53 protein-coding genes, 1 other RNA gene and 1 pseudogene (1 of these 55 only partly in view) are annotated in these 55,584 nt (G+C 72.0%); 27 read left to right on the forward strand and 28 right to left on the reverse strand.

The features are described from left to right. Positions 1–475: 475 nt before the first annotated feature. Complete coding sequence (locus A37W_RS0104170; RefSeq protein WP_018301765.1) at positions 476–1,228, forward strand: YebC/PmpR family DNA-binding transcriptional regulator; 753 nt, start codon at positions 476–478, stop codon at positions 1,226–1,228. A gap of 289 nt (positions 1,229–1,517) precedes the next feature. Here the strand turns inward: A37W_RS0104170 and A37W_RS0104175 are convergent, their stop codons facing one another. Next, entirely contained in the window at positions 1,518–2,078 is a 561-nt protein-coding gene (locus A37W_RS0104175; protein WP_018301766.1) for a 5-formyltetrahydrofolate cyclo-ligase, read from the reverse strand. Next, complete coding sequence (mgtE, locus tag A37W_RS0104180) at positions 2,075–3,475, reverse strand: magnesium transporter (RefSeq protein ID WP_018301767.1); 1,401 nt, start codon at positions 3,473–3,475, stop codon at positions 2,075–2,077. Before mgtE ends, A37W_RS0104175 begins: the two co-directional genes overlap by 4 nt. Positions 3,476–3,882: 407 nt before the next feature. Here mgtE and guaD point away from each other — a divergent pair, with 407 nt between their 5' ends. Continuing rightward, positions 3,883–5,169 (forward strand): guanine deaminase, encoded by a 1,287-nt coding sequence (guaD, locus tag A37W_RS0104185; RefSeq protein ID WP_018301768.1) that lies wholly within the window; start codon positions 3,883–3,885, stop codon positions 5,167–5,169. Positions 5,170–5,172: 3 nt separating this feature from the next. Here the strand turns inward: guaD and A37W_RS22695 are convergent, their stop codons facing one another. The 3 genes from A37W_RS22695 to A37W_RS0104205 form a co-directional block, all read right to left on the reverse strand. After that, positions 5,173–5,679, reverse strand: coding sequence for a CAP domain-containing protein (locus A37W_RS22695; RefSeq protein WP_018301769.1), 507 nt, complete (start codon positions 5,677–5,679; stop codon positions 5,173–5,175). A gap of 279 nt (positions 5,680–5,958) precedes the next feature. After that, positions 5,959–6,777 carry a histidinol-phosphatase gene (gene hisN, locus A37W_RS0104200; protein ID WP_018301771.1) on the reverse strand — a complete coding sequence of 273 codons (819 nt, stop codon included), beginning with the start codon at positions 6,775–6,777 and terminating at the stop codon, positions 5,959–5,961. 69 nt (positions 6,778–6,846) lie between these two features. Beyond that, positions 6,847–7,212, reverse strand: coding sequence for a helix-turn-helix domain-containing protein (locus A37W_RS0104205; RefSeq protein WP_018301772.1), 366 nt, complete (start codon positions 7,210–7,212; stop codon positions 6,847–6,849). 283 nt (positions 7,213–7,495) lie between these two features. Here A37W_RS0104205 and A37W_RS20940 point away from each other — a divergent pair, with 283 nt between their 5' ends. Continuing rightward, on the forward strand, positions 7,496–8,425 hold the full coding sequence (locus A37W_RS20940) for an NADPH:quinone oxidoreductase family protein (protein ID WP_018301773.1): 930 nt from the start codon (positions 7,496–7,498) through the stop codon (positions 8,423–8,425). On the opposite strand, the gene A37W_RS0104215 is transcribed toward A37W_RS20940, so the two are convergent. Beyond that, on the reverse strand, positions 8,406–9,281 hold the full coding sequence (locus A37W_RS0104215) for a LysR family transcriptional regulator (protein ID WP_018301774.1): 876 nt from the start codon (positions 9,279–9,281) through the stop codon (positions 8,406–8,408). The two genes, A37W_RS20940 and A37W_RS0104215, sit on opposite strands and share 20 nt — an antisense overlap. A gap of 89 nt (positions 9,282–9,370) precedes the next feature. Here A37W_RS0104215 and A37W_RS0104220 point away from each other — a divergent pair, with 89 nt between their 5' ends. From A37W_RS0104220 to A37W_RS0104230, 3 genes are all read left to right on the forward strand, one after another. Further along, on the forward strand, positions 9,371–9,604 hold the full coding sequence (locus A37W_RS0104220; protein ID WP_018301775.1) for a YjiS-like domain-containing protein: 234 nt from the start codon (positions 9,371–9,373) through the stop codon (positions 9,602–9,604). A 179-nt stretch (positions 9,605–9,783) separates the two neighbouring features. After that, positions 9,784–10,560, forward strand: a complete 777-nt coding sequence (locus tag A37W_RS0104225) for a Bax inhibitor-1/YccA family protein (RefSeq protein WP_018301776.1) — start codon at positions 9,784–9,786, stop codon at positions 10,558–10,560. A 178-nt stretch (positions 10,561–10,738) separates the two neighbouring features. Next, positions 10,739–11,326 (forward strand): hypothetical protein, encoded by a 588-nt coding sequence (locus tag A37W_RS0104230; protein ID WP_018301777.1) that lies wholly within the window; start codon positions 10,739–10,741, stop codon positions 11,324–11,326. A 1-nt stretch (position 11,327) separates the two neighbouring features. On the opposite strand, the gene A37W_RS0104235 is transcribed toward A37W_RS0104230, so the two are convergent. The 14 genes from A37W_RS0104235 to A37W_RS0104295 form a co-directional block, all read right to left on the reverse strand. Further along, complete coding sequence (locus A37W_RS0104235; RefSeq protein WP_018301778.1) at positions 11,328–11,831, reverse strand: GNAT family N-acetyltransferase; 504 nt, start codon at positions 11,829–11,831, stop codon at positions 11,328–11,330. Between the two features lie 118 nt (positions 11,832–11,949). Then, the gene (gene rpmG / locus A37W_RS0104240; protein WP_018301779.1) at positions 11,950–12,117 is read right to left on the reverse strand and encodes a 50S ribosomal protein L33; all 168 of its coding nucleotides are present in this window, start codon (positions 12,115–12,117) and stop codon (positions 11,950–11,952) included. 104 nt (positions 12,118–12,221) lie between these two features. Continuing rightward, a complete protein-coding gene (locus A37W_RS0104245) occupies positions 12,222–12,620 on the reverse strand; it encodes a PAS domain-containing protein (protein ID WP_018301780.1) in 399 nt (132 codons plus the stop codon). Positions 12,621–12,709: 89 nt separating this feature from the next. After that, positions 12,710–13,095, reverse strand: an RNA gene (gene rnpB / locus A37W_RS22705) — RNase P RNA component class A. Between the two features lie 33 nt (positions 13,096–13,128). Further along, positions 13,129–13,785 carry an N-acetylmuramoyl-L-alanine amidase gene (locus A37W_RS0104250; RefSeq protein ID WP_018301781.1) on the reverse strand — a complete coding sequence of 219 codons (657 nt, stop codon included), beginning with the start codon at positions 13,783–13,785 and terminating at the stop codon, positions 13,129–13,131. A gap of 47 nt (positions 13,786–13,832) precedes the next feature. Continuing rightward, entirely contained in the window at positions 13,833–14,630 is a 798-nt protein-coding gene (locus A37W_RS24215; protein ID WP_018301782.1) for a hypothetical protein, read from the reverse strand. A 37-nt stretch (positions 14,631–14,667) separates the two neighbouring features. Continuing rightward, positions 14,668–16,152 (reverse strand): Asp-tRNA(Asn)/Glu-tRNA(Gln) amidotransferase subunit GatA, encoded by a 1,485-nt coding sequence (gatA, locus tag A37W_RS0104260; protein WP_026198287.1) that lies wholly within the window; start codon positions 16,150–16,152, stop codon positions 14,668–14,670. Between the two features lie 2 nt (positions 16,153–16,154). After that, entirely contained in the window at positions 16,155–16,442 is a 288-nt protein-coding gene (gene gatC, locus A37W_RS0104265) for an Asp-tRNA(Asn)/Glu-tRNA(Gln) amidotransferase subunit GatC (RefSeq protein WP_018301784.1), read from the reverse strand. A 30-nt stretch (positions 16,443–16,472) separates the two neighbouring features. Beyond that, complete coding sequence (locus A37W_RS0104270; protein WP_018301785.1) at positions 16,473–17,126, reverse strand: hypothetical protein; 654 nt, start codon at positions 17,124–17,126, stop codon at positions 16,473–16,475. A 120-nt stretch (positions 17,127–17,246) separates the two neighbouring features. Next, positions 17,247–17,792, reverse strand: a complete 546-nt coding sequence (locus tag A37W_RS0104275) for a sarcosine oxidase subunit gamma (RefSeq protein ID WP_018301786.1) — start codon at positions 17,790–17,792, stop codon at positions 17,247–17,249. Beyond that, entirely contained in the window at positions 17,785–20,667 is a 2,883-nt protein-coding gene (locus A37W_RS0104280) for a 2Fe-2S iron-sulfur cluster-binding protein (RefSeq protein ID WP_018301787.1), read from the reverse strand. Before A37W_RS0104280 ends, A37W_RS0104275 begins: the two co-directional genes overlap by 8 nt. Then, on the reverse strand, positions 20,664–20,909 hold the full coding sequence (locus A37W_RS0104285) for a sarcosine oxidase subunit delta (RefSeq protein WP_018301788.1): 246 nt from the start codon (positions 20,907–20,909) through the stop codon (positions 20,664–20,666). Before A37W_RS0104285 ends, A37W_RS0104280 begins: the two co-directional genes overlap by 4 nt. A gap of 117 nt (positions 20,910–21,026) precedes the next feature. Further along, positions 21,027–22,280 carry a sarcosine oxidase subunit beta family protein gene (locus A37W_RS0104290; RefSeq protein WP_018301789.1) on the reverse strand — a complete coding sequence of 418 codons (1,254 nt, stop codon included), beginning with the start codon at positions 22,278–22,280 and terminating at the stop codon, positions 21,027–21,029. Positions 22,281–22,336: 56 nt separating this feature from the next. After that, positions 22,337–23,779, reverse strand: coding sequence for a Glu/Leu/Phe/Val family dehydrogenase (locus tag A37W_RS0104295; protein WP_018301790.1), 1,443 nt, complete (start codon positions 23,777–23,779; stop codon positions 22,337–22,339). A 341-nt stretch (positions 23,780–24,120) separates the two neighbouring features. Between A37W_RS0104295 and A37W_RS0104300 the strand changes: the two genes are divergently transcribed. The 6 genes from A37W_RS0104300 (at position 24,121) to A37W_RS0104325 (ending at position 29,807) form a co-directional block, all read left to right on the forward strand. After that, on the forward strand, positions 24,121–25,758 hold the full coding sequence (locus A37W_RS0104300; RefSeq protein WP_026198289.1) for a vWA domain-containing protein: 1,638 nt from the start codon (positions 24,121–24,123) through the stop codon (positions 25,756–25,758). Next, a complete protein-coding gene (locus A37W_RS0104305) occupies positions 25,755–26,291 on the forward strand; it encodes a TadE/TadG family type IV pilus assembly protein (RefSeq protein WP_018301792.1) in 537 nt (178 codons plus the stop codon). Before A37W_RS0104300 ends, A37W_RS0104305 begins: the two co-directional genes overlap by 4 nt. An 11-nt stretch (positions 26,292–26,302) precedes the next feature. Further along, positions 26,303–26,884: a TadE/TadG family type IV pilus assembly protein gene (locus tag A37W_RS20945; RefSeq protein WP_018301793.1), complete on the forward strand. Its 582-nt coding sequence runs from the start codon at positions 26,303–26,305 to the stop codon at positions 26,882–26,884. Between the two features lie 156 nt (positions 26,885–27,040). Next, positions 27,041–28,660, forward strand: a complete 1,620-nt coding sequence (locus A37W_RS0104315; protein ID WP_157236464.1) for a Tad domain-containing protein — start codon at positions 27,041–27,043, stop codon at positions 28,658–28,660. Further along, entirely contained in the window at positions 28,657–29,214 is a 558-nt protein-coding gene (locus A37W_RS23655) for a TadE/TadG family type IV pilus assembly protein (protein WP_018301795.1), read from the forward strand. The genes A37W_RS0104315 and A37W_RS23655 overlap by 4 nt, the downstream gene beginning before the upstream one ends. Beyond that, positions 29,211–29,807 (forward strand): TadE/TadG family type IV pilus assembly protein, encoded by a 597-nt coding sequence (locus tag A37W_RS0104325; protein WP_018301796.1) that lies wholly within the window; start codon positions 29,211–29,213, stop codon positions 29,805–29,807. The genes A37W_RS23655 and A37W_RS0104325 overlap by 4 nt, the downstream gene beginning before the upstream one ends. Before the next feature lie 13 nt (positions 29,808–29,820). Here A37W_RS0104325 and A37W_RS0104330 read toward each other — a convergent pair whose 3' ends face one another. Next, a complete protein-coding gene (locus tag A37W_RS0104330) occupies positions 29,821–30,309 on the reverse strand; it encodes a hypothetical protein (RefSeq protein WP_018301797.1) in 489 nt (162 codons plus the stop codon). Positions 30,310–30,397: 88 nt separating this feature from the next. Between A37W_RS0104330 and moaA the strand changes: the two genes are divergently transcribed. Both moaA and A37W_RS20950 read left to right on the forward strand, forming a co-directional pair. Next, complete coding sequence (gene moaA, locus A37W_RS0104335) at positions 30,398–31,402, forward strand: GTP 3',8-cyclase MoaA (protein WP_018301798.1); 1,005 nt, start codon at positions 30,398–30,400, stop codon at positions 31,400–31,402. A gap of 105 nt (positions 31,403–31,507) precedes the next feature. Continuing rightward, positions 31,508–32,758, forward strand: a complete 1,251-nt coding sequence (locus A37W_RS20950) for a 3-deoxy-D-manno-octulosonic acid transferase (RefSeq protein WP_018301799.1) — start codon at positions 31,508–31,510, stop codon at positions 32,756–32,758. 257 nt (positions 32,759–33,015) lie between these two features. Here A37W_RS20950 and A37W_RS0104345 read toward each other — a convergent pair whose 3' ends face one another. The 3 genes from A37W_RS0104345 to argE all read right to left on the reverse strand — a co-directional run bounded on the left by A37W_RS0104345 (position 33,016) and on the right by argE (position 36,890). Next, positions 33,016–34,179 carry a M20 aminoacylase family protein gene (locus A37W_RS0104345; protein WP_018301800.1) on the reverse strand — a complete coding sequence of 388 codons (1,164 nt, stop codon included), beginning with the start codon at positions 34,177–34,179 and terminating at the stop codon, positions 33,016–33,018. A 180-nt stretch (positions 34,180–34,359) separates the two neighbouring features. Further along, entirely contained in the window at positions 34,360–35,727 is a 1,368-nt protein-coding gene (locus A37W_RS0104350) for an NAD(P)/FAD-dependent oxidoreductase (RefSeq protein WP_018301801.1), read from the reverse strand. Continuing rightward, complete coding sequence (gene argE / locus A37W_RS0104355) at positions 35,724–36,890, reverse strand: acetylornithine deacetylase (protein ID WP_018301802.1); 1,167 nt, start codon at positions 36,888–36,890, stop codon at positions 35,724–35,726. Before argE ends, A37W_RS0104350 begins: the two co-directional genes overlap by 4 nt. Before the next feature lie 260 nt (positions 36,891–37,150). On the opposite strand from argE, the pseudogene A37W_RS20955 reads away from it, so the two are divergent. The 10 genes and pseudogenes from A37W_RS20955 to A37W_RS0104405 all read left to right on the forward strand — a co-directional run. Then, positions 37,151–38,119 (forward strand): annotated as a pseudogene (locus tag A37W_RS20955) (ABC transporter ATP-binding protein); the annotation flags it as partial. A gap of 346 nt (positions 38,120–38,465) precedes the next feature. After that, a complete protein-coding gene (locus A37W_RS0104365; protein WP_018301804.1) occupies positions 38,466–39,611 on the forward strand; it encodes an ABC transporter ATP-binding protein in 1,146 nt (381 codons plus the stop codon). Further along, positions 39,608–41,329: a peptide ABC transporter substrate-binding protein gene (locus tag A37W_RS0104370; RefSeq protein WP_026198291.1), complete on the forward strand. Its 1,722-nt coding sequence runs from the start codon at positions 39,608–39,610 to the stop codon at positions 41,327–41,329. The genes A37W_RS0104365 and A37W_RS0104370 overlap by 4 nt, the downstream gene beginning before the upstream one ends. Before the next feature lie 162 nt (positions 41,330–41,491). Continuing rightward, entirely contained in the window at positions 41,492–42,115 is a 624-nt protein-coding gene (locus A37W_RS0104375; protein ID WP_018301806.1) for a LysE family translocator, read from the forward strand. A gap of 1 nt (position 42,116) precedes the next feature. Then, entirely contained in the window at positions 42,117–43,124 is a 1,008-nt protein-coding gene (locus A37W_RS0104380; protein WP_018301807.1) for an ABC transporter permease, read from the forward strand. Beyond that, positions 43,117–44,082, forward strand: a complete 966-nt coding sequence (locus A37W_RS0104385) for an ABC transporter permease (RefSeq protein WP_018301808.1) — start codon at positions 43,117–43,119, stop codon at positions 44,080–44,082. The genes A37W_RS0104380 and A37W_RS0104385 overlap by 8 nt, the downstream gene beginning before the upstream one ends. A gap of 37 nt (positions 44,083–44,119) precedes the next feature. Next, positions 44,120–46,549: an ATP-dependent helicase HrpB gene (gene hrpB / locus A37W_RS0104390; RefSeq protein WP_018301809.1), complete on the forward strand. Its 2,430-nt coding sequence runs from the start codon at positions 44,120–44,122 to the stop codon at positions 46,547–46,549. Between the two features lie 71 nt (positions 46,550–46,620). Further along, on the forward strand, positions 46,621–47,064 hold the full coding sequence (locus A37W_RS0104395) for an NUDIX hydrolase (protein WP_018301810.1): 444 nt from the start codon (positions 46,621–46,623) through the stop codon (positions 47,062–47,064). A gap of 240 nt (positions 47,065–47,304) precedes the next feature. Next, a complete protein-coding gene (locus A37W_RS0104400; RefSeq protein ID WP_018301811.1) occupies positions 47,305–48,501 on the forward strand; it encodes an NAD(P)/FAD-dependent oxidoreductase in 1,197 nt (398 codons plus the stop codon). A gap of 13 nt (positions 48,502–48,514) precedes the next feature. Next, positions 48,515–49,351: an NAD-dependent epimerase/dehydratase family protein gene (locus A37W_RS0104405; RefSeq protein WP_018301812.1), complete on the forward strand. Its 837-nt coding sequence runs from the start codon at positions 48,515–48,517 to the stop codon at positions 49,349–49,351. Positions 49,352–49,489: 138 nt separating this feature from the next. On the opposite strand, the gene A37W_RS0104410 is transcribed toward A37W_RS0104405, so the two are convergent. The 4 genes from A37W_RS0104410 to rpe form a co-directional block, all read right to left on the reverse strand. Beyond that, on the reverse strand, positions 49,490–50,449 hold the full coding sequence (locus A37W_RS0104410) for a sensor histidine kinase (RefSeq protein WP_018301813.1): 960 nt from the start codon (positions 50,447–50,449) through the stop codon (positions 49,490–49,492). Next, positions 50,434–51,126, reverse strand: coding sequence for a response regulator transcription factor (locus A37W_RS0104415; RefSeq protein WP_018301814.1), 693 nt, complete (start codon positions 51,124–51,126; stop codon positions 50,434–50,436). The genes A37W_RS0104410 and A37W_RS0104415 overlap by 16 nt, the downstream gene beginning before the upstream one ends. Further along, the gene (locus A37W_RS20965) at positions 51,123–52,562 is read right to left on the reverse strand and encodes a DUF4153 domain-containing protein (protein WP_018301815.1); all 1,440 of its coding nucleotides are present in this window, start codon (positions 52,560–52,562) and stop codon (positions 51,123–51,125) included. Before A37W_RS20965 ends, A37W_RS0104415 begins: the two co-directional genes overlap by 4 nt. 90 nt (positions 52,563–52,652) lie before the next feature. After that, on the reverse strand, positions 52,653–53,327 hold the full coding sequence (rpe, locus tag A37W_RS0104425; RefSeq protein WP_018301816.1) for a ribulose-phosphate 3-epimerase: 675 nt from the start codon (positions 53,325–53,327) through the stop codon (positions 52,653–52,655). 138 nt (positions 53,328–53,465) lie between these two features. On the opposite strand from rpe, the gene A37W_RS20970 reads away from it, so the two are divergent. From A37W_RS20970 to deoC, 3 genes are all read left to right on the forward strand, one after another. Next, positions 53,466–54,326: a helix-turn-helix domain-containing protein gene (locus A37W_RS20970; RefSeq protein WP_018301817.1), complete on the forward strand. Its 861-nt coding sequence runs from the start codon at positions 53,466–53,468 to the stop codon at positions 54,324–54,326. Next, a complete protein-coding gene (locus A37W_RS0104435; protein ID WP_018301818.1) occupies positions 54,323–54,763 on the forward strand; it encodes a GNAT family N-acetyltransferase in 441 nt (146 codons plus the stop codon). The genes A37W_RS20970 and A37W_RS0104435 overlap by 4 nt, the downstream gene beginning before the upstream one ends. Before the next feature lie 214 nt (positions 54,764–54,977). After that, positions 54,978–55,584, forward strand: partial view of a deoxyribose-phosphate aldolase gene (gene deoC, locus A37W_RS0104440; RefSeq protein WP_018301819.1) — the 5' portion only. 401 nt of this gene lie beyond the right edge of the window; 607 of the gene's 1,008 nt are visible here — the first part of the coding sequence; the start codon lies at positions 54,978–54,980; its stop codon lies beyond the right edge, outside the window.

Genomic DNA, 55,584 nt, shown 5'->3' on the forward strand with positions numbered 1-55,584 from the left:
GAGCGAAGGACCTTGGGCTCGGTGGCCAGACGGGCCGGTCCGGTCTGCGGATGATGCACGTCGATCCACCGCTTCGAGACGTCGACGCCGATGCACTCTTCTGTCATGATCTTCTCCTGTCCCTGTCGGTGCGGGGTCTGGTCACGCAGCCCCAAGCAACTGTTCAGGTTGACGATCCAAAGGCGGACGGCTCCCGCGCCGGCTCGCGGGCTCCAAGCCCTGGGACCTCACGGGATGCCGTCCGCCACCAGCACATTGACATGATTTCGTTAGACAGGGGCCTGGATTGGCGGGCGCGACCGAACCGCGCGAGGCCCCGGGTCAGGCCCGGGGCGGGTTTTTCCGGTCGCGGCCGTAAACCTGCCTCCGCGGCCGGTCACGGACTGGCCTCCCCGCCCCCACCGCCCGCCCTTGCCCCCCGCACCGCCGCTGCCCTATAGAGCGCGACCAAAGCAGCACATCCGTCGAGGGTCCCATGGCCGGCCATTCCAAGTGGGCGAACATCCAGCATCGCAAGGGGCGTCAGGACGCCGCGCGCTCCAAGCTCTTCTCCAAGCTCGCCAAGGAAATCACCGTGGCGGCCAAGATGGGCGACCCCGATCCCGACAAGAACTCGCGCCTGCGCCTCGCGGTGAAGGAGGCGAAGAGCCAGTCGATGCCCAAGGACGTGATCGACCGCGCGATCAAGAAGAGCCAGGGCGGCGACGACGACGCCTACGAGGAGATCCGCTACGAGGGCTACGGCCCGAACGGCGTCGCGATCATCGTCGAGGCGATGACCGACAACCGCAACCGCACCGCGTCGAACGTGCGCTCCACCTTCGCCAAGAACGGCGGCAACCTCGGCGAGACCGGCTCCGTCGGGTTTATGTTCGACCGCAAGGGGCAGGTCGTCTACCCCGCCTCCGTCGCCGACCCCGACACGGTGATGATGGCCGCCATCGAGGCCCGCGCCGAGGACGTCGAGAGCGACGGCGAGGCCCACGTGATCTGGTGCGCCGACACCGACCTCGCCGAGGTCTCGGCCAAGCTCGAGGAAGAGCTGGGCGAGAGCGAGACGACCAAGCTGGTGTGGAAGCCGCAGACCACGGCGCCCGTCGACCTCGACACGCTGACCAAGCTGATGAAGCTTGTCGAGACGCTCGAGGACGACGACGACGTCCAGTCGGTCACCACGAACTTCGAGGCCGACGATTCGGTGATGGACGCCTACGCCGAAGCGAGCTGAGGGGGCGACACGGGGGCCCGGGGCCCGACCCCGGGGAGCACCGGGGCCGCCGGGAAGACCCGTCCCGGGCCCGACCCGGGACCTCGCGCCGATCGGGCGCCCGGTTCCATCGAGGTCCCGACTCAGGGCCGGGACGATCGGGAACCGGAGCTTGATGCGGTTTGCGCCGGCGCAATGTCGGCGCGCCGGTGTCGCTCGGGTCGTGGTCCGATACCACGATTAACAAGGCGGATGTCGGCACCCGGACCCACCCGCGCCCTCCGCCGGGCGGAGTCGCGACGCCCCGCCCTCACCGCGGCTCGATCACCCCGGCTTCCGTCACGATCAGGTCCAGCCGCTCGTCCGTGGCGTCGATCGGCACCGCCGCCACCTCCTGCGCGGCGAAGGCGAAGCCGATCGCCAGCACCGGCCCGCCGGCGCGCAGCCCCGCCAGCGTCCGGTCGTAGAAGCCGCCGCCGTAGCCCATGCGGTAGCCGCGCCTGTCGAACGCCAGCAGCGGCACGATCAGGACCTGCGGCACCACCCAGTCGCCCGCCGCGGGCACATGGGCGCCAAAGGTGCCCTCCTCGGTCTCGGCGTCCGGCGTCCAGAGGCGGAACTTCAGCGGACGGCCCGGCCCCTCGATCACCGGCACGCCGACCGGGCCGTGGGCCGCGGCCTCGGCCATCGCCGGCGTGGGGTCGATCTCGGTCCGGATGCGCATGTAGCCGGACAGCGGCACGCCGCGGTGATCCGCCAGCACCTCGGACAGGCGATCCGCCTGCCCCGGCCCGGCCGCCGCGAACGCCGCCTTGCGGGCGACGAAGGCGGCCTTGCGCAGCGCGTCCTTCTCTTCCTTCGTCGCGCTCATGCCAGCACCATCGAGGCGATGCCGAGGAAGGCGAAGAAGCCGACCACGTCCGTCACCGTCGTCACGAACGGCCCCGAGGCGATGGCCGGATCGACGCCCATCCGCTCCAGCGCGATCGGGATCAGGATGCCGCCCACCGCCGCGGCGAAGAGGGTCAGCATCATCGCCACCGCGATCACTCCGCCGATCAGCGGCGAGCCGAACCAGACCATCGTCACCACCGCCATCGCCAGTCCCAGAACAGCGCCGTTCATCAGCCCTACCACCGCCTCCCGCCGGATCACCCGCCACGAGTTCGACGAGCCGAGGTCCCGCGTCGCCAGCGCCCGCACCGCCACGGTCAGCGACTGGGTGCCTGCGTTGCCGCCCATCGACGCCACGATCGGCATCAGCACCGCCAATGCCACGATCCGCACCAGCGTCTCCTCGAAGAGCCCGATCACGACCGACGCCAGGATCGCGGTGACGAGGTTCACCGCCAGCCACGGCAGGCGCTGCCGCATCGTCTCGCGCACGCTGTCGGACAGTTCGGACTCCGAGCCGACGCCGGCGAGCTGCAGGATGTCCTCCTCGTGCTCGTCGTCCAGAACCTCCATCGCATCGTCGATGGTGATGACGCCGACGAGGCGGTCGTCGTCGTCCACCACCGGCGCCGAGATCAGGTGATACTGGTTGAAGGCGTAGGCGACGGCGCCCTGCTCGTCCTCGACATGGAAGGTTCGGAAGCTGTCCTCGGTGATGTCCGACAGCCGGACGTCCCGCCGCGAGGCGAGGAGGCGGCCGAGCTGGACGTAGCCCTGGGGCTTCATCCGCGGATCGACGAGGACGATGTGGTAGAACTGCTCGGGCAGCTCGGTCTCGGCGGCGCGCAGGTAGTCGATGGTCTGCCCGACGGTCCAGTCCTCGGGGGCGCGGACCAGCTCCACCTGCATCAGGCGGCCGGCGGAATAGTCCGGGTAGGCCAGCGCCTTCTCGACCGCGACGCGATCGGCGGCATCGAGGCCGGCCAGGATCTCGGCCTGCCGCTCCGGCTCCAGATCCTCGATGAAGTCGACGACGTCGTCGGTCTCGAGTTCCGAGATCGCCTCGGCCAGCTGCGCCGGGGCGAGCGTCGCGATCACCTCCTCGCGCAGGTTGTCGTCGAGCTCGGACAGGATCTCCCCGTCCATGACCCCCGGCCACAGCGTCAGCAGCGCCCGCCGGTCGCGGCCGTCGATCTGCTCTAGCAGGTCGGCGATGTCGGCCGGGTGCAACGGCTCCAGCAGCGCCTCCAGCGCCGCGGCGTCGCCCGCCTCGACGGCGTCGAGCACGTCGTCGAACAGCCGCTGCGGCAGCGCGAAATCGCCCGCTTCGTCGTCCCCGGCAATCTCGGTGCGGTCGGTCTGCGGATCGCTCATCTGGCGCGGCTCCCGTCTGTCGCGCTAACCCGCGCGGACCATAGCGTGCGGGGGGCGGGCCACAAGGCGGCGGCCACCATTGAGCGCACCCGTCCCCGGTGAGGGTACCTCAGGCGTTACGGAGGGCAGGGTCTGGCCGCGGTCAGACGCTCCGACGTAGCACTGGATGCACTTTATCCCGCCACCCCGGGACGACTTCGAATGTCTCGCAGGTGGCGAGGAAGCGTCTGGCCGGGGGGCGGCCAGACGCTGCCCGGGCCGCTTACGCGGCTGATTCCGGGCGGGGGCGGAACACGGAACGTTGCTCCTCAAGACCGCCCGGCCCCGAGCCGGGGCCCCGCGCCGTACCCACGACTGTCCCCCGCCGCCCATTGCCCCTCACCAAGGGCCCCCCTACCCTCGCGCCCATGACCACGCACCTCCTTCTCGGCCAGACCCTCTCCTTCACCGGCGACCCCTTCGCCGAGGGGTGGGAGGCGGTCACCCGGCACGAGCGGCGCGGCGCCGTCCTGGTCGAGGGCGGCCGGATCGCGGTGGTCGGCGCGGCCGAAGACCTGCGCGCCCGGCACCGCGAGGCGGAGGTGACCGACTACGGCGACGCCCTCATCTCCGCCGGCTTCGTCGATGCGCACATGCATTACCCCCAGACCGGCATCATCGCGTCCTGGGGCAAGCGCCTGATCGACTGGCTGAACACCTACACCTTCCCCGAGGAGATGCGCCTCGCCGATCCCGCCTGCGCGGCCGAGATCGCGGGACGCACCCTTGACCTCGCCCTCGCCCACGGCACCACGACGGTGGCGAGCTTCTGCACCATCCACGCCCACTCCGCCGACAGCTTGTTCGAGGCGGCCGGAGCGCGGGGGATGGCCGTCGTCGCCGGCCGGACCTGCATGGATCGCGACACCGCGCCCGAGGGGCTGCGCGACACCGCGCAGGCCGCCTACGACGAGAGCAAGGCGCTGATCGCGCGCTGGCACGGGACAGGCCGCGCGACCTACGCCATCACCCCCCGCTTCTCGCCCACCTCGACGCCGGAGCAGCTGGACGCGCTCGGCGCGCTCTGGGCCGAGCATCCGGACTGCCTGATGCAGACCCACCTCAGCGAGCAGCTGGACGAGATCGCGTGGGTCCGCAGCCTCTATCCGGGCGCCCGCGACTACCTCGACACCTACGAATCCCACGGCCTGCTCGGCCCCCGCGGCCTCTACGGCCACGCGATCTATCTGGAGCCGCGCGAGATCGACCGGCTGACCGAGGTCGGCGCGGCCGTGGTCCATTGCCCGACCTCCAACACCTTCATCGGCTCGGGCCTGTTCGACATCCGCCTCGCCGGGCGGATGCGCGTCGGCCTCGCCACCGACACCGGAGGCGGCTCGTCCTTCTCGATGCTACGGACGATGGCGGCGGCCTACGAGATCGGCCAGCTGCGGGGCCGCCCGCTCCACCCGGCTGAGCTGATGTGGCTCGCGACCGAGGGATCCGCCGCCGCGCTGCACATGGCCGGCGAGATCGGCCGCCTGGGCGCCGGCGCGGCCGCCGATCTCGTCGTCCTCGACCTCGCCTCCACGCCCGCCATCGCCCAACGGACGGACCGGGCCGAAAGCGTCTGGGACCAGCTGTTCCCGACGATCATGATGGGCGACGACCGCGCGGTGCGGGATGTCTGGATTGCCGGCCGGCGCCACGGCTGAGGCTCAGCAGCGCGCCATCACGAGGACCCAGATCCGGTTCACCTCGGCCAGGCCGAAGGCGGCGACGTCCCGCCGCGCCATCGCCGAAGCATGCTGGGGCGAGTTCTGCCACCAGTTGAACGCGCCGGACACGTCGGAACTGCCCCACGTGATGTTCTCGGCGACGGCGCAGGACCCGCCGGCGCGCCGCGCCCGCGCCAGGAACGACGAGCCGTCCGATCCGGTGTGACCGCGGAAACCGTTCACCGCCATGTCGCGGGCATGGACCTCCGCCGCGGCGGCGGGCGCGGGGTCGAACCGCACCGGCCCCAGGCCCGACGCGGCGCGGATGGCGTTGAAGGTCGCCTCCGACTGCTGGACGAACGCGGCGGATGCGGGCCGCACCACGACGCTCTCCTCCGCCACCGGCGTGGCGGTCGCCTGCCCGCCGGTGCCGCCCGTGGTGCCGATCGTCACGCACCCGCCCAGCAGCGCCACCGACAGCGCGGCGCCGATCATCGTCATCTTCATGCTGATTCCCCTGTCACTCGTTCCCGACACGAGGGTTCAGCACGAAGTGCCCCTGGGTCAATTCCCAAGTCGCCCCGACCCGGTCTGCCCCGCGCCCGGCGGCCGGAACGTCGGCATGCCGCGCGGCGCGGCGGCGAGGGCGTCCAGCCGGCGATCGCCGCAGCCGACGTTGCTTTCGGCGGTCTTGCCGTCGTCCGCCCACCGTCCGATCCGCCGTCGGGCAACCATCGCCGCGCCGACGCCTAACAGACGATCCGCGACGATCCCGCGGCCGATCGGTCAGGACATCCCGGAAAGAAGCGCCAGCGCCTCGGCGTGAACCTCCCTGTTCGCCGCAGCGATCACGCGGCCGCCGCCGCTGGCGTCGCCGCCCTGCCAGTCGGTGACGATCCCACCGGCCGCCTCGACCACGGCGAGGGGGCCGGCGATGTCGTAGGGGGCGAGGCCGGCCTCGATCACGAGGTCCACCTGCCCCGCCGCCACCAGCGCGTAGGCGTAGCAGTCCATGCCGTAGCGGACGAGCCGGGCCTGCCGCGCGACCGCCTCGAAGCCCCGCCTCTCGTCCGGCGTGCCGACCTCGGGGAAGGTGGTGAAGAGCGTCGCCTCGGCCAGCGGCCGCGCCGCGCGGCAGCGCAGCGGCGCCGCGCCCTGCGGCCCGGTGCACTCGGCATGGCCGAGGCCGCCGAGGAACCGCTCGCCGATGAAGGGCTGGTCGATGATGCCGAGGACGGGACGACCGCCCGTCGCGGCGGCGATGAGGACGCCCCAGGTCGGGGTGCCGCTCATGTAGCCGCGGGTGCCGTCGATCGGATCGAGGATCCAGTCGATCCCGCTGGTCCCTTCCGTGCGGCCGAACTCCTCGCCCAGGATGCCGTCGTCGGGGCGGCGCGCGGCGAGGACTTCGCGCATCGCGCGCTCGGCGGCGCGGTCGGCCTCGGTCACCGGATCGAAGCGGCCGTCCCCCTTGTCGTCGACGGCCAGCGCGGCGCTGCGGAAATGTCGGAGCGTCTCGGGCCTCGCGACGTCGGCCAGCTGGCGGGCCACATCCACGAGATCGGCGCGCGTCGCGGGGTCGAGGTCCGTGCTGCCGTTCGCCATGATCCCGCCTCCGTCACCCGCCGCGGGTATCGCCGGGCGGGCAGGAGGGGTCAAGCGAGCGTGGACGCCTCAGGCCGCTTCGCTGAGGACGCGCGCCAGTTCGAACAGCCGGCGGCGCTGGTTCTCGGGGATCGCGTAGTACGAGCGCAGAAGCTCCAGCGCCTCGCGGTCGCCCATCAGGTCGCCGGGCATGCCCTCGGCCGGGCTCTGGCGGACCTCGTCGATGCCGTCGAAGAAGAACGAGATCGACACGCCCAGGGCGCGCGCGATGTCCCACAGGCGGGAGGCGCTGACGCGGTTCATGCCGGTCTCGTACTTCTGGATCTGCTGGAACTTGATCCCGACGCTCTCGGCAAGCTGCTGCTGGGTCGTTCCGGTCATCCACCTGCGATGGCGGATGCGCTTGCCTACATGGACGTCGACTGGATGCTTCATTTTCAATACCTTCAGCTCTGATCAACTACGTTCCCGCCCCGGCCGGCGCCGGTCCCCGGCGGGCGGCTCACGGCCCGGAGAGCAGGTCCGGACAAGATGAGACGAAACACGTACTGGTTGCATTTGTCACCCTGACCTTTTGGGCAGGTAGAGCTGTACGGGACCGAACAATGGCAGCCCTGTTCGGCCGATGACGCGGTTGCCCCAGGGAACCATTCGGGAGAGCGGGAACGTGCAGGCAGTCAGAGTATCAAGGTTCGGCGACTCGCCAAGGTTGCGCGACGTGGCGGAGCCGGTGCCCGCGCAGGGGCAGGCGCTGGTCCGGATCGCCGCCTGCGGCCTGAACTTCGCCGACCTCCTGATGGCCGACGGCCGCTACCAGCAGACGCCCGAGCCGCCCTTCACCCTCGGTCTCGAGGTCGCGGGCGAGGTGCTGACCCTCGGCCCCGGGACCGATGGCCCGCCACCCGGCACCCGCGTCGCAATCTACGCCGGATCGGGCGGGCTGGCCGAGTTCGGATGCTTCCCCGCCGCCGCCTGCCGACCGATTCCGGACGGGATGCCGGACGAGGTCGCAGCCGGGTTCCAGGTCGCCTTCGGCACGTCACACCTCGCGCTGGCGCGGCGCGGCCGGCTTGCGGCGGGCGAGACGCTGGCGGTGCTCGGCGCGTCGGGCGGCGCGGGCCTGGCTGCCGTGGAGATCGGCCGTGCCCTCGGCGCCCGGGTCATCGCCGTGGCGCGCGGCGCGGCGCGGCGCCAGACGGCGCTGGAGGCCGGCGCCGAGATCGCGCTCGATTCCGAGACGGCGGATCTCAGGGCCGACCTGAAGGCGCTCGGCGGGATCGACGTCCTGTACGACCCGGTCGGGGGCGCCCAGGCGCGTGCGGCGGCGGGCGCGCTCCGCCCCGAGGGGCGGCACGTGGTGATCGGCTTCGCCTCAGGCGAGGTGACGGAGGTCCGGGCGAACCACCTGCTGGTGAAGAACGTCGACGTCGTCGGCGTCTGGTGGGGCGCCTACGCCGCCTTCGCGCCGGACGTGCTGAACGGCAGCCTCGACACCCTGACCGGCTGGTATCTGGACGGCAGGCTGAAACCTCTCGTCGGCGCCCTCCTGCCGCTGGAGCGGGCGACCGAGGGCCTCGCCATGCTGAGGGATCGGCGGGCCACCGGGAAGGTCGTGGTGACGATGCCCCCTACTCGGCCGCCGACCTGAGCGCGGGCACGTCGTAGGCCTGCCGGACGAGGTCGACGAGGGCGCCGATCACCGGCTGCATCTTGTCGGCGCGGGCGTAGAGGTTGATGAACACCTCCCGCAGGTCGGGCAAGGCGCCACCGTGGACGATCGCTTCGAAATGCCGCGGCTCGGTCCCCGCAATCATCGTGTGTACGGCCAGATCCGCGCTCACCGTCGCCTCGACGGTGCGGGACGAGTTGCTGTCGACCGCCATCTCCCACGGGATCCCCGCCTCGTCGAGGCGGCGCTGCACCCCCTGGCGGAAGATGCATTCATGCTCGAACGCCAGCCGGAGCGGCCGCTGCCGCCACGCCTGCCCGCCCGGCGCGCCGACCCAGATCAGCCGCCGCTGCGCCAGGAGGATGCCGCCCTCGCCCGTGCGGTCCTCGGTCGTCAGGATCACGTCCACCTCGCCCCGTTCGAACTGCGTCAGCAGGCGCCGGGTGAAGGACGACACGAGATGCACCTTGACCCGCGGAAACTCCGCCGCGAGACGGTGCAGGACCTGCGGGATCGCCGGATAGACCACGTCGTGGGGCACCCCGAGGACGACCTCGCCCTCGAAGTCCTGCGCCGTCAGCCGGCCCCAGACCTCGTCGTTGAGCGCCAGCATCCGGCGCGCGTAGCCGAGGAGCTGCTCGCCCGAGGCGGTCAGCGACACGCCCCGCCCGGTGCGGTCGAGGAGCTGCAGGCCGAGGCTCTCCTCCAGCCGCTTCAGCTGCATCGAGACGGCGGACTGGGTGAGGTTGAGGAGGCCCGCGGCGCGGGTAACGCCGCCCGACTCGGCGACGGCGGCGAAGGAGCGCAGCGCGGTGAGGTCGAGATTGCGGGGCACATCAATCCTCGTGATGGATTAACCGTCGAACATTCATTTCAAAGATGCATGGAGGTGCTCCATATATCAAGCATCGAAATGACACCCCGATGATTCATCACGACGAGACCGACATGACCGCCCTGCCCCGCACCCGCCCCTTCCTTCCCGGCCGCCTCGCCCTCGCCGGCGCGCCCCTGCAGATGTTCGCCGTCTGGCGCCAGCGCCGCACGCTCGGCCAGCTCGACGCGCACCGCCTCGCCGATCTCGGCCTGACCGCCGCCGAAGCCGACGCCGAGGCGCGCCGCCCGCTGTGGGACGTGCCCGCGCGCTGGCGCGCCTGACGCCAGGGTTCCAGCCTCCGCCTCCCCCGCGCCCCGTTCCGGCGGGGCGTCCCCGCCACGCAATGATCGCGCGGCGCATGTTGTCGCACCCGCAATTCTTGAAAATGCACGCACGCTTGACGATATTCAGGATCAAGCGCGTCACGCCGGCGCGACGGGAACATCAAACGGAGGATTCGATGGCTGAACTCAACCGGATCTCGGCCAATGCGGGCGCCGGAGTCCGCACGGCCCGGATCGACGAGGGCCTGCGGGCTCACATGAACAAGGTCTACGGCACCATGTCGATCGGCATGGTGATCACGGCGCTCGCTGCCTGGGCCGTGTCCGGCCTCGCCGTGACGACCGAGGCGACGCAGTACGCGCTCGGCGACGGCGAGTACCTGACCGACTTCGGCTACGCGCTCTACGCCTCGCCGCTGAAGTGGCTGATCATGTTCCTGCCGCTGATCATGGTCTTCGCCTTCTCGGCGATGATCAACCGCCTGTCGGCGGCCGGCGCGCAGACCTTCTTCTACGTCTTCGCCGCGGCGATGGGCCTGTCGATCAGCTCCATCTTCCTCGTCTTCACCGGCTACTCGATCGTGCAGGTCTTCCTGATCACCGCGATCGCCTTCGCCGGCCTGTCGATGTGGGGCTACGTCACCAAGAAGGACATCTCCGGCTGGGGATCGTTCCTGATCATGGGCGTGATCGGCCTGATCGTGGCGTCGATCGTCAACATCTTCATGCAGTCCGAAGCGATCATGTTCGCGATCTCGGCGCTCGGCGTCCTGATCTTCGCGGGCCTGACCGCCTACGACACGCAGAACATCAAGAACCAGTACCTCGCGCACGCCCACCACGGCGATGCAGAGTGGCTGGGCAAGTCGGCGATCATGGGGGCCCTGAACCTCTACCTCGACTTCATCAACATGTTCATGTTCCTGCTGCAACTGTTCGGCAACCGCGAGTAACCCGCGCACCGTCGACGGACGACAGGGCCGCCCCCCGGGGCGGCCCTTTTTCTTGGTCCGGAGGCGGCCGGAGGGCGCCCCGGGCCCGCGATTGCAGTAGGCAGCGCTGCGAACCGTGCTACACTCGGAGCCGGCGTTGCCTCCTGTCAGCGCTTCTCACGCATTCGAAGGGAAACCCATGGGGGTCCGGGACCACCGTGCAGGCTACCTGGCCAGGGCGACGGAGATCGTCATCGGAGCCGTCGGCGTCGCCGCCGCGACCGTCGTCGTTCTCATCCTCTGGACCGGGCCCGACTGGTTCACGCCGGCCAGCGAGACGCTGACGTCGATGCGCCTCGCCACCGCGCTGTGCTTCGCGCTGATGGCGCCCGCCCTCATCCTCGCCCGGCTCGGTCAGGCGCGGTGGGCGTGGGTCTGCGGCGTGGCGGTGGCGGCGATCCTCGCGGGCAACCTGTACGCGTCGCCCCTCCCCTGGCTGGGAGAACGCATGCCGGCGGGCACGACGCTCGGCTTCGTCCTCGCGCTGCTGTGCCTGTGGGGCCGTCTCGGCGGCCCGATCGGCCCGTTTCCCGTCTCGCTCTTCGGCGCGTCCTCTGCGATCGGTGTGCTTCTCTGCTCGGACTTTTCGCGCACGCCCGAGGAGGCGCTCGGCTGGCTGACGCAGATGTCGATGCAATCGGCCGCGCTGTTCCTCGTGATGTTCGGGGCGATCCTCTTCGCGCCGGTGGCGCCGGAGCCGCGCCACGATCCCGTCGCCGGAGTGTAGGCTACATCCTCCGCCGCATCGCGACGGCCGGGAAGGTGATCCCGGGCGCAAGCGGCATGTCGACCGGCCCGACCTCCTCGAACCCCAACGAGGCGTAGAACGGCACCGCCGTCCGCGTCGACAGGCACCGCATCTCGTCGATGCCGGAGAGCGCCGCCGCATCCAGCACCCGCGTCAGCACCGCCCGACCCAGACCCTGACGGACCAGCCGGTCGTCCGTCACCACGTGCCGCACCTCGCCCCGTCCGTCGCGCCGCCGGCTCCACCCGCCCGCGGCGACGAGACGGCCCTCGCCGGTCTCGGCGACGTAGTAGGTGCCCGACGCCAGCAGCCGCGGCTGCGCCCGCGCCAGCAGGGGCACGGCGGTGACGAGGATCGAGGGCGGGTAGTCGGCCTTCAGCAGCCGCGGATAGGCCCGCGCGAACAGCGCGTCGAGCCGGGCAAGGTCGGACGGCCGCGCCGGCCGGACCTCGAAGGCGGTCCGCTCTGCGGACCGGGCGGTCATGGAGCAGGACCGGTCATCGCCCCAGTCTGCGCCGCCCGGCCGGGCACGTCCAGACAAACGGAAAGGGCCGCGCCCCGGCGGGGACGCGGCCCTGATCCCGCAAGCGGGAGAGGCTAGATCACTTGATCTTGCCTTCCTTGTATTCGACGTGCTCGCGCTTGACCGGGTCGTACTTCCGCACGGTCATCTTCTCGGTCATCGTGCGCGCGTTCTTCTTGGTCACGTAGAAGTGCCCGGTCCCCGCGGTGGAGTTCAGGCGGATCTTGATGGTCGTCGGTTTCGCCATGGGTCTCGCTCCGGCGGAAGGGCGGGCGGAGGGCCCGCGCTGTTCGTGAATCTCGAAGCCCGCCTTTTATCCGGACCCCCGCCCCTGTCAACCGCCAAAGGGGCTCAGACGGGTCGCGTCACCGCGAGGATGCTCTCCACCGCGCCGTCGGCGTTGACGATCGGGCTGAGCGTGACCTGCCAGGTCCGCGACGTGCCGGCCAGGTCGCGGTCCGCGCTGAGGCGCGCGATCTCGCCCGACGCCGCCCGCCCGAACGCGGCGCGCAGCTCGGGCTCCGCCGCCTCGGGCCACAGCTCCCACCATTGCCGGCCGACGACGTCGCGGCGGTCGCTGAGGCCCATCAGCGCGAGTCCCGTGTCGCTGACGAAGGTCACCCGCCCCTCGCGGTTCAGCAGCTTCACTCCGTCGGGCGAGGCCCGCAGGAAGGCGAGCGAGAAGGCGGGGGCGTTGTCGGCCCCCAGCACGTCGAGCGGCGAGTCGGTGGCGTCGTGCGGTCTGCTCACGGTCCGTCCTCCGGCGCGGCCGCGGCGGATTCCGCCGCGATTACAAATGCATTGCCTATGAGCGTAATATCGCCGAGACGCGAATCAAGGTGCGCGGAGGGTCTGTAAGCCGGATTCTGTGCCTCCGGAGACACGCCCCGGAGCGACGACCATTCCTCTCGGGCACGCGTTGCCGCGTGCCTCCAGCTGCCAACCCGGGCCTCTCGGGGTCTGGCGTCCCTGCGGAAGTCACCCTCCGCGCGAGGCCCCTATTCGGCATTGCTCCCGGTGGGGCTTGCCGTGCCGGTCCGGTTGCCCGTCCCGCGGTGGGCTCTTACCCCACCGTTTCACCCTGACCCGGACGTGCCGGGCGGACTGTTCTCTGTGGCGCTTTCCCTCGGGTTGCCCCGGCCGGGCGTTACCCGGCACCGTGCCAGACGGGAGTCCGGACTTTCCTCGAAGACCCGGAGGCCCCCGCGGCCGTCCGACCCTCCGCGCCCGCGTCCCATATGCGGCGCGCCCGGCGCGGTCAATCGCGGGCGGACTGGACCTCGGGCGGGGTCGTCAGCCGCCGCGCCGGCCAGCGCAGGGCGAGATCGCGGGCCATCGCCGTCTCGCGCCCCGTCAGCGGTCCCGTCGCGTGCGGCGCGAAGCGCAGGCGGAACGCGGCGAGCAGCGTCTCGATCGGCAGGGCGGGATCGTAGCCGAACGCCGCGAGGGCCTCGCGGAACGCTGCCGGATCGGCCTCGCCCTCCGCTCCCTCGGGCCAGACCGACAGGTCCGCCCGCGCCAGTCGCCGCCAGTCGAACAGCGGCCCGGGATCGGCCTTGCGCACCGGCGCCATGTCGGAGTGACCGATCACCCCCTCGGGCCGGACGTCCCACCGCGCGGCGATGCCGGCCAACAGCGTCTCAAGCGCCAGCATCTGCGCCTCGGGGTACGGCGTGCGGCCGTCGTTGGCGAGTTCGATCCCGATGGAGTGCGAGTTCACGTCCGCGGTGCCCGCCCAGTGGCCGGCGCCCGCGTGCCAGGCGCGCTCCGCCTCGTCCACCAGCGCCCAGGTCCGCCCGCCCTCGCCGATGAGCCAGTGGGCCGACACCTCGGCCGCCGGATCGCACAGACGCTCCAGCGCGGCGTCGCAGGTCGCCATCGCGGTGTAGTGGATCACGACGAGGGACGGGCGCACGCCGCCCCGGCGCGGCCCCCGATTCGGCGAGCGATGGGTGGTGACGCTCAGCCCTGCCCCACTGCGGCGCGGAACGGCGCCGGGTCCCAGCCGCAGGCGAAGCCGTCGCCGTCGGGATCGATCCCGAGGCTGTCGCGCTCCGGCCCGCCGCGGGACAGGAAGTCGCGCTGCGCGTCGTCGGGCGAACGGTAGGCCGAGCAGTTCCGCTCGAACCGGGCCTGGGTGTGGAAGATCGAGCGCGAGTACCATTCCTGCCCGCGCCGGTTCGGCGCGTTCAGGGCGTACTGGATGATGTTCGGCCCCGCGTCCGCGCGCTGGGGCAGCGCGGTCGGCTGCACGACCTCGTACTGGGCGGCGAGCTCGCGGATGCGGGCGGCGTCGGACTCGATCGATTCGCGGCTGGCGACGGCGTCGAAGTTCTGGGTGTCCGAAATGCCGCCGTTGTTCACCGATGCGGGCGCCGCGTTCGACGGGCTGGCCTGCAGGCCCGCAGTGCGGTTCGGATCGAGACCGGCCACGGTCGCGGGCGCGGTGCCCAGCGGCGCGGCGCTGACCGGCGCGGCGGAGGGCAGCGTCTGCGCCGGGCCGATCCCGGCGGCGGCGAGGTCGGCGCTGCTGATCCCGCCCGGCGCAGTCGGCGCGGCGGAGGGCGTCGCGGCGACGGGCGGCGCGGCCGTCGGCCGGACGGCGCTCTGCAACTCGGCCTCGCGGCGGGCGCGCTCCAGCTCGTACAGCGAGTAGTCGGAGTATCCGACGCCACGGCCGCTGTCCGGCACGCTCGGGGCGCAGCCGGCCAGCAGGGCGGCGGCCAGCGCCGCAGAGATGATCTTCGCAGTCCCGGTCATCGGTCCACCCTGACCCCTGGAAACACGGTCGTCGCTTCTACCACCACTTGCCGGGCTTGGCCACGAAGTTCGCCGCACGTTCCAGTGCGTAGGCGGTGTTCAGCAGATCGCCCTCCTCCCACGGCCGGCCGATCAGCTGCAGGCCCAGCGGCAGGCCCTGCCGGTCGAGGCCGGCAGGCACGGAGATGCCGGGCAGGCCGGCGAGGTTCACCGTCACGGTGAACACGTCGTTGAGGTACATCTGCACCGGATCGGCGTCCGCCATCTCGCCGAGGCCGAAGGCCGCGGACGGCGTCGCGGGCGTCAGGATCGCGTCGACCCCGTTCGCGAACGCCTCCTCGAAGTCGCGCTTGATGAGGGCGCGGACCTTGCGGGCGCGGTTGTAGTAGGCGTCGTAGAAGCCGGCGGACAGGACGTAGGTGCCGATCATCACCCGCCGCTGCACCTCGTCGCCGAAGCCCTCGGCGCGGGTCTTCTCGTACATTTCGGCAATGCCGTCGCCCTGCGCCAGCTTCGCCCGGCGGCCATAGCGCACGCCGTCGTAGCGGGCGAGGTTGGACGACGCCTCGGCCGGGGCGACGACGTAGTAGGCCGGCAGCGCGTACTTCGTATGCGGCAGCGAGATGTCGACGATTCGCGCGCCCGCATCCTCCATCATCCTGCGGCCCTCGGCCCACAGCGACTCGATCTCGTCCGGCATGCCGTCCATCCGGTACTCGCGCGGGATGCCGATGGTCTTGCCGCGGATGTCGCCGGTCAGCATCGCCTCGAAGTCCGGCACGGGAAGGTCGGCGGAGGTGGAATCGAGCGGGTCGTGCCCGGCCATCGCGCGCAGCAGGATCGCGGCGTCGCGCACGTCCCTGGCCATCGGCCCGGCCTGGTCCAGCGACGAAGCGAAGGCGATGATGCCCCAGCGGCTGACCCGACCGTAGGTCGGCTTGATCCCGGTGATGCCGGTGAAGGCCGCGGGCTGGCGGATCGAGCCGCCGGTGTCCGTGCCGGTCGCGCCGAGGCAGAGGCCGGCCGCCACCGCCGCCGCCGACCCGCCGGACGAGCCGCCGGGCGTCAGCGCGGTGTCGTCGCCCTCGCGCCGCCAGGGGTTCACCGCGTTGCCGTAGACGCTGGTCTCGTTCGACGAGCCCATCGCGAACTCGTCCATGTTCAGCTTGCCCAGCATCACCGCGCCGGCTTCGAACAGCTGGCGGGTGACGGTGGATTCGTATTCGGGGCGGAAGCCGTCGAGGATGCGGCTGGCCGCCTGGCTCGGCACGCCTTTCGTGCAGAACAGGTCCTTGATGCCGAGGGGGATGCCGTTCAGGTCGGGCGCGTCGGCGCCGCGACGGGCGTCGGCGGCCGCCGCCTGCTGCCGCGCGATCTCCGGCGTCTTGTGGACGAACGCGTTCAGCGCGTCCGCGCCGTCGATGGCGGTCAGGCACGCCTCGGTCAGCTCGGCGCTGGTCACGTCGCCCTTGCGCAGCGCGTCGCGGGCGGCGGCGATGGTGAGGCTCGTCAGATCGGTCATGGTCACTCCACCACCTTCGGCACCGCGAAGAAGCCCTCGCGGGCGTCGGGCGCGTTCTTCAGCACCTCGGCCTGCCGGTCGCCGTCTGTCACCACATCCTCGCGCCGCTTCAGCCGCATCGGCGTGACGCTCGTCATCGGCTCCACGCCGTCAACGTCCACCTCGTTCAGCTGCTCGATGAAGCCGAGGATCGCGTTGAACTCCTCGGCCAGCGCGGGCAGGCGCTCCTCATCCACGCGGATGCGGGCGAGATGGGCGACACGGGCGGCGGTGTCCTTGTCGATGGACATGGGGGCCTCCTTGAAGGGATCGCCCCGCGTCTAGCGCCCCCTCCCCCCGCCTTCAAGGCGCGGCGCGTAGGGACGCCGCAGCTCGGCCATCCAGCCGAGGACGATCGCGTTGAGCAGGTGCCACAGCCAGTGCGTCCCCTGCGGGAGCCGGTCGCAGAGCGGGGCGTCCAGCGCGCGAACGGTGATGGAGACGCCGAGGAGCGCGGCGGCGGCGATCAGGCCCCAGCCCAGCGGCGGCGCGGGCCGGACGAGCGCCACGCCCCACGCGCCGATCAGGATCGCGATGGCGATGTAGAATGCATTCGCGCCGAGCGCCGGGGCCGCGACCTGCAACTGGTGCCCGCCGATCACGGCGAAGCCGAGGTAGAAGGCGGCGATGACGAGGCCGGCGGTGCCGCCACGACCGAGGAAATCCCGGACCGCGGCGTGAAGATAGATCGCCGCGAAGGCCAGGATGGTCAGCGTGTCGAGGACCCCGGCCCAACCCCGCGCCAGCGTGTGCCACAGGCCGCTCGCCACGCCGATGGCCAGGAGCGCGAGCGCGAGCGCCCGCCCGGTGCGGTCGACGGCCCGGGCCCAGGTGATCCACGCGGCGAGGAGGAAGGCGACGTTGGTGACGGCGTTCAGCGGCTCGGCCCAGAGGTCCGGGTCGATGCGCTCGCAGTAGCCGAAGGTCGGGTCCATCGCCGCGCAGGATCGTCGGACGGCGCGCGCGCCGCAAGCGGCGCGTGGGGGGCGCTGCCCCCCGGCCGCGCGGGGCGCGGCCTCCCCCCGGAGGTATTTGAGGCAAGATAGGGGAGCCGGTCAGGCGCGGGCGGCGGCGTGGCGCATCGCGCGCCGGAGGTCGTGGACGAGGGTTCCGGCCATCGAGCGCATGACCCGCAGTTCGAACGCCTCGGGCCCGAGGCGGGTGACGGTTGCGGTCATGTGGCCGAGGAGGGTGCGGGCGGTGGCGCCCTCGGGGAACGCGGAGGGGCGCAGGTCGAGAGGGACGAGGCGCGCGAGGACCGCCTCGGCGGCCGGGCCCTCCAGCCGGGCGGCGGCCTCGGCGTCGGTCAGGTCGGTGAGGGCGGCGGTGTCGCTCAGGCCGTCGGGCGGGGCGGCGCCGATCAGGAGGGCGCGGCCGGGGCCGGTCCAGAGGAGGCGGACCTCCCCCGCGGACTGGTGTTCGTTCGGCCCTGAGAACGGCAGGCCGAACGCCTCCCTCAGGGCGGTGGAGACGCCGTCCTCGCGGCCGGCGAAGGGGGCGATGCCGGTCGTGCGGGCCTCCGGCATCGCCGACAGGGCGACATCGCCTTCCGACAGCGGCAGGGCGCCGTCCCAGGGGTCCGCCGCGATCAGCTCAACCACGCATCCGCCCTCCGTCCGGGTCGTAGGCGCAGGTCGGGCCGACCCGCACCTCCGTCTCGACGTGGCGCATCGCGTCGACGAGGCGGATCACCTCGCCGTGCCGCTCCGGTCCGCCGCGCAGCAGCGCGAGGCCGAGCGCGTGGCCCAGCGTCGGCGAATGGCCGGCGGAGGTGACGTGCCCCTGCCCGTTCGGCCGCGTCGCCGCGGCGCTGCGGTCGTAGAGGTGGGCGCCGGCGGTCATCACGCCCGCCGGGTCGATCGGGACGAGCCCGACGAGGCGGGGCCGGTCGGGATCGACGAGGCCGGGCCGGCGGGAGGCGGCGACGCCGATCGCGTCCTTGTCCGCCACCATCCCGCCGAGGCCGAGGTCGTAGGCGGTGGTCCGCCCGTCCATCTCGGCATGGGTCAGGAAGCCCTTCTCCAACCGCAGGACGTTCAGCGCCTCCAGCCCGTAGGGTGCGCCGCCGAGGCTTTCGGCCTGGGCCACCGCCAGCCGCCAGAGCGATGCGCCGAAGCGGGCGGGGACGGCGATCTCGTAGCCTTCCTCGCCGGAGAAGGAGATGCGGAAGAGGCGCGCGGGGGCGCCGCCGAGCGTGGTCTCGGCACAGCCCATGAAGGGGAGCAGGGGCAGGTCGCCGAGGCTGTCAAGAAGGCGCCGCGCCAGCGGGCCGGCGACGGCGATCTGGGTCCAGTGGTCGGTCACCGAAACGAGGCTCACGTCCAGATCCCGCGCGAGGCACTGCCGCGCGTAGTCCATGTGCCGCATCACCGGCCCCGCCGCGGCGGTGGTCGTCGTGACGATCCAACGTCCGCCCGGCAGCCGCGCACAGGTGCCGTCGTCCATGACGTGTCCGTCCTCGCGCAGCATCAGGCCGTAGCGGACGCGCCCCTCGGCCAGCGTGGACATGCGGTTCGCGTAGACGATGTCGAGGAAGGCGCCGGCGTCCGGCCCCTGCACCTCGATCTTGCCGAGGGTGGAGACGTCGCAGACGCCCACCCGCTCGCGCACCGTGCGGACCTCGCGGTCGCAGGACTGGCGCCATGTCGTCTCGCCCGGCGCGGGGTAGTACGAGGGCCGGACCCACAGCCCCGCCTCGATCATCGGCGCACCCCTCCGGCGGTGGTCGGTGTCCGCCGCCGTCCGCCGCTCGGGCGCGAAGCCCCGGCCGCGGGCGCCGGCGCCCATGGCGGCGATGGGGACGGGCACGTACGGCGGGCGGAAGGTCGTCGTGCCGGTCGCGGGGATGCCGCGGCCCGTGGCGTCCGCGAGCAGCGCGAGGGCGGCGACGTTCGACGTCTTGCCCTGGTCGGCGGCCATGCCTTGCGTCGTGTAGCGCTTCATGTGCTCGACCGAACGAAACGCCTCCTGCGCGGACAGGCGGATGTCCTTGTCGGTTACGTCGTTCTGCAGGTCGAGCCACTTGCGGCCCGTCGCCTCCACCATCCAGAAGGCCTGCTGGCGCACCGGGCGGTCCTCGGCCCGCGGCAGCGGAGCCTCGGGTGCGGAGCGGCCCAGCGCCGCCAGCGCGTCGCGGCCGGCGGCCGCGCCGCCCGCCAGCGCGCCATGGGTGGAGAAGTCGCCGCGCGCCGCGCCCGCCGCCGCGAGGCCCCGTACCGCGTCCGGCGTCGGCACGAAGGTCGCGAGCGCCTCGTCCCACCGCGGCCGGCCATTATGGTGGCACGTGAAATGCAGCGCCGGGTTCCAGCCGCCCGAGACGGCGAGGCAGTCCGCGTGCAGGCTCCGCGCCCCGCCCGCATGGGTCACCGTCAGCGTCGCGATCCCGTGCCGGCCGGTCGTCCCGGTGACGCGGGCGCGGGTGAGGACCTCGAACCCGTCCCCCGCCGGCGCGTCCTCGCGGGCGTCGAGCATGACCGCCTCCACGCCCGCCCGCGTCAGGTCGCGCGCCGTCCGGTGCGCGTCGTCCGTCGCGCCGAAGACCGCGACCTCGCGCCCCGCCGCCACGCCGTAGCGGTGCAGGTACCCCCGCACGGCGCCCGCCAGCATGACGCCCGGCCGGTCGTTGCCGGGAAAGGCGATGGACCGCTCGATTGCGCCGGAGGCGAGGATCGCGCGGGCGCAGGTGATCCGCCAGAACGTGTCCGACGCCCCCCGCTGCAACGCGCCGTAGACGCCGCCGTCGTAGGCGCCGGTGACGGTGGTGCGCGGCATCAGCCGGACGTTCGGCAGGGAGGCCAGCTCCTCCACCGCCTCCTCCGCCCAGTCGGCGGCCGAGAGACCGTCCACCTCCTCCGCCTCCATCAGCAGGCGGCCGCCCATGCGGGGATGCTCGTCGGCGAGGATCACGTCCGCGCCCGCCCGCCCGGCCGTCAGCGCGGCCATCAGGCCGGCGGGGCCGGCGCCGATGACCAGCAGCTCGCAGAAGGAGTAGGCCTTGTCCGCGTCGTCCTCCGCCGGGACGCCCGACAGGCGGCCGAGGCCGGCGGCGCGGCGGATCGCGGGCTCGTAGAGCCGCTCCCAGAAGGCGCGGGGCCACATGAAGGTCTTGTAGTAGAAGCCCGCTCCGAAGAACGGGTGCAGGAGGTCGGCCGCCGCCATGACGTCGACGCGGAGCGACGGCCAGGCGTTCTGGCTGCGCACCTCCAGCCCCTCCGCCGCCTCGACCATCGTCGCCCGGGCGTTCGGCTCCTGCCCCTGCCCGCGGCCGACGGTGACCAGCGCCGACGGCTCTTCCGAGCCGCAGGTGAAGATGCCGCGCGGGCGGTGGTACTTGAACGACCGCCCGACGAGGCGGACGCCGTTCGCCAGCAGCGCCGAGGCGACGGTGTCGCCGGAGAAGGCGTCGATCCGCCGCCCGTCGAAGGTGAAGGACAGGGGTGACGTCCGGTCGATCAGGCCGTGACCGTCCAGCCTCACGGCGCCGCGCTCCCGTGGACGGCGTGGGTGCGGGTGTCGCGGGTGATCACGGCCCAGGCGCGGCAGGGCTCGTGGTACCACAGCTCGCGGCTCTCGCCCTCGGGGTTGTCGCGCAGGTGCAGGTAGGCATTCCACGCCGCCTCGCCGGCGTCCGGCGCCGGGCGGTCCAGCAGCGAGGCCGGCCCGTGATAGGTGAATTCGCGACGGTCGCGGGCGCCGCAGTGCGGGCAGGTCAGGCGCATGCGCCGCCCTCGCCCCGCGCCACCGCCCGCGGATGACTCGCCACCCCTGCCCCTCTCACCGAGCCATAAGTATCCAAGCCGGACGCCGCCGCCCGCGGAACGGCGACATGATGCGCCTCAGTGCAGGTGATGCTGCGCACCCGTCCCCTCCTCGTCCATCAGGCCGCGGCCGGTGCGGAAGCGGTCCAGCCGGAACCGCGCCGCACTCTCGTGCGGGGCGCCCGTCGCGATCAGGTGCGCCAGCGCCCAGCCCGAGGCGGGCACGGCCTTGAAGCCGCCGTAGTTCCAGCCGCAGTTCAGGAACAGCCCCTCGACGTCCGTCCGGTCGATCACCGGCGAGCCGTCGGGCGACATGTCCATGATGCCGCCCCAGCTCCGCACGACCTTGGCCCGGCCGATCACCGGCATCAGCGTCATCGCCGCCTCCATCACGTGCTCGGCCATGGGCAGGTTGCCGCGCTGCGCGTAGGACGGATGGAAGTCGAGGTCGCCGCCGAAGACGAGGCCGCCCTTGTCGGACTGGCTGATGTAGAAGTGGCCCATGCCGAAGCTGACGACGTGGTCGATCACCGGCTTCAGCCCCTCGGTCACGAAGGCCTGCAGGACGTGGCTCTCGATCGGCACGCGCAGGCCCGCCATCGCGGCGACCTGACTGGTCCGGCCCGCCACGACGATGGCGACGCTCTCCGCCTCGATCGGGCCCCGGGTCGTCTCGACCCCGCGCACCCGCCCGTTCTCCACCCGGATGCCGGTGACGCCGCAGTTCTGGATCAGGTCGACGCCGCGCGCGTCGGCGGCGCGGGCGTAGCCCCAGGCGACCGCGTCGTGCCGTGCGGTGCCGCCGCGGGGGTGCAGCAGGCCGCCGTGGATCGGGAAGCGCGCCTGCTCGAAGTCGAGATAGGGCAGCAGCCCGCGCACCCCCTCGCGGTCCAGCAGCACCGCGTCGTCGCCCTGCGCCGCCATCGCGTTGCCGCGGCGGACGAAGGCATCGCGCTGGCCGTCGGAGTGGAACAGGTTGATGAGGCCGCGCTGGCTGTGCATCACGTTGTAGCCGAGCTCGCCCTCCAGCCCTTCCCACAGCTTCAGCGAGTGCGAGTAGAACTCCGAGTTGCCCGGCAGGAAGTAGTTGGCGCGCACGATGGTCGTGTTCCGCCCGATGTTGCCGGAGCCGAGCCAGCCCTTTTCCAGCACCGCGACGTCGGTGATTCCGTGGTTCCTGGCCAGGTAATAGGCGGTGGACAGGCCGTGCCCGCCGCCGCCGATGACGAGGACCTTGTAGCGCGCCTTCGGCTCCGGTTCGCGCCAGACGGGCCGCCAGCCGCGGTTGCCCGTCAGCCCCTCCCAGAAAACCCGGAACCCCGAATAGCCCATCGCACTCCCCTGCCCGGCCACCCTAGCCGGCGGCGCGGCAGGGGCAATGGGGCCTGTCAGAGGCCCTTGGCGCGGTAGCTCGCCGCGACCCGGCCGATGGCGACGAGGTAGGCGGCGGTGCGCAGGTCGTGCACGTCGTCGCGGCTCCACCACACCTCGCGCATCGCCTGGTAGGCGGTGCGCATCGTGTCGTCGAGGCCGGAGCGGACCAGCGCCAGCTCGTCCGCGCCCTTGAGGTAGCGCGACTTGAAGTCGGGCGAGAGCGTCCAGCCGAGGCCCTTGTCCGCGCTCAATCGCTCCAGCTCTTCCACGATCAGGTGGTGCTCGGTCTCCTCCGCCCGGCGCTGCATCCGGCCGAAGCGGATGTGGGAGAGGTTCTTGACCCACTCGAAATAGCTGACCGTCACGCCGCCGGCGTTGGCGTACATGTCGGGGATGATGACGGTGCCCTTGCCGCGCAGCACCTCGTCGCCGCCGGCCGTGATCGGCCCGTTCGCCGCCTCGATGATCAGCGGCGCCTTGATCCGCTCGGCGTTGCCGAGGTGGATGACGCCCTCCAGCGCGGCGGGGATGAGGATGTCGCACTCGGCCTCCAGGACGCTGGCGCCGTCCTCGACCATGCGGGCGGACGGGAAGCCCTTTATCGTGCCGTGCTTGCCGATCCACTGCTTCAGCGCCTCGATGTCGATGCCGTCGCCCGACAGCAGCGCGCCGTCGCGTTCGATCACGCCGGTGATGCGGCAGCCGTCCTCCTCGGACAGGAACTTGGCGGCGTGGTAGCCGACGTTGCCGAGGCCCTGGACGATCACCCGCTTGCCCTCCAGCGAACCCGACAGGTTCGCCTTCGCCACGTCCTCGGGATGGCGGAAGAACTCGCGCAAGGCGAACTGCACGCCGCGGCCTGTCGCCTCGACCCGGCCGGCGATGCCGCCGGAATTGAGCGGCTTGCCGGTGACGCAGGCGCTGGCGTTGATGTCGGTGGTGTTCATCCGCCGGTACTGGTCGGCGATCCACGCCATCTCGCGCTCGCCCGTGCCCATGTCGGGGGCGGGTACGTTCTGGGCCGGGTTGATGAGGTCGCGCTTGGCCAGCTCGTAGGCGAAGCGGCGGGTGATCAGCTCCAGCTCGTGCTCCTCCCACTCTCGGGGGTCGATGCGGAGGCCCCCCTTGGAGCCGCCGTAGGGCACCTCGACCAGCGCGCACTTGTAGGTCATCAGCGCCGCCAGCGCCTCGACCTCGTCCTGATGGACGTTGGGGGCGTAGCGGATGCCGCCCTTCACCGGCTCCATGTGCTCGGAATGGACCGAGCGGTAACCGGTGAAGGTGACGATCCGGCCGCGCAGGCGCACGCCGAAGCGCACCGTATAGGTCGCGTTGCAGACGCGGATCTTCTCCTCGAGGCCGGGGGAGAGGTCCATCAGCGCGACGGCGCGGTTGAACATGATGTCGACGCTGTCGCGGAAGCTCGGCTCCACCGGGGTCACGGGCTGATCGTTCATCGTCGGTTTCCTTCCTGTCGGGCGCGGATCGCCCGCGCCATGGCCGGCCGTTGGATCGGCCGCGCCCACGGTGACGATCCTAGTCCCGAATCGGGCGGGGTCAGCCCGAAATGTGGCGCGTGCAGACTGGCCGCCTTTGGTTAACCGCACTTTGAAGCCGATTGTCTCCGCCCCGGAACGGGTGCGGCCCGCCGACCTGAATTGTCGGCCAGACTGCGGAAAATCCAGCCTATTTCCGGAAGCTGCCGCCTCATTTCCGCCATCACTCAAAGGCAACCTAAACGTGGCCGGGATCCGGGGGGATCCTTGCCGACGGCGCCGGCTTTTTCCGGCACCGCTACATGCGTCTGATGGAGACCGACATGGTCAGGACCGCCGCTGCCAGCGCGCGCCGGCCGCTCGCCCGTTTCGGGCGGGACGAGGCCGGATCGATGATCGTCTTGAGCCTGTTCCTGCTGATCCTGATGCTCGCCGTGGGCGGCATGGGCGTCGACTTCGTGCGCTACGAGCGGACCCGCGCCAACCTGCAGTCGACCGCCGACCGCGCGGTCCTCGCCGCGGCGTCGCTGAACCAGACCCTCGACCCCGAGACGGTCGTGCGCGACTACTTCGCCGCCGCGGGCCTCGACGACTACCTTCAGACGGTCAGCGTCACGAACGCCTACAACAGCCGCACGGTGACCGCGGTCGCCAGCGGCGATATGGACACCTACTTCCTCAAGCTGCTCGGCATCGAGGCGCTGACCGCGCCGGCGGCCAGCACCGCCAGCGAGGCGGCGATGGACCTCGAGATCGTCCTCGTCCTCGACGTCTCGGGCTCGATGGCCAGCGACAACAAGCTGGTCAACCTGCAGATCGCCGCGAACGAGTTCGTCGAGACGATCATCGAGGAGTACGAGCCCGGCCGCGTCTCGATCGGGATCGTGCCGTTCAACGGGCAGGTGAACCTCGGTGCGCCGCTGGCGTCGCTGCACAACGTGGTCGACCCCACCGGCGTCCCGGGCGTCAACTGCGTGGACCTGCCCCAGGCGGCCTACGACGCGCAGGTCATCCCGCCCACCCTCGCGATCCCGGCGACCGCCTACGCCGACACCTTCTCGACCTCATTCTCGAACTACCCCGGCAACTACTACGCCTCGCCGTCGAGCTACCCTCCGCGCACCACCAACATGTGGTGCCCGCCCAGCTTCACCAATACGGTGCTGTCGCCGACCACCAGCGTCGCCACCCTGCAGTCGCACATCAGCAACCTCACGGCCGTCGGCGCGACCTCGATCAACGCCGGCATGCGCTGGGGCACGACGCTGATCGACCCCGCCTTCCAGCCGCGGATGGCGGGCCTGATCGCGCTCGGCCAGTCGCCGGCGGCGCTGGCGGGGCATCCCTTCGCCTTCGACACGCCGAACGCCCGCAAGGTGATCGTGGTGATGACCGACGGCGAGCACTTCGCCGAGGAGCGGGTGAACGCGCCCTTCCGGTCCGGCCCCTCGCCCGTCTACCGGGCCTCGGACGGCACCTATTCGGTCTTCGTGGCCGCCCGGCCCGGACCGAACAGGTACTACGTCCCGCACGCCAACAGCTGGCAAGCGACCCCCTGGGGCACGGCGCCGGTGCAGCAGACCTGGCCGCAGCTCTGGGCCGAGATGCGGATGAGCTACGTCGCGTGGCAGTTCTTCGCCCGCCCGGCCGGCGCAATGGGGCAGAGCATGAGCGCCGCCTACAATGCGCAGATGGACGCGTTCCGCACCCGCACCAGCGTCGCCAGCATGAACGCCCAGCTGCAGGAGGTCTGCGCCGAGGCCCGCGAGGAAGGAGTGATCGTCTACGGCATCGCCTTTCAGGCGCCCCAGAACGGCCGCACCCAGATCGCCGGCTGCGCCGGCACGGCCGGCCGCTACTTCGACGCGAACGGGATGGAGATCCAGACCGTGTTCCGCGCCATCGCCAACCAGATCCGCGCCCTGAGGCTGACCCAATGACCCACCGGCTGATCCGCGCCCTGCGGCGCTTCTCGAAGGCCGAGCGGGGCTCGGCGACGCTGGAATTCTGCATCCTCCTGCCCGGCTTCATCCTGATCTTCCTCTCGACGTTCGAGCTGGGGATGCTGATGACCCGGCACGTCATGCTGGACCGGGCGCTCGACCTCGCGGTGCGGGAGGTGCGGCTCGGCGCGCTGACCGACGCGGACCACCAGGATCTCGTGGACGCCATCTGCGAGCACGTGCTGGTGATGGACACCTGCACGACCGAGCTGAAGCTGGAGATGCGCCGGGTCGATCCGTGGACCGGTCTCGCGATCGCGCCTGTGGCGGATTGCGCGAACCGGGACGAGCCCGGCACGCCGCCCGCCAACTTCGCCAACGGCGGGCAGAACCAGCTGATGGTGCTGCGCGCCTGCGCCCTGTTCGATCCGATGTTCCCGACGACCGGCCTCGGCGCGTCTCTCCCCCGCGAGTCCGGCGGCGCCTACGCCCTCGTGGCGACCTCGTCCTACGTCATCGAGCCGTTCTGAGGATCCCGCCCATGATCAAGCGTCTTCCGGGCGCCCTCGCCCGCCGCCTCCGCGCCGAGGAGGGAAGCGTCACCGTCGAGGCGGTCATCATGCTGCCGGCGCTGATCTGGTGCTACCTCGGCACCTTCGTGTTCTTCGACGCCTACCGGGCGCAGACCGTGAACATCAAGACCGGCTACACGATCGGCGACACGCTGAGCCGCGAGCAGACCCTGATCACCGAGCGCTACATCGATTCGCTGTACGAACTGCAGACCTTAGCCGTGAATACCGACCAGGACGTCGCGCTGCGCGTCACCGTCATCGGCTACGACGCGGACGAGGACGCCTTCACGGTCGCCTGGTCGCGGACGCGCGGCGGACCGGACGAGCTCGACGCCGCCACCGTCAACGCCGCCCGCGACCGCATCCCGACGATGAGCGAGGTGGACCACACGATCGTGGTGGAGACGTGGGTCGACTACGCGCCCGCCTTCCAGGTCGGCATTGACCCCTTCACCTTCGAGGACTTCGTGACGGTCAGGCCGCGCTCCGGCGGGACGCTGTGCTTCGATCCCGTGGGCGACGGCGACATCCTCGACGCGCTGTGCTGAAGGCGGGGCGACGCCCCGGCCGTCGGCCGCCCGCCGCCCCGCGCATTGCCCACCTGACGCGACGCTGCCACGACGCCGCCCCGTCCTCGTCATTATCCCTAATTAACCGTTCCCGAATGGTCCCGCCTGCCCGGGGCCGAAAAGGGAAGTCGATACGTGGTTGTGACCCGCCTGCTGCCCGGCCCACCGGCCGCCCTCCCGCCCCGCTTCGTCACCTCCGAAACCGGGTCGATGTCGGTCTTCATGATCTACATCATGGTGATGATCCTGATGGTCGGCGGGATGGCGGTCGACATCGTTCGGTACGAGAGCGCCCGCGCCCGGCTGCAGTCGATGCTGGACCGCGCGACGCTCGCGGCGGCCGACCTCGAACAGACGCTCGATCCGGTGTCGGTGGTCTACGACTTCGCCGAGAAGGAGGGTCTCGACGACCTTCTGACCAGCGTCACGGTCGACGAGAACTTCAATTCGCGCACCGTCACGGCCGAGGCCGACATGTCGATGGGCACGATATTCATGTCGATGCTCGGGATAGAATCCCTGGGCGCGCCGGCCGCGAGCGCGGCGACCGAGGAGATCCTCGACATCGAGGTGGCGATGGTGCTCGACGTGTCCGGCTCGATGCAGGGACAGAAGATCGCCAATCTCCAGGATGCGGCGATCGAGTTCGTGGACATCCTGATGTCCGACGACGAGGACAACCGCATCTCGATCGCGCTCGTCCCGTTCAACGGACAGGTGAACCTCGGCCCGGCCCTGCGGGCGGAGTACAACGCCACCGACATCCCCTACCGGACCAACGTCGCCTGCGTCGACCTGCCGTCGAGCGTCTACGGCACGCAGACGATCGGCCGGACCCTCCCGCTGCCCTCCACGGGCTATGTCGACACCTTCTCGTCCACCAACCGCAGCTACTACTATACCTCGCCCTACTCCTACGGTCCGAACCCGTCGAACGTCTGGTGCCCGGATTCGTCGGCCAACCACGTCCGCCTGCCGACCACGAACCAGGGCGACCTGAACAGCGCGATCGGGAACCTGAACGCGATCGGCGCGACGTCGATCAACGCCGGGATGCGCTGGGGGATGACCCTGCTCGACCCGTCGTTCGCGCCGATCATGCAGCACCAGATCGCGCTGGGGAACGTGCCCGGCAACCTCACCGGCCGGCCCTTCGGCTACCGCACGCCGAACACGATGAAGGTGATCGTGCTGATGACCGACGGCGAGCACTTCGCAGAGGAGCGGCTGAACGCCGGCTACCGCTCGGGCCCCTCGACGATCTTCCGGGGCAACGACGGCTACTATTCGATGTACTACGACCGCTCCAACACCAGCAACGACTACTGGGTGCCGCACCGCTCGGAATGGCGCAGCCAGGCGTGGCCGCAGAACTCGCAGGCGACGCGGATGGATTGGCGTCAGGTCTGGGACACGATGCGCGTGTCCTACGTGGCGTGGGAGTTCTACGGCCGCGGCCTCGGCGGCGGCAGCTCGTACAATCGCAACTACTACTACGAGCTGTACTACGACCAGATGCGCACCCGGACCCCGATCGACGCCATGAACGCACAGCTCCAGCAGATGTGCGACCGCGCCCGGAACGAGCGGGTGATCGTCTTCGGCGTCTCGTTCGACGCCCCCGACGCCGGGCGCGAGCAGATCTTCGACTGCTCGTTCACGCCCTCGCACTTCTACAACGCCGCTCTCGACGACATCGGCGACGTGTTCGAGGCAATCGCGAACCAGATCAAGTCGCTGAGGCTGGTCCAATGAGCCGGGCCGCACGGATCGCCGCCGCCCTCCGCCGCCGCCGCGCCTTCCTGCGGGGCACCGACGGATCGTCGACGGTGGAATTCGTGATCTGCGTGCCGGTCCTCATGGTCTTCCTGCTCAGCGGGATCGAGCTGGGTCTCCTGATGACGCGGGGGGTCCTGATCGACCGCGCCGTGGAGATGGCCGTGCGCGAGGTGCGCATCGGAGCCCTGGCACCGGTGACGCACGACACCCTGCGCGACCGGGTCTGCGAGCTGATGCCGATCATGGAGAACTGCCAGGCCGACCTGCGGCTCGAGATGCAGACGCTGAACCCGCGGGCCGCCATCACCATCACGCGCGAGGCGGACTGCGTCGACCGGGGCGACCCGGAAAAGCCGCTGCGGTCGACCTTCGATCAGCTGAACAGCAATCAGATCACGATCGTCCGGGCCTGCGCCCTGTTCGATCCGCTCTTCCCGACCACCGGCCTCGCCGCCTCGCTCCACAAGGAGTCCGAGAATGCCTACGCGCTGGTCTCGAACTCCCTCTTCGTCGTGGAGCCGCGCGAATGAGGACGCTCCCCACCGCCATCCGCGACCAGGTCCGCCGCTTCTTCTCGCGCGACGAGGGGACCATCACGGTCGAGATGCTGCTGACGCTGCCGATCGTGCTGTGGGCCTATCTCGGCACGTTCGTGTTCTTCGACGCCTACAACGCCCAGGCGGTGAACGTGCGCACGTCCTACACGCTCGGCGACGCGCTCAGCCGCGAGACGGGCTTCGTGACGCCGCGCTACATGGACAGCCTGTACGAGTTGCAGCGGTTCCTTGTGCAGACCGACGAGAACGTGGCGCTGCGGATCACCGTCGTCCGCTACGAGCTCACCCGGGACCGCCACCGCGTCGTCTGGAGCCAGGTCCGCGGTCCCGGCATCGCCCCGCTGCAGAACCAGGACATCGCGGACTTCTACGACCGCATCCCACGCACGGTGAACGAGGGGCAGATGATCATGGTGGAGACGTGGGTCGACTATGCCCCCGCCTTCGGCGTCGGCATCGAGGACTTCACCTTCGAGGACATATCCCTGACCCGGCCCCGGTTCTCGGGCCAGGTCTGCTGGAACAGCCAGGAGAACGGCGACGAGAGGACGGCGGTCTGCCGCTGACCCGCCGCCCGCGTCAGAGGCTGTAGACCGTGAGCTCCTCGATCGCCGTCAGCGACAGGCCGAGAAGCTGCATCGCAGGCAGGCTGATCTCGCTGCCCGATCCCGCGGCGCCGCCCGACGGCCGCAGCTCGACGTTGATGCCCTCGCCCGCGGCGGTCTCGACCCGGCCGGCCGTGACCGTGTCGACGTAGGGCGTCTCGATCCAGATCCCGGGTTCGGCCGGGTTGCCCAGGGTCGCCAGCGTGGTCCCGAGCCGCGTCTCCCCGCCCTCCGCCTCGGCCTGCGCCTCGGCGCGGTCCTCCTCGGTCGTGGTGTCGAACTCCGCCGCCGTGGTGGCGTTCGCCGGCGGTGGCGGCGGCGGCGTCGGGTCCAGCGTCTCGGGCGGCGGCGCGGCGGCGGCGGCCGCGGCGGCGTCGACGGTGGCGGGCTCGCCGAAGCCGGGCAGCGAAGGCGAGGCACAGGCGGCGAGAAGCGGGAGGGCGATCAGGGGGATATGGCGCATGAGCCGCACCCTAGGGGCCGGCCGCGAAACACGCAATGGCCCGCCCGGCCGCTTGCACGGGGTCCGGCCCGGCCCTACCTTGAGCGCCATGGCACAGCTCGTCGATCCCTTCGAGCGCAGGATCCGCTACCTGCGCGTCTCGGTCACGGACCGCTGCGACTTCCGCTGCGTCTACTGCATGTCGGAGAACATGACCTTCCTGCCCAAGAAGGATCTCCTGACGCTGGAGGAGCTGGACCGCCTGTCCTCCGCCTTCGTCCGCCTGGGGGTGGAGAAGCTGCGCATCACCGGGGGCGAGCCGCTGGTCCGCCGCGACATCCTCACCTACTTCCGCGCGATGGGCCGGCACCTGGAGACCGGCGCGCTGAAGGAGCTGACGCTCACCACCAACGGCAGTCAGCTGTCCCGCTTCGCCACCGACCTGTACGAGGCCGGCGTGCGCCGTGTGAACGTCTCGCTCGACACGCTGGACGAGGCGAAGTTCGCGCAGATCACCAGATGGGGCCGCCTGCCGCAGGTCCTGAAGGGGATCGACGCGGCGCAGGCGGCGGGCCTGAAGGTCAAGATCAACACCGTCGCGCTGAAGGGCTTCAACGAGGACGAGCTGTTCCGGCTCGTCGAATGGTGCGCCTCCCGCGACATGGACCTGACCTTCATCGAGGTCATGCCGATGGGCGACATCGGCAACGAGGATCGCCTGGACCAGTACTGGCCGCTCAGCGACCTGCGCCGCCGCCTGGCGTCGCATTACGTCGTCACCGACCTGCCCGACGATACCGGCGGGCCCGCCCGTTACGTCCGGCTGGAGGAGACGGGCCAGCGGATCGGCTTCATCACGCCGCTGACGCACAATTTCTGCGAAAGCTGCAACCGGGTGCGCGTGACCTGCACCGGCGAGATCTACACCTGCCTGGGGCAGGAAGGGCATTCCGATCTCCGCGCCCCGCTCCGCGCCTCGGTCGACGACGACGCGCATCTCGAGGACGCGATCCGCGCCGCCATCGCGCTGAAGCCGAAGGGCCACGACTTCGACTATTCCCGCCAGTCGGTCGAGGGCCGCGTCAGCCGCCACATGAGCCACACCGGCGGCTGACGGGCCGGCCCGACCGGGCGCGATGACGCTCCTCTCCGCCTCTCCCCGCGACCCCGCCGCCCCGTCCCTCTACCTCGGGCGACGCCCCCGGCCGAGGCGGGCGCCATGACGCTCCTCCTGTCGCTCTACCGCGGGGCCGCCGACCTCGCCGCGCCGCTCGTGGCGCGCCGCGTCGCCGGGCGCCTCCGGGCGCAGGGCGTGGCGGGCCGGCGCCCGTGGGAGAGGCTGGGCCACGCGACGCAGCCCCGCCCGGACGGCCCGCTGATCTGGATGCACGGCGCCAGCGTGGGCGAGAGCCTGTCCGCCCTGCCGCTGGCCGCCGCCCTGCAGGCCGAGCGCCCCGACTTGAACATCCTCGTCACCAGCGGGACCGCCTCCTCCGCCGACATCCTGTCCCGCCGCCTGCCCGCCGGCATGCTCCACCAGTTCGCCCCCCTCGATTCGCGCCCGGTGCTGCGCCGCTTCCTGGATCACTGGCGGCCGGACGCCCTGGTCCTGGCCGAGAGCGAGATCTGGCCGCAGACCATCCTCGCCTGCGCCGCCCGGGGCATCCCGGTCGCCCTCGTCGGCGCACGCCTGTCGGACGGTTCCCTCCGCGGCTGGGCCCGGGCGCCCCGGACCGCGCGCGCGATCTTCTCCCGCCTCGCCCTCGTCTCCGCCCAGACAGCAGCCACCGCGGACGCGCTCGAGGCCCTCGGCGCGCCGAGCGCCTTCCCGCCCGTCGACCTCAAGGCCGCCGCCGACCCGCCGCCGGGCGATGCCGTCCCGCTCGCGGCGGCGCTCGGCGACCGCCCGGTCTGGGCCGCCGTCTCGACCCACCCCGGCGAGGAGGAGATCGCCCTCGCCGCCCACCGGACGGTCCTCGCCCGGCACCCGGCCGCCCTCCTCCTCCTCGTCCCGCGCCACCCGGAGCGGGCGGACGCCATCGCCGCCCGGACCGATCTGCCCTTCGCCCGCCGCAGCGCCGGGACAGTCCCCGCCACGGACCACGCCGTCTGGCTCTGCGACACCCTCGGCGAAACCGGCCTGTGGTTCCGCCTCGCGGACCCGGTCTTCCTCGGCGGCTCGCTGGTGCCCGTCGGTGGCCACAACCCGTGGGAGCCCGCCGCCCTCGGCCGCGCCCCGCTCCACGGCCCCCATGTCGACAGCGCCGCCACGGCCTGGGCGACCCTCGCCGCCGCCGGCGCGGCGACCGGGGTCTCGGCCGACACGCTCGGCCCCACCGTCGCGGATCTCCTCGCCGACCCCGCACGCCGCCACGCCGCCGGCGCCGCCGCCCGCCGGACAGCCGACGCCGCGAGGGGCGACGTCGCCACCCTCGCCCGCGCCATCCTCGACCTTCCGCCTTCAAAATAAGGCGCCCGCGATTCGGCGGAGGGTCAAGGACGCGCGAACGCGCGCCGGCGAAGCCGGGCGAAGCTCCTTGACGCTCCGCCGAATCGCATCACGCTGACAGGAGGCGCGTTCAGGGGCACACCTGCCCCTGAACCGCTTCCCAAGCAGAGGCGACTCCCTCACCGCCCCCGAGACCGCTTGAGGCGACAGAACCCGCCGCCGGGGACGGCGGGCGGGGCGATGCGCCGCCGGCAGGCGGCCGCGAGCGCCGGACGCCGTCAGGTCGCCGGCAGCCGCCGCTCCACGATCTCCGCCCACCAGGAGCAGCCCGCCGGGATCGCCTCGTCGTTGAAGTCGTATTCGGGGTGGTGGACCATCGCCGTGTCGCCGTTGCCGACGAGGATGTAGGCCCCCGGCCGCTCCTCCAGCATGTAGGCGAAATCCTCGCCGCCCATGACCAGCGGCGCCTCGGCGCAGTCGCCCGCGACCGCGCGCGCGACCTCGGCCGCGAACTCGGTCTGCGCCTCGTGGTTCACCATCGAGGGGTAACCGCGGATCCAGTTCACCTCCGCCCGGCCGCCGAAGGTGGCTGCCGTCCCTTCCGCGATCGCCTTCAGCCGCTCTTCCGCCAGCGCGCGCATCTCCTTCGACATCGTGCGCACCGTGCCCTTCAGCGTCACCCGCGCCGGGATCACGTTGAACGCCTTGGACGAGGTCTCGAACGAGGTCACCGAGACGACGACCTGGTCCACCGGATCGGCGTTGCGGGACGCGATGGTCTGCAGGGCGAGGACGACGTGGGAGGCCAGGACCGTCGAATCCACCGTCTCTTGGGGCTTGGCGGCGTGGCCGCCCTTGCCGTGGAGCACGATCTCGAACTGGTCGGTGGCGGCGAAGAAGGCGCCGGGGCGGATCGCGAAGCTGCCGACCGGGCGGCCGGGCCAGTTGTGCATGCCGTAGACCTCGTCGATCTTCCAGCGCTCCATCAGCCCGTCGGCGCACATCTCTCGCCCGCCGCCGCCACCCTCCTCGGCCGGCTGGAAGATGACGACGACCGTGCCGTCGAAGTTGCGGGTTTCGGCGAGGTACTTCGCCGCCCCCAGCAGCATCGAGGTGTGGCCGTCATGGCCGCAGGCATGCATCGCGCCGTCGGTCTTGCTGGCATGCGGCAGGCCGGTCTGCTCGTGGATCGGCAGCGCGTCCATGTCGGCGCGCAGGCCGATGACCTTGCCAGAGCCGTTCGCCCTGCCGCGGATCACGCCGACCACGCCGGTCCGCCCGATCCCCTCCGTCACCTCGTCGCAGCCGAACTCCCGCAGCCGGTCGGCGACGACCTTGGACGTGCGGTGGGTCTCGAACAGGATCTCGGGGTTCTCGTGCAGGTCCCGCCGCCAGGCGGTGATCTCGGGCAGCAGTTCGGCGAAGCGGTTCTTGACGGGCATGGGCAGCCTCCGGTTGCGAGGGACGGCGCGAGGATGGACCCCGCGCGGGACGGCGGCAAGGTCGGGCGATCCGGCGGCGCGCCTTGCGGCGCATTCCCTTGTCTTCGGGGGGCGTCCCGCCCCCGTCCGGCTGACGCCGGACTCCCCCCGGGGATATTTGTGGCTCGATGAGAGGGAGAGTCAGAGCGCGGGGCCGAGCTCGACCTTCGAGCCGTCGGTGAAGCGGGAGAGGCGGAACCGGGTCAGGTCGTGGCCGGGCGGGCGTCCGCGGACGAGGTCGGCGACGACGCGGCCCATGCCGGGGCCGATGCCGAAGCCGTGGCCGGACATGCCTGTGGCGATGGTGAGGCCGGGCACCTCCGCCACCCGGTCCACCACCGGGACCACGTCGGGCATCGTGTCGATCATCCCGGCCCAGGCGTTCGCGAGGCGCACCTCGCCCGCCGCGGGGAAGAGGGCCGCGAAGTCCTGCGCCAGCGTGCGCGTCTTCTTCGCGTTCGGTGCGGGGTCGAGGACGCGCATCCGCTCGAACGGGCTGACGCCGTCCAGCGCCCAGCGCCGGGGCGTGCCCCAGGCGTCGGGGTAGCCGCCGGGCGCGGCGGGCAGGAAGCGGGTGCCGAAGGGGTCGGCGCGCAGCTGCGTGAAGAACGCCGGCAGCGAGCGGAAGGCGTCGCGGCCGATGTAGAGCTCGTGGAAGCCGCCGGCCGCCAGCGTGTAGCCGCCGTCGGCGCGGCGGCGGAAGGCGATGCGGTCGTCGGCGCCGTTCGGCGTGCCAAGGTCCGGCAGGGGGCCGGTCGCGGCGACGGTGGCGCGGACCGACAGCTGCGGGATCGCCACGCCCTCGGCGCCGAGGAACAGGCGCGACCAGGCACCCGCGGCGACGACCACCTCGGGCGTGCGGATCGTCCCGGCCTCGGTCACCACAGCCGAGACGTGGCCCGCCGTCCGCTCCAGCCCGCGGGCGGCGCAGTTCTCCACCACCGTCAGCCCGTCCTCGGACGCGGCGCGGGCGAGCGCCGGCACCGCCGCCCACGGCTCGGCGCGCAGGTCGGACGGCGTGAAGAGGCCGCCCGCCCAGCGCTTCGTGGCGCCGGGCAGCTGCGCCGAGACCTCGGCTCCGGACAGCAGGCGCGTGTCGAGCTGGCGGGCGCGGGCATGCTCCATCCAGGCCTCGTACTTCGCCATGCCGGCGGCGTCGGAGGCCATGTAGAGGATGCCGGGGTTGGCGAGGCCCACCGCCGCGCGCAGCTTTTCGGGCAGGCCGCGCCACAGACGATTCGCCTCCACCATGATCGGCAACTCGTCCGGGTCGCGGCCCTGCTGGCGGACCCAGCCCCAGTTGCGGCCCGACTGCTCGCCCGCGAGGCGGCCCTTCTCCAGCACCACGGCGCGGAGGCCCGCCTGGGCGAGGTACCAGCCGGTCATCACGCCGATGATGCCGCCGCCGATGACGACGACGTCCGCCTCGGCCGGCGGCGGGCCGGGGAACGCGACGGGGGACGACGCGGTGATCGGGATGCCGCTGAGGCGGCCCGTGGGGGCGGTCATGCGCTCATCCGATCCAGCAGGCGCTCCATGAAGCGCTGGCCGGCCTCCATCTCCGATACCTCGATCCACTCGTCGGCCTGGTGCGCCTGGGCGATGTCGCCGGGGCCGCAGACGACGGCCGAATAGCCGCGCGACTGGAAGTGCCCGGCCTCGGTGCCGTAGCTGACGACGTGGGTGCCGTTGTCGCCGGTGAGCGCCCGGGCGAGGCGCTCGGCCGCGCCGTCCGCCTCGGGCGCCAGCGGCGGGGCGGTGAAGAGGCGGTTCAGGGTGAAGCCGGCGCCGGGATGCACCTGCGCCATCTGCGCCGACAGCCGTTCCGCCTCGGCCCGGAAGGCGGTCTCGTGATCCTGGACGCTCTCGCCGGGGACGACGCGCATCTCGAACAGGAAGCGGCAGTCGCCGGCGGTGATGTTGTGGGCGGTGCCGCCGGCGATCTTCCCCGTATGCAGCGTGGTGAAGGGCGGGTGGAAGATCGCGGCAAGTTCGCCGGGCGGCGCGGCCTGCAGCGCCTCGTTCCGTTGGTTCAGCCACTCGATGAGGCGGGCCGACCACATGATCGCCGACACGCCCTCGGGCAGGAGCGAGGAATGGACCTCGTGCCCCTTCGCGTGCACCTCGAACGCGGTGCCGCCCTTGTGGCCGGTGACGACGGCCATCCGCGTCGGCTCTCCCACGATCACCGTCTCGGCCCTCGGCAGGCCGGAGGCGAGGAGCGCGTCGATGAGGGGCGGCGCGCCGATCAGGCCGACCTCCTCGTCGTAGGACAAAGCCAGCTGCAGGGGCGCGGACAGCGCGCGGTCCCGCGCCTCCACCAGCGCCCAGATCGCGAGTGCGTCGAACCCCTTCATGTCGCAGGCGCCGCGGCCGTAGAGACGGCCGTCCCGCTCGGTCAGGGTCCAGGGGTCGGTCGTCCAGTCCTGCCCGTCCACCGGCACCACGTCGGTATGGCCCGACAGGACCACGCCGCCCGGCGCGTTCGGCCCGACCGAGGCGAAGAGCGCGGCCTTGGTGCCGGTCTCGTCCGGCACGCGGGTCGCCTCGATCCCGTGGGAGCGCAGGTACCCCTCCAGCCAGTCGACGAGCGGCAGGTTGCCGTCGCGGCTGACCGAGGGAAAGGAGACGAGCCGCGCCAAGAGCTCGCGCGGGGAGAGGCGGGTGGTCATCGGCGGGCTCGGCGCTGCTGCATCGGGGCGAACCTGACGATCCCGGGCGCGGCGTCAAGTCCGCCTCCCGCCCGCCGGCTGCGGAGAAATCGGTCGCCTGCGCCCGAACGGAGGGCACCCGCCCTCCCCCTCCGGCCCGGTCCCCGATGGCGCAAGGATAATCTTGCGGGACCGTCTTTCCGTGGTACCGTCGCTGAAATCCGCGCCGGATGCCTGCATCCGCGCCAACAACAGACACGGGAACCACGGGGAGGTTCTTGATGCCCGATGGGGGCGCGCCCGTCCTCGACGTGACGGGGCTGAAGACGGTGTTCCGCACCCGCGGGGGCGAGGTCCACGCCGTCAACACCGTCGATTTCCACCTGAACGCCGGCGAGCTGCTGGGCGTCGTCGGCGAAAGCGGCTCGGGCAAGTCGGTGACGATGATGTCGCTGATCGGCCTGCTGCCCACGCCGCCGGCCGAAGTCCGCGCCGGCCGGGTGATGTTCGACGGCCGCGACCTCCTCAAGACCGACGACGAGACGCTGCGCGACATCCGGGGCGGCCAGATCGGCTTCGTCTTCCAGGACCCGATGACGTCGCTGAACCCGGTCTTCACCGTCGGCTTCCAGATCATGGAGCCGCTGCGCCGGCACATGGGGATGGGCAAGCGCGCCGCCCGGGTCCGGGCGGCCGAGCTGCTGGACCTCGTCGGCATCCCCGACGCGACGCGGCGGCTGGGGGACTTCCCGCACCAGTTCTCGGGGGGCATGCGCCAGCGGGTGATGATCGCGATCGCGCTGGCCTGCGATCCGAAGGTGCTGATCGCGGACGAGCCGACGACCGCGCTCGACGTCACGATCCAGGCGCAGATCCTGGAGCTGATGAAGGAGCTACGGACCAAGCTGGGGATGGGCGTCATCTGGATCACCCACGACCTCGGCGTGATCGCCGGGATCGCGGACCGGGTAATGGTCATGTACGGCGGGCAGGTGGTCGAGCAGGCGCCGGTGCGGGAGCTGTTCGCAAATCCGCGCCACCCCTATACCCGCGCCCTCCTCACCACCGTGCCCAGCGTCCGGGGCGAGCGGGTGAAGCGGCTGACGGTGATCGAGGGGCAGCCGCCGATCCTGTCGCAGCAGCCCGGCTGGTGCCCGTTCCGCGACCGCTGCCCGCACCGGATGGAGGTATGCGACCGGCTGAACCCGCAGCGCTACCCGGTGGCGGCGGGGCACGACGCCGCCTGCTTCCTCGTCGATCCCGGCCTGAGCGAGGATTACCGCCCCCGGCCCCGCCCGGCGCCACAGCCCGCGCCCCAGCCTCAGCCCTTGCAGGCCCAGCCGCAGCCGCGCCCGATCCGGCAACAGCCCGATCCACAGCCCCAGCCGCAGCCGCGGCCGGTGCAGCAACAGCCCGATCCGCAGCCGCAGCCGCAGCCGCAGCCCGGTCAGAAACCGCAACCGCAGCCCGTTCAACAACAGCCCCGTCCGCAGTCGCAGCCGCATCCGGTGCAGCAACAACCGCAGCCGCAACCGAAGCCGCAGCCGCAGGTGCGGCCGACCTCGGTGTCCCACAGCTTCACGATCGGCGGCGACGATGGCTGACGGCGGCGCTCCCCCGAAGGCGCCGCTGGTCGAGGTGCGCGGCCTGAAGATGCACTTCCCCATCCGCTCGGGCCTGCTGCGCCGGCAGACGGGGGCGGTGAAGGCGGTGGACGGCGTCGACTTCGACGTGATCGAGGGCGAGACGCTGGGCCTCGTCGGCGAGTCGGGGTGCGGCAAGTCCACCTGCGGCCGCGCGGTCCTGCGCCTCTACGACATCACCGACGGCTCGATCCGGGTAGACGGGCAGGAGATCGGCCGCGCCGGCCAGGGCCGGCTCCGCCGGATGCGCCCCACGATGCAGATGGTGTTCCAGGATCCCCAGGCGTCGCTGAACCCGCGCATGACGGTCGCCGACATCATCCGCGAACCGCTGGACGAGCACACGAAGATGTCGCGCCGCGAGAAGCGCGAAAAGGTGCTGGAGCTGATGGACGCCGTCGGCCTCAATCGTCGCTTCGCCGGGCGCTACCCGCACGCCTTCAGCGGCGGGCAGCGGCAGCGCATCGGCATCGCCCGGGCGCTGGCGCTGAACCCCAAGTTCATCGTCTGCGACGAGCCGATCGCCGCCCTCGACGTGTCGATCCAGGCGCAGGTGGTGAACCTGCTGGAGGACCTGCAGGAGAAGTTCGGCCTCACCTACCTCTTCATCTCCCACGACCTCAGCATGGTGCGCCACATCGCGACCCGGGTCGCGGTCATGTATCTCGGCCGGATCGTGGAGCTCGCCCCGCGCGAGGCGCTGTATGCCGAGCCGCTGCATCCCTACACCCAGGCCCTCCTCTCCGCCGTGCCCGAGCCGGACCCGCTGGCCGAGGCGGGGGTGAAGCGGATCATCCTCAAGGGCGACGTGCCCTCGCCCGCCAACCCGCCCAAGGGCTGCAACTTCTGCACACGCTGCCCGCGCGTTATGGAGATCTGCCGCGAGGTGGACCCCGCCAGCCAGGAGGTCGCGCCGGGCCGCTTCGTCGCCTGCCACCTCTACGACGGCTCGCCGGTGCCCAAGGTGGTCGCCGGCCCGGGCCCCGCGCCGCGGTCCGAACCGCAGCCCGAGACAACAACCACGACCGCCGGAGAAACGGCGGCGCCCAACAACGAACAGAGGCTCATCGAGCCCCAACAAGGAGAGCGAGACCGATGAAACTGAGGACAGCGCTGATGGGCGCGGCGGCGATGATGCTGCCGCTCGCGGCCCAGGCCCAGGACGAGGGCGGCGAGCGCGGCCGCGACGGCCACGTCAACATCATCTACTGGCAGGCCGTGTCGATCATGAACCCGTACCTGTCGGGCGGCACCAAGGACGTCGAGGCGGCCAGCCTCGTGCTCGAGCCGCTGGCGCGGTTCGACCCCACGGGCGAGCTGGTCCCCTACCTCGTGGACGAGATCCCGACGGTCGAGAACGGCGGCGTGGCCGAGGATCTGACCTCGATCACCTGGACGCTGAAGGAAGGCCTCGTCTGGTCGGACGGCACGCCGGTGACGTCCGAGGACGTGGTCTTCACCTGGCAGTACTGCACCGCCGAAGGCGGCGGCTGCGCGCAGGGCGCCAAGTTCGACGCCGTCTCGTCGGTGGAGGCGATTGACGAGCGCACGGTCCGCGTGAACTTCTCCGCGCCGACGCCCTACCCCTACACCGCCTTCACCGGGGCGGAATCGCCGATCATCCAGGCGGCGCAGTTCGCCGACTGCCTCGGCCCGCGGGCGCCGGAATGCACCGACGCCAACTTCATGCCGGTCGGCACCGGCCCGTTCACCGTCACCGACTTCCGCGTCAACGACGTGGTGGAGCTGGCGGCGAACGAGAACTACCGCGACGCGTCCAAGCCGGCCTTCGCGACCGTCACCTTCAAGGGCGGCGGCGACGCCACGGCGGCGGGCCGCGCGGTGATGGAGACGGGCGAGTTCGACTACGCCTGGAACCTGCAGCTGGCCCCCGACGTGATCGAGTCGATGGCGCAGGGCGGCATGGGCGTGCCGATCTCGGCCTTCGGCACGCTGGTCGAGCGGATCGAGGTGAACCTCACCGATCCCTCGCCCGACCTCGAGGAGGGCGTGCGCTCCACCGTCGAGGCGCCGCACCCGTTCCTGACCGACCCGGCGGTGCGCGAGGCGCTGTCGATCGCCATCGACCGCGACCTGCTGGTCGAGGTCGGCTACGGCCAGGCCGGCCGCGCCACCTGCAACCTCGTCCCGGCGCCCGAGCTCTACGCCGACGCCGAGAACACCGGCTGCCTGACGCAGGACCTCGACCGGGCGAACCAGCTGCTCGACGAGGCCGGCTACATGGACACCGACGGCGACGGCGTCCGCGAGACCCCGGACGGAGAGCCGCTGTCGATCCTCTACCAGACCTCGACCAATGCCGTCCGCCAGGACTTCCAGGCGCTGATCAAGGAATGGTGGGAGCAGATCGGCTTCGAGGTGGAGCTGCGCAACATCGACAGCGGCGTCTTCTTCGGCGGCGACCCGGGCAGCACCGACACGTTCCAGCGCTTCTACGCGGACGTGGAGATGTACGCGAACAACTTCCCCGGCACCGACCCGCAGGCCTATCTCGGCGCCTATCTCTGCGACAACATCCCCTCGCCCGACACCCAGTGGCAGGGCGAGAACATCAACCGCTACTGCGACGAGTCCTATGACGAGCTGTGGCGAACCCTGTCGCAGACCGGCGAGCTGGACGAGCGCGGCCGCATCGCCAAGCAGCTGAACGCGATGCTCACCTCGCAGAGCAACGTGATCATCCCGCTCGTCGACCGCGGCCGCGTCTCGGCCCACTCCAACACGCTCGGCGGTGTGCAGCTGAACACCTGGGACAGCGAGCTGTGGAACGCGGCCGACTGGTACCGCACCGAGTGACGTGACCAAGGGGGCGGCCCTGCAGGGGCGCCCCCACCCAATCCGAGGGACGACCATGCTCCGACGGCCTGCGACCCACACCGATCTCCGCGCGGACATCGCGTCGGGAGCCTCCGGGTCTCCGCGCCCGGAGATCGCGTCGATCCCCGCCGGTGCGCCGGCATGAGCTGGGACACCTACGCCCTCTACCTCGTGACGCTGGGGGTGTTCTTCGCCACGCCGCCCGGCACGAGCCAGATCCTCATCATGACCAATTCCCTGCGGCACGGCCTGCGGGCGAGCCTGCCGACCGCCGCTGGCGACCTGACGGCCAACAGCCTGCAGATCATGGCTGCCGGCTTCGGCCTGACCGCGCTGATCGGCCAGTCGGCCGAGGCGCTGACCGTCGTCAAGTGGCTGGGTGTGGCCTACCTCGTCTGGTACGGCCTGCGCGTCTGGCGCTCGCCCCCGCCCGACGGGCTGGAGGGCCGCGCCGACCCGTCCGCTCCGCGCCGCCTGTTCGCACAAGGCTTCCTCACCTCCGCCGCCAACCCCGAGGCCGTGTTCTTCTTCGCTGCCCTGTTCCCGCAGTTCATCGACCCCGCTCAGGCGCTCGCGCCGCAGATCGCCATCCTCGGCGCCACCTACATCGTCGTTGACGGCCTCATCCTCGTCCTGATGGGCGCGGCGTCCGAGCGTCTGCTGGGCCGCCTCCGCAGCCGCGGCCGCTTGCTGAACCGGCTCGCCGGGGGCGCGATGATCGGCGCCGCCGCGCTGCTCGGCGCCAAGGACGTGAGGGCTCGCTAGGATGCTGACCTACACGATCCGCCGCCTCGTCCTCGCGATCCCGACGCTGCTCTTCATCGCGCTCGTCATCTTCCTGCTGCTGGAGCTGGCGCCGGGCGATCCGCTCGCCAACATGCCGCTGACGATCCCGCCCGAGGTGCGCCAGCAGATGCGCGAGGCTCTGGGCCTCGGCGAGCCGTGGTACGTGCGGTTCGTCCTGTGGCTCTACCAGTTCTTCGTGGTGGAGCCGTCCTACTGGCTGGACGCCACCTTCGGCACCGACCTCGCCGCCGGCCAGCAGCGGATCATCAGCTTCCAGTCCCGCTCGCCGGTCTTCGACACCATCGCCGAGCGGCTGCCGCAGACCCTGTGGGTCGTCGGCATGTCCTACATCGTCGGCGTGCTGATCGCCCTGCCCATCGGCATCATCAGCGCCTACCGGCAATATTCCTGGTTCGACCAGATCGGCACCTTCGTCTCGATGGTCGGCTTCTCGGTCCCGACCTTCTTCACCGGGGTGCTGCTGATCGTGATCTTCTCGGTCCAGCTCGGCTGGTTCCCGTCGATCTACGACACCACGCACCGGGTGAACGATCTGGACAGCTTCCTCTTCCAGCTGCGGCAGATGGCGATGCCGGTCTTCGTGCTCGCCCTCTACAACGCCGCGCAGATCAGCCGCTACATGCGCGCCTCGATGCTGGACAACCTCGGCCAGGACTACGTCCGCACCGCCCGCGCCAAGGGCATGAACGAGAAGGTCGTCGTGCTTCAGCACGTGCTGCGCAACTCGATGATCCCGGTCGTCACCGTCATCGCCCTCGGCGTGCCGCAGGTCTTCGGCGGCGCGATCATCACCGAGCAGGTGTTCAAGGTGAACGGCCTCGGTCAGCTGCTGATCCTGGCGATCCAGGGCAGCGACATACCCATGGTGATGACGCTCACCTTCATCTTCGCGGTGCTGATCGTCCTGTTCAACCTGATCGCCGACGTCCTCTACGGCCTCCTCGATCCCCGGATCCGCTATGACTGACGCCAACCTGCCGCTCGAACAGATCGCTGCCGAGCAGCCGTTCAAGCACCGCTCGCACTGGTGGGACGTCTGGGCGCAGTTCCGCACCCACAAGGGGGCGCTCCTCGGCCTGTTCTTCCTCGTCTTCATCACGCTGTTCGTGCTGATCGGCCCGTCGCTCTGGGGCGTGGATGCGACCGCGCTCGACATCCGGAACAAGGACGTCCGGCCGATCTACACGATCCTCTGGGATTCGAGCGCCAAGGTCAGCTGGGCGCGGCCGCTGGGCACCGACCAGCTCGGCCGGGACAACATGGCGGCGCTGATGCAGGGCGGCCGGATCTCGATGGCGGTCGGCTGGACCGCGATGCTGCTGAGCGTGATCCTGGGCACCCTCGTCGGCGTCCTCGCCGGCTACTTCCGCCGGCTGGACGGAGTGCTGATGCGGTTCACCGACCTCGTCCTGGCGCTGCCGCTGCTGCCGCTCCTCCTCGTCATGATGCTTCTGTTCCGCGACACGCTGCGCGCCGCCTTCGGGCCGGAACAGGGCATCTTCATCCTTATCGTCGTCGCCATCGGCGTCACCTCCTGGATGCAGACCGCGCGCATCGTGCGCGGCGACGTGCTGGCGCTGAAGGAGCGGGAGTTCGTGCTCGCCGCCCGCTCCATCGGCACCCCGTCGCGGCGGATGATCACCCGGCACGTCCTGCCGAACGTCCTGTCGCCGATCATGGTCTCGGCCACGCTCGGCCTCGCCAACGCGATCATCACCGAGAGCGCGCTCAGCTTCCTCGGCCTCGGCTTCCCGTCCGACTTCCCCACCTGGGGCAAGATCCTGTTCGACAGCGTCGACCGGATGGCCGCCTTTCCCGAACGGGTGCTGTGGCCCGGCCTCGCGATCTCGCTCACCGTCCTTTCGGTGAACTACATCGGCGACGGCCTGCGCGACGCGCTCGATCCGCGCATCCGCGGCACCTGACTTTACGCCCGCCCCGGCGGGGCCGATAAGCGGCCTCATGGCCGACGCCCTCCCCATCGACGCCGTCCTGCCGCAGCTGGTGGAGGCGCTGCGCGCCCACGGCCGCGCGGTGCTGGAGGCGCCGCCGGGCGCGGGCAAGACGACGCGCGTGCCGCTGGCGATGCTGGACGCGGGGCTGACGGACGGCCGCATCCTGATGCTGGAGCCGCGCCGCCTCGCCGCCCGCGCGGCGGCGGAGAGGATGGCGGCCTCGCTGGGCGAGGCGCCGGGACAGACCGTCGGCTACCGGATGCGCGGCGAGACGAAGGTCTCGCCCGGCACCCGGATCGAGGTCGTCACCGAGGGCATCCTGACCCGGATGATCCAGTCCGACGCCGAGTTGCCGGGCATCAGCGCCGTCATCTTCGACGAATTCCACGAGCGCAGCCTGAACGCCGACCTCGGCCTCGCCCTCTGCCTCGAGATCCGCGCCGCGCTGCGGCCCGACCTGATCCTGCTGACGATGTCCGCGACCCTCGACGCCGCGCCGGTCGCCACCCTCATGGACTCCGCCCCCCGCATCACCGCCGAGGGCCGCGCCTTCCCGGTGGAGGTGCGCCACCTCGACCGCCCGGCCAAGGACCAGCGCCCCGGCCGCGCCGCCGCAGAGGCGGTGCTGGACCTGCTGCCGCAGACCGGCGGCGGCGTCCTCGTCTTCCTCCCCGGCGAGCGCGAGATCCGCGACGCCGCCGCCGCCCTCGCCGGCCGCGTTCCGCCGGACGTCGTGGTCCACCCGCTCTACGGCGCCCTGCCCTTCGCCGAGCAGCGCGCCGCCATCCGCCCCGCCGAGACGGGGCGAAAGGTCGTCCTCTCCACCGCCATCGCCGAGACCTCCCTCACCATCGAGGACGTGCGCGTCGTCGTCGACGCCGGCCTCGCGCGGCTGGCCCGGTTCGACCCCGGCTCCGGCATGTCGCGCCTCGTGACCGAGAAGGTGACCCGCGCCGAGGCCGACCAGCGCGCCGGCCGCGCCGGCCGGGTGGCGCCGGGGATCGCGCTGCGCCTCTGGACGAAGGGCGAGGAGGGCGCGCTCGCCGCCTACCCGCCGCCCGAGATCGCGAACGCCGACCTCGCCCCGCTGGCGCTGGAGCTGGCGCTGTGGGGCGCCGCCGACCTGCCGTTCCTGACGCCCCCGCCCGAGGCGGCGCTGGCCGAGGCGCAGGCGCTTCTGCGGTCTCTCGGCGCCCTCGACCGCTCCGGCGGCATCACCCCCCACGGCCGGGCCCTCGCCGCCCTGCCGCTGCACCCCCGCCTCGGCCACATGCTGCGCACCGCCGGCCGGCAGGCCGCCCCGCTCGCCGCGCTCCTGTCCGAGCGCGACGTCCTCACCGGCGCCCCCGCCGATCTCGCCCCCCGGCTTGCGGCGCTCGCCGGCCGCCGCGACCTGCCCGGCCAGCCGAACCCCGCCGCCCTCGCCCGCGCCCGCGACGAGGCGAAGCGGCTGGCGAAGGGGCTGGAGGACCGCCCGCCCCTCTCCCCCGGCACGATGGCCGCCCTCGCCTACCCCGACCGGATCGGCCTGCGCCGTCCCGGCGACGATCCCCGCTACCTGCTCTCCGGCGGCAAGGGCGCGCGCCTCGACCCCGCCGACCCGCTCGCCGGGCAGCGCCTGATCGTCGCCACCGACACCGACGGCGACCCGCGCGAGGCGCGCATCCGCCAGGCCGCGCCCATCTCCGAGGCCGAACTACGCGACCTCTTCGCCGCCGACATCACCTGGGCCGACGTCTGCGTCTGGTCCCGCCGCGAGAACCGCGTCCTCGCCCGCCGGCAGGAGCGCCTCGGCGCCCTCGTCCTCGCCGACCGCCCCGCGACCGACGTGCCCGGCCACGAGATCGCCCGCGCCATGTGCGACGGAGTCCGCGCCCTCGGCCTGCGCCTCTCCCCCGCCGCCGAGCGCTTCCGCGCGCGGGTGGAGATGGTCCGCGCCACGGGCGAGGATCTGCCCGCGATGAACGACGCCACCCTCCTCGCCACGCTGGAGGACTGGCTCGCCCCTCACCTCACCGGCGTGCGCACCGCAGACGACTGGCGCCGCTTCGACGCCCTGCCCGCCCTCCGCGCGATGCTGGACTGGGACCAGCAGCAGGCCCTGGACCGCGCCGCCCCGGCGAAGGTCGAGACGCCGCTCGGCCGGCACATCGCCATCGACTACGACGGCGACACCCCCGCCATCGAGGTCCGCCTGCAGGAGATGTTCGGCACCACGCGCCACCCCACGGTCGCCGGCCGCCCGGTGAAGGTGACGCTCCTCTCCCCCGCCGGCCGGCCCGTTGCGGTCACGACCGACCTGCCCGGCTTCTGGTCCGGCGCCTATGCCGACGTCCGCCGCGACATGCGCGGCCGCTATCCTCGCCATCCCTGGCCGGAGGACCCGACCGTTGCAGAACCGACTCTCCGGGCGAAAAGGCGCGGCGAGGCGGGATGACCTGAATTGAACGGATTCAATATGTCGCTACGTTGAGGTCATTGGATACAAGCTCGGGTTTCCGGTTCCCCATGTCGCTCCGACACGACTTTCCCGCCGATGGCCGCGCCGACATTGCGCCGCTCAAGCAGCTGGCGGCGCTGTGCTGGCGCAAGGGCGAGCACGGACGCGAGGTGCTGCTGGTCACCTCGTCCGAGGGGCGGTGGATCCTGCCCAAGGGCTGGCCCATCGACGGCTGCTCGGGCTGCGAGACCGCGCTGACGGAGGCGTGGGAAGAGGCGGGCGTGAAGCGTGGCAAGGCGGCGCGCAAGCCCATCGGCCAGTTCTACAGCGTCAAGGTCCGCAGCAACGGCGAGACGCTGCCCTCGCTGGTGAAGGTCTACGCCATCAAGGTGCAGAAGGTGGTCAAGGACTACCCCGAGGCCGACCGCCGCGACCGGCAGTGGGTCAGCCCCAGGAAGGCTGCCGCGCTGGTGACCGACGAGGGCCTGAAGGCGATCCTGCGCGACTTCTGACGCCGCATTCGGGGCGCCGATCGCCCCGGACGCCCGCCCTGCGGTCCTCGCGCTCCGGGCGACGATCTCCGTCCCCGAGATTGACCCAGAAGCCGCTCCGGCGTTCGGCTTACCCGCCGCTCCCGCGCGCCGATCTCCATCCCGGAGATCGGACCGAAAACCGCTCCGGCATTCGCGCCCCTTCCGGTCGCCGCGCCGCCGCCCTAGGGTCGCCCCGACCCGCCCCCCGGAGCCGCCCAAATGGCCTACGCCCCCCGCCCCGAGCACCGCGCCTACGATGTCGTCATTGTCGGCGGCGGCATGATCGGCGCGGCCATCGCCTGGTGGACGGCCCGCGACCCCGCGTTCGACGGCCGCATCCTGGTGATCGAGCGCGACCCCTCCTACGAATACGCCTCCACCACCCACACCAACTCCTGCATCCGCCAGCAGTTCGGGACCGAGGTGAACGTGCGGATCAGCCGCTTCGGCGCGGAATTCATCCACGGCTTCCGCGACTGGATGGAGGATGCCGAGGCGCCGGCGATCGCCCTGCGGTCCTTCGGCTATCTCTACCTCGCCGGCACCGACGCCGGCGCCGCGCGCCTGCGCGAGGCGCAGGCGCTTCAGGCCCGGCTCGGCTGCGCCACGCGCCTGCTGACCCCGGACGAGATCGCTGCACGCTGGCCCCACATCTCGCCCGAGGGCGTCCTCCTCGGCACGCACAACCCGGTCGACGAGGGCTGGTTCGACGGCGCCACCATGTTCGACTGGTTCCGCCGCCGCGCCCGCGCCCTCGGCGTGGAGTTCGTGCACGGCGAGGCGACGGGTGCCCTGGTCGAGGGCGGTCGCGTCATGGCGGTCCGCCTCGGGACCGGGCAGGAGATCGCCTGCGGCTTCCTCGTCAACGCCGCCGGCCCCCGCGCCGCCGCGCTCGCCGCGATGGCAGGCCTCTCCCTGCCGGTGGAGCCGCGCCGCCGCTTCACCTGGGTGTTCGACGCGCCGCTGGCGGCCGAGCTGCCGCTGACCATCGACCCGGCCGGCGTCCATGTGCGCTCCGACGGCGCCGGCTTCATGGCCGGCTGCCCGCCGGACCCGGACGAGACGGACGGGCCCGACGATTTCCGCGACCCCGGCGACCGGTTCGAAACCCACGTCTGGCCGATCCTCGCCGCCCGCGTCCCGGCGTTCGAGAACATCCGCCTGCGCCGCTCCTGGGTCGGCCACTACGCCTACAACCTTCTCGACCAGAACGCCGTCCTCGGCCCCCATCCGGACCTGCCGAACTTCCTGTTCGCCAACGGCTTCTCCGGCCACGGGCTGCAGCAGGCGCCCGCGGTCGGCCGCGGCCTCGCCGAGCTGCTGCTCCACGGCCGTTACACCTCTCTCGACCTGTCGGACCTCGGATATGCGCGGATCGCCGAAGGGCGACCGCTGCGCGAGCCGGCCATCATCTGAAAAGGACCCCAAGATGCTCAAGAAGATCGTCCTCACCGGCGCCCGCGGTGCCCTCGGCACCGAACTCCGGCCCGCACTGGCGAAGCTGACCGAGGCGCTGGTGTCCACCGACATCGTGGACGCGCCGGACGACCTCGCCCCGAACGAGACGTTCGTGCGCGCCGATCTGGCGAAGATGGACGAGGTGGCGCCGCTGATGGACGGCGCCGAGATGGTCGTCCATTTCGGCGCGATCCCGGACGAGGGACCGTTCGAGACGCTGCTGGGGCCGAACTACGTCGGCGCCTACAACGTCTGGGAGGCGGCGTACCGCGCCGGCGCCCGCCGCATCGTCTACGCCTCGTCGATCCACGCCCTCGGCCTCGGCGAGACCGCGGCCGGCCTCGACACCGACGCCGGCCACCGGCCCGACACCTTCTACGGCCTGTCCAAGTGCTTCGCCGAGGACATGGGCCGGATGTACTGGGAGAAGCGGGGGCTGGAGGCGGTCTGCCTGCGCATCCTGTCCTGCACGCCCGAGCCGCAGAACGTCCGCGCCCTCGGCACCTGGCTGTCGTATCGCGACATGGTGCAGCTGGTGGAGCGGTCTCTCCTGACCGCGGTGGTCGGCTTCACGGTCGCCTACGGCGTCTCCGCCAACACCCGCGCCCCGGTCTCCAACGACCGCGTCCGCTTCCTCGGCTACCGGCCGCAGGACAACGCCGAGGACTGGGCCGAGGCAATTACCGCGAAGGAGCGGACGCCCCGCGCCGACGACATGGGCTACACGAGGCTGGGCGGCCCGTTCGCGAAGGTGCCCCTGGGCGAGAGCGGGGTGGAGGCGATCCGGAGGATGGCGGCGGAGGACTAGCCAGCGCCGTGACGTGCCGCGCCCTCGCCATGCGCCGGGGGCCGCCGCCCGTAGGGTGGGTGAAACCCACCATCGCCGACCCCGCGGGGAATTGCGCCTGACCCGCCGTCGTGTGCGCCGCGGTGGGTTTCACCCACCCTACGGGAACGAGACCTCGAACCGCGCCCCCGGCCCCTCGTCCGCGAGCCGGATCGTCCCGGCATGCGCTTCCAGCAGCGTGGCGACGATGGCGAGGCCCATGCCGGTGCCGCCCGCCTCGCGCCGCGTCGTGAAGAACGGCTCGAAGATGCGGCCGCGGTTGCCTGCGCTGACCCCCGGTCCGTCGTCCGTCACCGTCAGCCGCCCCGGCGCGGCGGTCAGCGTCACCCGGCGCGCGCCGTGGGCCGCGGCGTTGCCGACGAGGTGCTGAAGCACCAGCGCCAGCCCCTCCGCCGCCAGCGGCAGCGGCACGTCCGCCCCCTCCACCGCGACCTCAGGCCCGCCATGAAGCGCCGGCACCACCTCCGCCAGCGTCGTTCGACCCACGAACCGCGGCTCGCGGGCCCGCGCCAGCGCCCGCTGCGCGTCGAGGAGGGCGTCCATCCGGGCCGCGGCGGTGCCGATCCGGGCGGCGAGGCGCATCCGGTCGGCGTGGGCCAGCCCCGGCTCGGACAACAGCTCCGCCGCACCCCGGATCGCGGTCAGGGGCGAGCGCAGCTCGTGCGTGGCGTGGTCGGCGTAGGTGCGCAGCACCGCCTCGCGGCCCGCCAGCGTCGCGCCCATGTCGAGAACGGCCTGGCCCAGCCGCTGCATCTCGCGCGTGCCGTAGTGCGCCAGCGGTTCGCTCGCCCGGTCGGTGCCGGCGGCGATCCCCGTCGCCCGCGCCGCCAGCGCCCGGATCGGGCGCAAGAGGACGCGCCAGAGCGCCCAGCCCAGCAGCGCGGTCAGCACGAGGATGACCGACGCGATCACCGCCTCCGCCTCGCGCCAGCCCAAGCTCGGCGCCAGCCGCCACAGCGCCAGGATCCCCGCCGCCGGAAGAGCCAGCACCGCCCCGAGCGTCACGCCGAGGATCAGCGCCAGCGGCGGCCGCCACTTGGCTCTTATCCGCCCCGGCACGCGCCCATCCTGAGGCCCACGCCGTGCACCGTGTCGATCGCGTCGGCGCAGCCCGCCTCGGCCAGCTTCGCCCGCAGGTTGCGCAGGTGGGAATCCACCGTCCGGTCGCTGACGCCGACCCCCGCGCCCCAGATCGCATCCACCATCGCGGGCCGCGCGATCACCTGGTCGGGCCGCGCCATCAGCCGCGCCAGCAGCTCCAGCTCCCGCGCCGTGAGCGCGACCTCCGCCCCGTTCACCCGGGCCGCGTGCCGCCCGGTGTCCAGCTCCAGCACGCCCCGCCGCAGCACCTCCGCCGCCGGCGCGCCGTTCGTCCGCGACAGGATCGCCCGCACCCGCGCCACCAGCTCGCGGGGGCTGAACGGCTTGGTCACGTAGTCGTCCGCGCCCATCTCCAGCCCCAGGATGCGGTCGACCTCGTCGTCGCGGGCGGTGAGGAACAGGACCGGCACCCGGCTCGTCGCGCGCAGCTGGCGGCAGACGGCGAGGCCGTCCATCTCGGGCAGGCCGATGTCGAGCACGACGAGGTCCGGCCGCCGCCCCCGCGCCTCGCGCAGCGCCGCCGCGCCGTCGGCCGCCTCGCAGGTGCGATAGCCGGCGCGGGCCAGCGCGATCCGCAGCACCTCGCGGATCTCGGGGTCGTCGTCGACGATCAGGACCAGCGCCTCGCCGCTCACCCCTCGCCCTCCTCGCGCAGCGACTGACGGGGCACCGCCGGCCCCTCGAGCGCGGCGAGGCTACGGCGCAGGCGCCAGTTCCGGTAGCCCCATTCGCGCCAGTCCTCCGGTGGGCGCACCACCGGCAGCAAGGTCCAGCTGTCCACGCACAGCCTCTGCCCCTCGGCCGCCTGCCACTCCAGGATCGCCGGCAGTGCTCCCGGCCCGAGCCCGCAGACGTAGGGCGCGTCGATCTCGCCCTCCCGGCCGAGCTGGTCCCGCGCGACAAGGCCCGCCACGTTCACGAAGAGACACGCCCAAGTCGCCGCCGCGCCGACCGCCACCGCGCGGCGCACCAGCCAGCCCGGCGGCAGGCCCCGGGCTATCTGCCACGGCATCAGCAGGAGGCCCGCCGCGACGACGCCCATCCAGACGAACGCCGCGACGCGCAGGCGCGTCAGTCCGTAGGCGTCCACGTAGAGGTCGAGCCGCAGCACCGAGGACGCCATCAGCAGCACGTTCTGCGCCACCCACGCCAGCAGCAGCCCCCGCAGGGCGGGCGCCCGCGCGTGCCGCCCCGCCGCCAGCGCGAAGGCTCCCGCCAGCAGCACCGTCAGGACCAGCGGATAGGCGCCGCGGTGGGCGTAGCCGGCGTAGGTCATCCCCTCGGGCAGGCGCACGCCGCCCCAGAGGTAGGCGACGTCGCTGACGCTCTGCACCGCGAAGAGGAGGTTGAACGTCACCAGCGCCCGCGCCACCGAGCGCGGGGAGAGGAGGTCGGGCGCCGCCAGGCCCGTCGCCGGCGCAGGCGCGTCGAGGATGCCCGCCATCGCCGACAGCCGCAGCGCCGGCCACAGCCACATCGCCGCGACGGTCCAGAAGACCACGCGCCCGACTGGCAGCTCGATTTCGCCGAACCGGCCGAACAGCCGCTGCGCGAGGTCGTCCAGCAGCGGATTGGCGACCGCGAACATAGCCGCGAAGACGACGCCCAGCGCCACCGCCGGCCCCCAGTCGCCGAGCTCCCGCCGCAGCGCGCCCCGCGCCAGCCGCGCCTCCGACAGCGCCGTCCCGGCGGCCCACAGGTCGCGCCCGTCCCGCCAAAGACCGGCCATCGGCAGCCGCGCCATCGCCCGGCCCACCGGCGCGGCCGACAGGCAGGCGAGGCCGAACAGCAGCCCCAGCCACAGCGACAGGACCGACAGCGCCTGCGCCTCCTCCACCACCGGAAGCGCGCCGACGGCGAACCCGGCCCAGCCGAGCGCCCCTCGCCGCCCCGGCACCTCCCGCCGCGCCAGGTGCGCGATCCCGAGCACCACCGCGCCCAGCGCCACCAGCGACAGCCGCGGCGCGCCCACCTGCCACAGCAGCGCGTCCGCCGCCGCCACCAGCACCGCCAGCCCCACCGCCCGGGCCGCCCGTCGGCCGCCCGGCGCCGCCATGTGAATGTCCGTCATGTCCCTGCCTTCCGTTCCGGAATTGTCCGGACCGGCATAGGGTGCCGCCCGCGCAGACGGCGCGGGCGGCTCGTGCAGGGAATGTGCAGATCAGGCGAGCGAGTCGCGGATCGCCCGGATGTTCCGGCCGTAGACCTCGGCGGTCTCCACGCTGCCGCCCCGGAACACCGCCGACCCGGCGACGAGGACGTCGGCCCCGGCCGCGACCGCCTTCGGCGCCGTCGAGGGGTCGATGCCGCCGTCCACCTGAAGGTGGATCGGCCGGTCGCCGATCATCCCGCGCACCGCGCTTATCTTGGCGCTCATGTCGAGGAATGACTGCCCGCCGAAGCCCGGATTGACGGTCATCACCAGCACCAGGTCGACGGCGTCCATCAGCGGCGCCACCGCCTCGGCCGGGGTGCCGGGGTTCAGCGCGACGCCCGCCTTCACCCCCGCGCCGCGGATCGCCTGCAGGGTCCGGTGGATGTGCGGCCCCGCCTCGACATGGGCGGTGAGGATGTCGGCGCCGGCCTCGGCGAAGGCCTCGATGTACGGGTCGACCGGCGCGATCATCAGGTGCACGTCCATCACCGTCGTCACGTGCCGGCGGAACGCCTTCACCGCCGGCGGGCCGAAGGTGAGGTTCGGCACGAAGTGCCCGTCCATCACGTCGACATGGACCCAGTCGGCGCCCTGCGCCTCCACCGCGCGGATCTCGCGGCCGAAATCGGCGAAGTCGGCGGACAGGATCGACGGGGCGATGAGGACGGGACGGTCGGTCATGGGCGGGCTCCCTCTTGGCGCCACCGCGATAGCGCGGGCGGACGGGCGTGTCACGGCTTGCGGGACCGGCCGGAGGTGCCGCCTCGTCAAGCGAACCGTTGCCGCGACGCAGCATCCCGTGCGATACTCGCGCCTGCCATGGCCGCCCCTGAACCCGCCCCCGACGCCCCCGCCGCCCGCCTCGTCGGGCCGGGCCGCGCCTTCCACCTGATGCGCGCGACGCTGGCGAAGGGCCGCCCGCGCGACCTCACCCCGGCGCCGCACCCGACCGTCGTCTGGATCCAGAACGACCGCGTCCGCCTGCACCACGACACCGGCCGCCGCGACCTGACCGAGGGCGACGTGCTGTTCCTGCGCGCGGGCGAGGGCTACGGCCTGCAGGGCAAGGGCGAGACGCCGATGGTCGTCTCGGTCACGCTGGCGGACGGGATCGTGGCCGGCCTCGGCGCCCGGCACCCGGGCCTGGAGGGGCGGCTCTTCTGGACCGACGACCCGGCGCCGCGCCTCGCCCACCTCGACCCCCGCCCCCTCGCCGCCTTGAACCAGGCCGCGCTGCGGCTGGAGCGCGCGGCCGAGACCGCGCTCGAGGCCGAGGCATTCCTGCTGCCGCTGTGCGCCCAGCTGGTCGACCGCGAGGTGCCGCTGCCCGACGGCGCGCCCGACTGGCTCGCCCGTGCGCTGTCGGCGGCGAAGGAGCCGCAGGTGTTCCGCGAGGGCGCCGCCGGCTTCGCCCGGATCGCCGGGCGGGCGCACCCGCATGTCAGCCGCACGATGCGCCGCTTCACCGGACAGACGCCGTCGGACTACATCAACGGCCAGCGCATGGCCTTCGCCGCCCGTCGCCTCGCCGGCTCCTCCGATAGCCTGTCCGAGATCGCGGCCGAGTGCGGCATTCCGAACCTCAGCCACTTCCACAAGCTGTTCCGCGCCGCCCACGGCCTGACTCCCGCCCAGTACCGCCGCCGCTTCCAGCGCGAACTGGCGCAGCCGGGCCGATGAAGCTGCGCCGCGCCCGGCCGGATGAGGCGGAGGCGATCCGCGCGCTCGTGCGCGAGGCCTACGCGCCCTACGTCGCCCGGATCGGTCGCGAGCCTGCGCCGATGGGCGAGAATTACGCCGCGCTGATCGCGGAGGGCTGCGTCTTCGTGCCCGAGGGCGAAGGAATCGAGGGCGTGTTGGTCCTGATCGACGAGCCGGAGGCGCTGATGCTCGACAACGTCGCGGTGGCGGCGTCGGCCCGGGGCCGCGGCCTCGGCCGGGCGCTGCTGGAGGCGGCGGAGGCCGAGGCGCGGGCGCGGGGTTACGCCCTGATCCGGCTCTACACCCACGAGAAGATGACCGAGAACCGGGCGATCTACGCCCGCCTCGGCTGGCGCGAGACCCACCGCGCGCAGCAGGGTCCGTTCGCGCGGGTGTTCTTCGAGAAGGCGGTCTGAGGCGTCGCTCTTCAATTGCGCGAGGCCCCGGCTCGGGGGCCGGGGCGGGATTTCCTGGCGGGCCGGGCGCCCCGCTGCCTCCACCCGTCCCGGGCCTGACCCGGGACCTCTCTTGGCACGACCCACCTCCCCGATAATTTGACCATCCGGTCAAACCTTGCCAAGGCGCCGCCCCGATGCCACCCTTGCCCGGTCGGCTTCGCGGAGGCACCCGATGGACACCCACACGACGGACACGGACCGCACGGGCACCGCCGGCGCGCACCTGCCGCAGCTGCACGAGCCGCGGAACGAGGGCATGCCGCTCGACCTCGACTGGGTCGCGTCGGTGCAGGCCAACACCTCCGCGATCGAGCGCCGCGCCGCCACCCTGCCCGGCCGCCGCAGCGTGAAGAAGGAGTGGCAGGCCGCCTGGCTGGCCCGCGCCGTCAGCCTCATCGACCTCACCACGCTCGCCGGCGACGACACCGACGGCCGCGTCCGGCGCCTATGCGCCAAGGCCCGCCAGCCCGTCTCGCCCCGCATCCTCGACGCGATCGGCCTGCCGGACCTCACCGTCGGCGCGGTCTGCGTCTATCACGACATGGTGGCGACGGCGGTGGACGCGCTGGACGGCAGCGGCATCCCCGTCGCCGCCGTCTCCACCGGCTTTCCCGCGGGCCTGTCGCCGTTCCGCCTGCGCATCGCCGAGATCGGCGAGAGCGTCGCCGCCGGCGCGAAGGAGATCGACATCGTCATCTCGCGCCGCCACGTCCTGACCGGCAACTGGCAGGCCCTCTACGACGAGATGGCGGAGATGCGCGCCGCCTGCGGCGAGGCCC

This window comes from Wenxinia marina DSM 24838 (assembly GCF_000379485.1).
In the GTDB taxonomy this organism is placed as follows: domain Bacteria; phylum Pseudomonadota; class Alphaproteobacteria; order Rhodobacterales; family Rhodobacteraceae; genus Wenxinia; species Wenxinia marina.

Excerpts from the sequence above, each read along its gene's own strand:
- A37W_RS0104395 (WP_018301810.1), top strand. The coding sequence starts at position 46,621 with ATGTCGCTCCGACACGACTTTCCCGCCGATGGCCGCGCCGACATTGCG.
- A37W_RS0104385 (WP_018301808.1), top strand. The coding sequence starts at position 43,117 with ATGACTGACGCCAACCTGCCGCTCGAACAGATCGCTGCCGAGCAGCCG.
- A37W_RS22695 (WP_018301769.1), bottom strand. The coding sequence starts at position 5,679 with ATGAAGATGACGATGATCGGCGCCGCGCTGTCGGTGGCGCTGCTGGGC.
- A37W_RS0104370 (WP_026198291.1), top strand. The coding sequence starts at position 39,608 with ATGAAACTGAGGACAGCGCTGATGGGCGCGGCGGCGATGATGCTGCCG.
- A37W_RS0104435 (WP_018301818.1), top strand. The coding sequence starts at position 54,323 with ATGAAGCTGCGCCGCGCCCGGCCGGATGAGGCGGAGGCGATCCGCGCG.
- A37W_RS0104400 (WP_018301811.1), top strand. The coding sequence starts at position 47,305 with ATGGCCTACGCCCCCCGCCCCGAGCACCGCGCCTACGATGTCGTCATT.
- A37W_RS0104170 (WP_018301765.1), top strand. The coding sequence starts at position 476 with ATGGCCGGCCATTCCAAGTGGGCGAACATCCAGCATCGCAAGGGGCGT.
- A37W_RS0104380 (WP_018301807.1), top strand. The coding sequence starts at position 42,117 with ATGCTGACCTACACGATCCGCCGCCTCGTCCTCGCGATCCCGACGCTG.
- A37W_RS0104290 (WP_018301789.1), bottom strand. The coding sequence starts at position 22,280 with ATGGGCTATTCGGGGTTCCGGGTTTTCTGGGAGGGGCTGACGGGCAAC.
- guaD (WP_018301768.1), top strand. The coding sequence starts at position 3,883 with ATGACCACGCACCTCCTTCTCGGCCAGACCCTCTCCTTCACCGGCGAC.
- mgtE (WP_018301767.1), bottom strand. The coding sequence starts at position 3,475 with ATGAGCGATCCGCAGACCGACCGCACCGAGATTGCCGGGGACGACGAA.
- gatC (WP_018301784.1), bottom strand. The coding sequence starts at position 16,442 with ATGTCCATCGACAAGGACACCGCCGCCCGTGTCGCCCATCTCGCCCGC.
- A37W_RS0104345 (WP_018301800.1), bottom strand. The coding sequence starts at position 34,179 with ATGCCCGTCAAGAACCGCTTCGCCGAACTGCTGCCCGAGATCACCGCC.
- A37W_RS0104330 (WP_018301797.1), bottom strand. The coding sequence starts at position 30,309 with ATGCGCCATATCCCCCTGATCGCCCTCCCGCTTCTCGCCGCCTGTGCC.
- A37W_RS0104365 (WP_018301804.1), top strand. The coding sequence starts at position 38,466 with ATGGCTGACGGCGGCGCTCCCCCGAAGGCGCCGCTGGTCGAGGTGCGC.
- A37W_RS0104285 (WP_018301788.1), bottom strand. The coding sequence starts at position 20,909 with ATGCGCCTGACCTGCCCGCACTGCGGCGCCCGCGACCGTCGCGAATTC.
- A37W_RS0104325 (WP_018301796.1), top strand. The coding sequence starts at position 29,211 with ATGAGGACGCTCCCCACCGCCATCCGCGACCAGGTCCGCCGCTTCTTC.
- A37W_RS0104405 (WP_018301812.1), top strand. The coding sequence starts at position 48,515 with ATGCTCAAGAAGATCGTCCTCACCGGCGCCCGCGGTGCCCTCGGCACC.
- A37W_RS23655 (WP_018301795.1), top strand. The coding sequence starts at position 28,657 with ATGAGCCGGGCCGCACGGATCGCCGCCGCCCTCCGCCGCCGCCGCGCC.
- A37W_RS0104305 (WP_018301792.1), top strand. The coding sequence starts at position 25,755 with ATGACCCACCGGCTGATCCGCGCCCTGCGGCGCTTCTCGAAGGCCGAG.
- A37W_RS0104205 (WP_018301772.1), bottom strand. The coding sequence starts at position 7,212 with ATGAAGCATCCAGTCGACGTCCATGTAGGCAAGCGCATCCGCCATCGC.
- A37W_RS0104300 (WP_026198289.1), top strand. The coding sequence starts at position 24,121 with ATGCGTCTGATGGAGACCGACATGGTCAGGACCGCCGCTGCCAGCGCG.
- A37W_RS20945 (WP_018301793.1), top strand. The coding sequence starts at position 26,303 with ATGATCAAGCGTCTTCCGGGCGCCCTCGCCCGCCGCCTCCGCGCCGAG.
- A37W_RS0104270 (WP_018301785.1), bottom strand. The coding sequence starts at position 17,126 with ATGGACCCGACCTTCGGCTACTGCGAGCGCATCGACCCGGACCTCTGG.
- A37W_RS0104350 (WP_018301801.1), bottom strand. The coding sequence starts at position 35,727 with ATGACCGCCCCCACGGGCCGCCTCAGCGGCATCCCGATCACCGCGTCG.
- A37W_RS0104235 (WP_018301778.1), bottom strand. The coding sequence starts at position 11,831 with ATGACCGCCCGGTCCGCAGAGCGGACCGCCTTCGAGGTCCGGCCGGCG.
- A37W_RS24215 (WP_018301782.1), bottom strand. The coding sequence starts at position 14,630 with ATGACCGGGACTGCGAAGATCATCTCTGCGGCGCTGGCCGCCGCCCTG.
- moaA (WP_018301798.1), top strand. The coding sequence starts at position 30,398 with ATGGCACAGCTCGTCGATCCCTTCGAGCGCAGGATCCGCTACCTGCGC.
- A37W_RS0104375 (WP_018301806.1), top strand. The coding sequence starts at position 41,492 with ATGAGCTGGGACACCTACGCCCTCTACCTCGTGACGCTGGGGGTGTTC.
- A37W_RS0104220 (WP_018301775.1), top strand. The coding sequence starts at position 9,371 with ATGATTCATCACGACGAGACCGACATGACCGCCCTGCCCCGCACCCGC.
- hisN (WP_018301771.1), bottom strand. The coding sequence starts at position 6,777 with ATGGCGAACGGCAGCACGGACCTCGACCCCGCGACGCGCGCCGATCTC.
- gatA (WP_026198287.1), bottom strand. The coding sequence starts at position 16,152 with ATGACCGATCTGACGAGCCTCACCATCGCCGCCGCCCGCGACGCGCTG.
- A37W_RS20970 (WP_018301817.1), top strand. The coding sequence starts at position 53,466 with ATGGCCGCCCCTGAACCCGCCCCCGACGCCCCCGCCGCCCGCCTCGTC.
- A37W_RS0104230 (WP_018301777.1), top strand. The coding sequence starts at position 10,739 with ATGGGGGTCCGGGACCACCGTGCAGGCTACCTGGCCAGGGCGACGGAG.
- hrpB (WP_018301809.1), top strand. The coding sequence starts at position 44,120 with ATGGCCGACGCCCTCCCCATCGACGCCGTCCTGCCGCAGCTGGTGGAG.
- rpe (WP_018301816.1), bottom strand. The coding sequence starts at position 53,327 with ATGACCGACCGTCCCGTCCTCATCGCCCCGTCGATCCTGTCCGCCGAC.
- A37W_RS20950 (WP_018301799.1), top strand. The coding sequence starts at position 31,508 with ATGACGCTCCTCCTGTCGCTCTACCGCGGGGCCGCCGACCTCGCCGCG.
- rpmG (WP_018301779.1), bottom strand. The coding sequence starts at position 12,117 with ATGGCGAAACCGACGACCATCAAGATCCGCCTGAACTCCACCGCGGGG.
- A37W_RS0104225 (WP_018301776.1), top strand. The coding sequence starts at position 9,784 with ATGGCTGAACTCAACCGGATCTCGGCCAATGCGGGCGCCGGAGTCCGC.
- A37W_RS0104295 (WP_018301790.1), bottom strand. The coding sequence starts at position 23,779 with ATGAACGATCAGCCCGTGACCCCGGTGGAGCCGAGCTTCCGCGACAGC.
- argE (WP_018301802.1), bottom strand. The coding sequence starts at position 36,890 with ATGACCACCCGCCTCTCCCCGCGCGAGCTCTTGGCGCGGCTCGTCTCC.
- A37W_RS20965 (WP_018301815.1), bottom strand. The coding sequence starts at position 52,562 with ATGACGGACATTCACATGGCGGCGCCGGGCGGCCGACGGGCGGCCCGG.
- A37W_RS0104175 (WP_018301766.1), bottom strand. The coding sequence starts at position 2,078 with ATGAGCGCGACGAAGGAAGAGAAGGACGCGCTGCGCAAGGCCGCCTTC.